Below are 57,671 nucleotides of genomic sequence, written 5' to 3'. Positions count from 1 at the left end.
TGGATGACGGCAATATGCCTTCGGGCGAGCTGATAAAAAAGCACGAAGGCGGGCATATCTACATCGAGCCGGAGATGCCTACTTGGCAAGTGGAGCGTCTCTTCGAGTCGGAATTTGGGCTGTATGTGCAAGTATTCCGCAAATCGGGCAACACATGGCTCGTGACCAGTGTGACCGACGACCTCACGCTCGAAGAACAAAACGTGAAAGGCAAAGACAGCCAGCGCCATCACTTTGACCTTGTGGATCCATTGGACTATCGCGAACAAGACTGACATCCCGGCGTTTCGCCTGATGTGCGTTTACCGATTTTGATTGCAAACAATTCACATTCGAAATAATGAAGACCATACTTGTTCCTACCGATTTTTCCAAATGTGCAACCAACGCCTACCGATACGCGCTTGAAATAGCTGCTCGCACAGGGGCGGAAATTGTGGCACTTCACGTCGTCTACCCGAACGAGGGCGTGGAAAACAATGTGTACAGTGCTTTCTGGATTGACGAGTATTTCAAACAACGAGAACGCGACCTCCGCAACTGGACGCGCCGACAGGCCAAGCGCGAGGACTTGAAAAAAGTGCCAGTGCGCAGCCAATGCACCATCGGGTTCCCCGCCTCGTCGGTCAGCGCGGCAGTAGAGCAAGAAAAAGCCGACATGGTAGTGATGGGCACTACGGGAGCCACAGGGCTAAGGGGTGTTTTCCTCGGGAGCGTGGCTTCTGGGGTGATAGCCCGCACCAAAATTCCCGTGTTGGCGGTGCCTCAAAAAGGCGCTTTTCAGGAGAAGTCAACGGTGGTTTTTGCGACCGATATGCGCCTGAGGCTCGACGAAAAAACCATCCGCCTGATGCGCGAGTTGCCACAAATGAAGCAGGGCAAAATGCACATCGTTCATGTGCTCGACAAGCCGGGAGAGCCAGACAAGGGACAAGAAGCGGCTATCAGCCAAAAACTCGCGGACATCCAACACGATTTTCGATACCTGCACGACCGCGATGTGGCGCAGGCCATCGTCAACTTCGTCGAATCCACCAATGCCGACCTCTTGGTGGCCGTCGCCCATGAGCACAGCCTTATGCATCGGTTGTTTTTCGACAGCATGACGCGCAAGCTCGCCCAACGGGTGAAAGTGCCTATGCTGGCACTGCACGATAAAAGTTGAGCAAGCAGACAGCTACTCACAGAAAAAAATTGCGGCAGCACGACTATCGGAATCGTGCCGCCGCTTTTCATTGTGCCTCGCGTAAGGTTAGTTCAGATAAGCCGGGGCGTAAGGCAAGGCTTCCCTCTGACGCATTGGGAACAAGCGCCGCAGCAGCAGCATGGGGGAAAAATCACGAGGAGAAAAAATAACCTCGACGAATACCAATTTCAGACAACGCTGCACGCTGGAAACGGCGATGACCAAGGCGTTGCCCTTGTTGTGTTGAATCTTTTCCACCGAGTCGAGTCGCCAGTCTTCTGATTGAATTGAGGTGTCTATGTGGCTATCGGCGAGTTGATAGCCTTTGGAGGCAAGGTTCTGGATGGTTTCCGAGAGCGATTTGTGATGTTTCATGTGTAAATGCTATTTTAGATTATGATTATGAGAAAAACGAATTCGGAAATCCAAACGTGGGGTGAAAGGCGTAAATTTCAATCGTCATTTTGCTTAATTGTTAGCGGGTGACAAATCGCGTGTTTTCATTGCCAATCCAATAGACTTGCGGCGGTGGTGGCCTTTGAGTAAAGGGAAAGGCCACCACCGCCGCAAGCCTAATACTTTTGCAGCATTACCGCCTGTGTACATCTCTATCATTATTCCAGTGCTAAACGAGGCCGGACGCATCGGCCCTCTTGTGCGATACTTGTTGGAGCAAGGCGCTGCGCTGGTTCGCGAAGTGATTGTGGTGGATGCGGGGAGCTCCGACAATACTTTCCAAATCGCTATGGAGGCCGGTGCCGCGCTGCTCCATTGCCCAACAAGCAACAGGGCAGCCCAAATGAACACCGGGGCCAGCGCCGCCTCAGGCGATGTGTTGTACTTCATTCACGCCGACACGTTGCCGCCCCCGTCGTTTGCCGACGACATCGCCGAATCCATTCGGCAGGGCTACGTCATGGGCTGCTACCGATACAAATTTGACTCGCCGCATTTTTTGTTAAAAATCAACGCATACTTCAATCGCTTCCAATGGCTGTGGTGCCAAGGAGGCGACAAGACGTTTTTTATCAGGAAAGAGGTGTTCCGTCAATTGGGCGGTTACGACGAGCGACACGTCATCATGGAAGAATATGATTTTTTGCGCCGGGCGATGCCTTTGTACCGATTGCACATCATTCCGAAATATGCCATCGTGTCCGCTAGAAAATACGAACACAACGGCTGGGCGCGCGTACAGTTGGCCAACATCGTCACCTTCAACCTGTGGCGGCTTGGGGTGGCCCCACCATACCTGAAACGCCTTTACAAGTCTATGTTGAAATCCTGATTTTTTTGCGGGGGGGCCAATCCGTTTTCGAGAGTTTTGCGTACATTTAAAAACAACAGCTCGAAATCAATTCATGAAAAAAACACTCCCGGTTTTCCTCGCCCTGCTTCCTGCCCTGCTGCTTTGGTTCACTTGCTCCAACTGCCGCGCCATCAGACGCGACACCGATTCTAAGCCCGTCAGCCATGACAGATGGAACACATTGCTCGACAAACACGTCAGCGCAGAAGGTTGGGTTGACTACAAAGGCTTTGTTCGTGATAGCAACGAACTCAATCGCTACCTGAAGACACTGGAAAGCGCCCACCCCAACGACAAAAATTGGTCGAAAAACGAGCAGATGGCTTATTGGCTCAATGCTTACAACGCCTACACCATCCAGCTCATCGTGCGTCACTACCCCGTTGCCAGCATCAAGGACATCAAAAAAGGGATCGCGTTCGTCAATTCGGTCTGGGATATCAAATTCATTCAAATTCAGGGCTTTACCTACGATTTGAACAATATCGAGCACAACATCCTGCGACCCGTGTTCAAAGATGCTCGCATTCACGCTGCCATCAACTGCGCCTCCTATTCTTGCCCCAAGCTCTTGAACGAAGCCTACACCGCCGACAACCTCGACCGCCAACTCGATGCCGCCATGCGCACCTTCATCAACGACCCGCTGTGCAACCGAATCACGGCGGAGCAGGCCGAAATCTCGGAGATTTTCAAGTGGTTCAAAGGCGATTTTGAGCGCGACGGCACGCTCCGCGATTTTCTGAACAAATACGCCGACACAAAAATCACGACCGCAACACGTATCACCCACATTGACTATGATTGGGCTTTGAACGAGGCTAAGTGAATCTCAGTCCCGCAGCAGGTGACCCGCTTCCATCACTTTGTTTTCGCCCTGCTGATAAAGCACATAATTGAACCCTTTATGTATGGAAAATGCCCCATGCCGGCCTTTTTTGTCAATGGCGACAAATCCGACCTGAGCATCCTTGACCAGACTGGCATGCTTGCGGGCAATGCGCTTGACGGCTGTCTCCACCGCTTTTTGCGGATGCGCACCTCGCCGCATTTCTTCCACCACGAGAAAGCTGCCCAACGTGCGCAACACCAGCTCGCCCAGCCCGGTAGCGGCTGCGCCGCCCACCTCGTTGTCCACAAACATGCCCGCACCAATGATGGGGCTATCCCCCACCCTTCCGTGCATTTTGAAAGCCAAGCCGCTCGTGGTGCAAGCGCCCGCGATGCGTCGTTGCTTGTCGAGCGCCACCATGCCGATGGTGTCGTGACGCTCGATGTTGATGACTGGCTTGTATTCCGATTTGACTTTCCATGCCTCCCATGCCCGACGTGCCGAATCGGTCAGGAGATCTTCTTTTTTGAAGCCTTCTTGTAGCGCGAACTGCAACGCCCCCTCGCCGGAGAGCATGACGTGCGGTGTTTTCTCCATTACCCTTCGCGCCACACTGATAGGGTGCATGATGTGTTGGAGAAAGTTGACCGAGCCTGCGTTGCCAAATTCATCCATGATGCACGCATCAAGCGTCACGTTGCCGTCCCGGTCGGGCAGGCCGCCATAGCCCACGCTGCTATCCTCAGGGTCTGCCTCTGGCACCCTCGCGCCAGCTTCCACGGCATCGAGCGCGCGCCCCCCCTTCGAGAGCACCTCCCATGCGGCAGCCGTGGCTTTTGTGTTCGGCCCCCACGTTGCTATGACCACTGGCAAGACATCTGTGTTTAAAAGGTCTGTGTTCGGGACAATTCTTTCCCAAAAACTGGCGCTTCCGGCGGCCAAGCCTCCCCAAAGTGTGTGTTGAAGAAATTTGCGTCGAGTGTTCATGTGTTGAGTGTAGTTTGAAAAAACGATTCGTCGGCTTACTTTTGGCGGCAAAATACGCGCTATGATTCAACGTCCCTCTAACAGCATCTTTTTTCTATCGGCTCTTGCACTCATGTTTGCCTGCAATCGAAAAAGCACAAGCGCCGATGCTCCAAGCGTTTGGAACAAGGTCAAGATTGATTTTTCGAGAATTGATGAAAACGGCCTCGCAGGCCCTCCCGATGGCAAGGTGGCCGTGAACTATGAATTTTGTATACCAGCAGAAGAAAAATTGTTGAGCGAGGTAAAAAAAATTGATTCGAGCATACAACCGTACAAAGGCAGCAAAGGACGGGTGGGCTGCCAATCGAATCAATGGCTCCTCATAGGCTCCACCCATCAGAAAAACCACCGTCGAGTGATTTACGAACTCGCCAAACTGCCCTATGTGCAGCAAATCCACGAGACTTATTTTGAATGATGGACACCCCGACATCAAAGCCCGTCACCGTCCGCACGCAGCAATGGGTGGTCGTGGCATCGGTCGTGCTTTTTGCATTGAAGATGTTGGCTTATTGGCTCACCAACTCCGTGGCGGTCTTGACCGACGCGCTTGAAAGCACCGTCAATGTCGTGACGGGATTCACGAGCCTCTACAGTTTGCGCATCGCCGCACGACCCCGCGACGACAATCATCCCTACGGCCATGGGAAGGTGGAACTGGTGTCAGCCTCGTTTGAAGGCATCTTGATTTTGATAGCCGGTTTGCTGATTGTCTATGAATCCATCACCAATCTTGTGCATCCGCATCCGGTGCGACAGTTGGACATGGGGATTCTGATAATCGGTATCACAGCCGCTGCCAATTATTGGTTGGGGGCTTGGTGTATTCGCGTCGGCAAAAAAAACCTTTCCGTAGCATTGGAAGCAAGCGGCAGACATTTACAATCGGACACATGGACGACGATTGGCATTGTGGCTGGTTTGCTGCTGTTGCGTTTTACGGGCATCGGCTGGATAGACAGTGCCGTAGCCATCATATTCGCCATTTTCATTCTGGTGGAAGGCTCGAAAATTATCCGCCAAACCATCGCGGGCATCACAGATGAGGCAGACATGGAGTTGCTCAAACAACTCATTGTTTTGCTCAACCTACACAAACAGTCTGCTTGGATAGACCTGCACAACCTCCGAACCATCAAGTATGGCTCCGTGCTACATTTAGACTGTCACTTGACCGTGCCATGGTATTTCAACGTGAATCAAGCGCACAAGGAAATAGACGCTCTGAACAACCTCATCGCGCGGCACTTTCCCCATTCTTTGGAAATGTTTGTTCATACGGACGGCTGTGTGCCGCCTCGTTCGTGTCAAGTTTGCCCAATTGCCGATTGCGAAGTGAGAAAAGCACCGTTCAAAGAACGCTTGGAATGGACTTTGGAGAATGTGACCTCTAATAAAAAACACAGCGCAGATTAAGTTTGAAAAAAAACGCGGCAACTGACTGCCGTTTTTTCAGCTCCGATGTTTTAATGCCCGAACTTTTTTTCCACAACAAAAATGGCTGACAAGAAAAAACCGAACAACGACGAAGCGTTTGTCAACCCAATTGACAAGGACAAGGTAGCCGAAAACCCAGGGCTGCTTCCCTATGCACACACGACGGGAGGCGCGATCATACGTCCAGAAGACAAAGGCCGGATTCGAGGCAATGCGATGACCGCCATGTACGACCAGACCGACCGCCAAATGGAACAGCTTCGCCAACAAATGGAGACTTTGGTCAAGCAGGCCAAATCACTGGACAATCGGATGAAAGTTTCTGAGGTCATCTATCAAGCGGACGTGCCTTTCCAGCCCGTTATTCACCACATCTACCACTTATACCGACGCAAGACAGACGGAGCCAATGTCTTATCCATGATAGCCCCTTCGGAATGGGGCCGTAAAACACCTTACGAATACCTCGCCACCGTCCGCTTGCTGGGCGACCATACTTGGGAAGTTCTTGAAGGAGAAGTGTGACCATCCATCAACATCACCTGACATTGAATGAATCACCTCGCACACTGCTTTCTTTCGTTCGGCAATGAGGATTTGTTGCTCGGCAACTTCATCGGAGACTTTGTGAAGGGCAGTGCTTGGAAACACTATCCCGAAACGGTGCAACGCGGTATCCTGCTGCACCGAGCCATTGATTCGTTCACCGACACTCATCCCGCTACCTCAAAAAGCAAAGCACTCATTCGGCCGGTGGCGGGCCGCTATGCCTCGCCAGTCGTGGACGTGCTGTACGACCACTTGCTGGCTACGCATTGGGAACAATATACGACAGAGCCATTTGAGGCATTCACAGCAAAAACCTACAAACAGTTGAGCAACCGCTCCGGAGAAATGCCGGCAGCGTTGCAAGCGCGGCTGCCTCAAATGCTGGCTGGAAAGTTCCTGCACGGCTACACGCAGCGAACAGGCGTGGAATGGGTATTGTCCCGACTTAGCCACCGCATGGTGGGTGGCATGGATGGTACAGCCTTGTCTCAACTCTTTTTCAGCCAAATAGATGCTTTTTCGAGTGATTTTAGGGCTTTTTTCCCAGAGTTGTTGGAGATGGCGAAGGGATATTCTGCCTAAATACTCCACTACTGTAAGGGTCTTTGGGGGACATTAAGGGGCATTAAGGTCATTAGGGGTCATTAAGGTCATTAAGGTCATTAGGGGTCATTAAGGTCATTAGGGTCATTAGGGGGCATTAAGGTCATTAAGGTCATTAAGGTCATTAGGGCAGGGCAAACGCATCAAAATACAACCGACCTCGGAGAGGTCAAATGTTGGTAGAAATGGTGTGTTTTTGTGATAGTTATCACGACCTCGGAGAGGTCAAATGTCTATCGCAGTAAACAGGTCACCAACATTCGACCCCGCTGGGGTCGTAAACACCGCGGAAACGGGGCGTTTCTACCAACATTTGACCTCTCCGAGGTTTGTGCCATTTTGATGCGTTTGCCCTGGGTCATTAGGGGTCATTATGGGCGGGGAATAAAAAAACGGCGCATCGGAAAACCCGTTGCGCCGTTGCAATTTTTTATAGCCGAAAATGTGTGTTATTCTTCTTCTGAATCGTAGCCCCTCAGGCGATACTTTGTTTTTTCGATTGGTTTGAGTTTTTTCTTCTTGTGGTCTTGAAATTGGATGTCGCGGTCGTCCGTGCGGCGAAGGTCTTTTTTACTCTTTTCCCAGTGTCTCATGGCAAAAGTATTTTGGTTTGAGCCTTCCAATGCTTTAGCAAAAAGGTTTTTACGGAAGGCTGATGTGAATAAAGGTGAATGACGTAAGTTCTGCGAAAGCCGAAATTGGAAGAGTAAAACATCCGTTGCTTTCACATTACAGGTACAAAAATAACCCCCATTCCCGAATTGTCAAGAGGAAAGACTGTTAATTTTTTTTGCGGCGCAGTGATGCCACCACGCCTACCAACAAGAAAAGCCCAATAATACCCAACGACCATCCAATCGGAATATGCATCTTTATCGGGATAAGGAGCATTTTGATGCCGATGAAGAACAGGATGGCGATGAGGCTGTAACGCAGGTATTCAAAGCGGTCGAGCACGTTGGCCAGCACAAAATATAGCGAGCGCAGGCCTAAAATGGCGAATATATTGGACGAGAACACCAAAAACGGGTCGGTGGTGATGGAGAACACCGCTGGCACCGAATCGAAAGCGAAGAGGATGTCGGTCGTTTCGATGACCATTAGCGCGACAAACATCGGTGTGACGGCACGACGACCATTTTCAATGGTGAAAAAATTTCCGCCATCGTAATGCGAACTGACAGGGTAAAACTTTCGGATAAGCCGCACCACCGTGCGCTTGTTCACATCCGGCTCTTCGTGGTGAGCACGCAACATCTTGAAGGCAGAGTAAATCAGCAACGCTCCAAAGGCATAGAACAGCCAAGTGAAATTTTGAACCAAGGCCACGCCAACACCAATTAAAATGCCGCGAAAAACCAATACCCCCAAGATGCCCCAAAACAAAATACGGTGCTGATATTTTTTTGGCACGCGGAACTGAGCAAACACCAAGGCCATGACGAACAGGTTGTCAATGCTCAGGGATTCTTCCAATAAGTAGCCCGTGAAGAATTTCAAGGCTGCCTCGGCACCTCCCATTTTCTCATAAGCATTGCCGAGATTCCACCAATGGTTTTCGTAAGCGAAGTAAACAAAAACATTGAAGGTCAATGCCAACCCTATCCAACCCATCGTCATAAAAATCGCTTCCTTAGCGGAAGGAGCATGGGCTTTTTTATTAAAAACGCCGAGGTCAACAGCCATCAGCAACAAAACGAAGACAATAAAAACTATCCAGACGACTGGGCTTATCATAAAAGGCGCTTGAAGGAGATTTGATGGATTTTGGCAAACAAAGTTTTTGAACGTCCGCGCAAAGTTCGCCGTTTGTGCAAACAATCCTACATTTGGGACGCAAGCAACTTTGAAAGACACAATAATCCTTTTGTTGAACAAAAACTGCCTTCTCAAACATGGAAAAACTTTACGCGCTGCTGCTCTCGCTCTTTTTGAGTTCTCCTCTTTTTCCGCAAACCAGCCAACCCGTTTTTTTTGAATCGGGAGCGATTCTCTTTCCCGACAATTTTGGTGAGGAACGACGAAACCCCTCCGTGTCGGCCAGCGAAATTGTCAATGGCCGTTACGCCCGGTACGTTCAATGCACACAAATACCTACCGCTTCCGAGCGTGCTTTACTGGAAGCCGAGGGGGTTCAATTCATTGACTATGTGCGTTTTGGCGCTTATCTGGTGTTGCTCCCACAACATTTTGAGATAGGAAATCTGGAAACAATACACGCTCGCAGCATCATGCCCGTGCAGAGCACTTGGAAAATCGCCCGCAACTTGCGCGAGCAGCCCTACGGCGCATGGGCGCTGCATGGCGACTGGCTCGACGTGAACTTGCAGGTTTATCCGCACATCAGTATCCCGCAAGGTGCCGAGTGGTGTGTGCGAGAAGGCATGACTATCCTGCTTGAAGGTAATCAGAATGGCTTTTTGCAGGTACGGTTGTTGAAGGAGGACATAAAGACGGTGGCTGCGCTCCCGTGGGTGCGCGGGATAGAACTGGTGCCGCCACCTTCCGAACCCGACGATACGCGCGGGCGCTCCTTACACCGCTCCAATGGTCTTGATAGCGACCACGCGCTGGGAAAAAAGTACAATGGAGAGGGGGTTAGCATTCTTGTCCGAGACGATGGCCCCATTGGTCCGCACATAGATTTTCAAGGACGCTTGTTCAATATCACCGAACCGGGTAGCAACGGCAACCACGGCGACGGGGTAGGTGGCATATTCGCGGGTGCAGGCAATCTTAACCCCACCATGAAAGGAATGGCTGCGGGTGCCACGGTGTATGCCATTCGTTACACGCCCGAATTTCAAGACCAAACCCTGCCGTTGCATCTGAATCAGAACGTGACCATCACGAACACCTCCTATTCAAATGGCTGCAACGCCGGCTACACGCTTGCCGCGCAAACCGTTGACAAACAGATTTTTGAAAATCCCACCTTGATGCACGTCTTTTCGGCGGGCAACTCCAACAACATTTCCACATGCACAAGCTACGGGGCCGGCAACCAATGGGGCAACATCACAGGTGGCCACAAAATGGCGAAGAATGCCATCGCTACAGCCAATTTGTTCGCCGACGCCTCGCTCGAAATCAGCTCCAGTCGAGGCCCGGCTCACGACGGCCGGCTGAAACCTGATATTTCAGCCAATGGCCAATTGCAAGAATCAACCGACCACAATCATACCTACATGACATTTGGCGGCACCTCAGGAGCGGCACCGGGCATCGCGGGGTGCCTTGCTCAATTGACCCATGCATACAAAAGCCTGAATGGTGGCCAAGAACCAGAGGCCGCTTTGTTGAAAACCGCCATTCTCAACACCGCCAACGACTTGGGGAATGTTGGCCCCGATTTTAAATTTGGCTGGGGGCACGTCAATGCCGCGCGAGCCTTGCGCTTGTTGGAGGAAGAGCACTACCTGCATGGTCAGACTGACCATGGGCAGCAGCAGACATTTTCGCTGCAAATCCCAACCAACGTCCGTCAAGTGCGCATCATGGCTTATTGGGCCGACCCTCCCGCAGCCACAAACGCCGCCGTGGCGCTGCTCAACGACCTTGATTTAAGGGTGGTCGCGCCCAATGGCAATTTACATCTGCCGTGGAAACTCGACCCTACGCCCGTTCCATTCTACCTCGACCAGCCTGCCACACAAGGCCGCGACTCGCTCAACAACACCGAACAAGTGTCCATTGACAACCCGCTGCCCGGCACTTATAGTGTGCGCATTGTTGGCACCGAAGTTCCTTTTGGGCCGCAGCGTTTTGTGTTGGCATGGGAGTTCTTGACCGATGACATCCGTATTACATATCCCATTGGGGGCGAAGCATTTGTGCCGGGCGAAATAGAGCGCATCCATTGGGATGCCTTTGGCGAACACGGTGTTTTCTCCCTGCGCTATTCGACCGATAATGGATTTAGTTGGAAGCAAATCGCCGACGTGCCGGGCAACCTGCGGATGTTTGACTGGGAGGTGCCAAACATTGTTAATGGAAAAATCAAGTTGCTGATTCAGAGAGGTCTTGTGAGCCATGTCACTGAGTTTCCCTTGACCATAGCCCCTCTTGTGTCGAACATCCAAATTGAAAAGGTGTGCCCAGACTCAATGGTGGTGAAATGGACACCCGCAAACGACACCTTGTCGAGCCAGATTTATTTGTTGGGCAATAAATACATGGAAATTGTGGGAAGCACTGCCTCCAATGCCTTCACCATCCCGCTTCAAAACGGTGGCAAGGAGCAATGGGCATCAGTCAGGGCTATTGGGAGTAATGGGCTGGCTGGGCGCCGGGCCACTGCTGTACAGTGGCCCGGCGAGTTGAAAAACTGTGTGCAGCCCAATGACCTGGCGGTTCGTTTTATCGAGTCGCCTTCTGGTGAGCGAGAGATACGCTGTTCCCCTTTTGTGCTCCCGGTGACGGTATTGTTGAAAAACGAAGGCTCCAACCCCGTCGTGGGCGCAACGCTTCATTATCAGGCAAGCAACAAGTTGCCCATTTCGCAAAGCGTGCCCAATATGTCTCCGGGTCAAATCCTGCTGTTCAGTTTTCAAACCCCTCTTTTGATTGCGGAAAATGGCGATATTGATTTGAAAGTGTGGTCAACTTACGCGCTTGAGAATGCTTTTTTCAACGACACCTTGCGAATGTCTTTCCAAGCAGCCGCAAACCCACTCAACAATTACTTCACCGAGGGATTCCAAGACTTCAATTTTCCTCCTTTTGGCTGGCGAGTCATCAATCCCGACGGCAATTTCACATGGACAAGGACGAGTCAAAACGTGACAGGCTCCAATGGCTTCCCTACGCGTGCGGTGGTGCTCAATTGTTTTTCATACTTGACCATGAATGAGCAGGATTATCTTGATTTGATTCCTGTGGACTTGAGCAATCTCAATAGTCCGAGCATTGCCTTCGACTTGGCCCATGCGCGACGCAGCAACCGAGTGGAGCGCCTTCGAGTAGAGGTGTTCCCGGCCTGCAATCTTTCCGCCCCACCAGTCGTCGTTTGGGAAAAAAGCGACCCAGAGCTCAGCACGGCAGGCGCTTTGACAACATCTTTTGTCCCAACCAAAGCGAGCGATTGGCGCAGGGAGGTGGCTGATTTGAGCCAATTCGTCGGGCAAAAAGTGATTGTTCGGTTTGCCTCAACCAATGGAGCGGGCAACAATATCTACTTGGACAATATCGGGGTGGTAGAGTACAATGTGAGCCAGCCCAAGGCTTCGTTCGCCGCCTCTGCCGATTCGTTGTGCATTGGCGACACCATAGTGTATGTAGCTAACCAAACCGGTGGCGACTTCACCAACTATCAATGGTATTTTGGCCAATTGGCTTCGCCTTTGACCGCCGTCGGTGTGGGGCCTCACGCGGTCAGGTATATCTCATCCGGCGATAAAAACGTGCGGCTGATTACTTCCAACATCATCGGGACGGACACCATCATCAATACTATTAAGGTCTCTGCGGACCCCATGCCTAGTTTTTGGGTTCAACAGGACGGCCTGAAAATGACTTTCACCAACACAAGCCAGCACGCGGTCACTTTTTCCTGGGATTTTGGCGACGGGAACGGCAGCACGGCTACCAACCCTGTCCATACTTACGCCCAAAACGGGGTGTATTCTGTGCAGCTCGCGGCCACCAATCATTGCAGGACTGCCCAAACGACCTCGGAAGTATCCACCACGCTCGGCTTGGGAGATTTGTCGAGCCGCTACGGCATTCGCATATACCCCAACCCCACGCCGGGTGATTTTCAGGTAGAAATAGAAAGTCCCGCTGCCATCCCCGATGCGATGTTCGGTTTGTTCGACAGCCAGGGGCGCTTAATTAAGGAAATGGGAATGTCATTAAACGCAGGTCGCAACGCGATACCCTTCGAAGATTTGCGCCTGCCCAAAGGGGTGTATCAACTGAATATGCAGTTGGCAGGTGAGTGGCAAGGATTCAAAATTGTGGTACAGTAAGGCGAGCAAATGTGTCTCATGCCTCTAACCGGCTGACAGGTTCCTTTTTTGACAGGATTGACAAGAGTGGCAGGTTTTAATTTAATTAACCTGTAAATCTTCTCAATCCTGTCAAAAAAGGATTTCAGCAAAAAACCTGTCAAATAGCTGGGATATATGCGCATGGTTCAGGAAAGGTGTCTGTTGCGCATCCATGATTTTTGTCACAGCATAAGCCCGCTCACTTCCAGCTTGGAATGAGGCCACGTAGGCCCATGTCCACGATTTTTTCCGAGGGTGTCACGCCGTCTCCGTAAATGTCAAGTTGACCGTTGCCATTGGTGTCAACCCATTCAAAGCTATTGTTGATGGAAAAAGAAAGTGTCACGGTGATGTCCTCGGTTTCGTCGCCAGTGACAACCAGCGGTTGGTTGAATTTGCCTGTCACCACACACGAGCCAGCCGGGATAGGGCTGCTCGCAAACAAAGGGTTCACTACCGTGGTGGCCCCTGCCGGCGCTTCGCCAAAGTAGATATCGTTGAACATATCGTAGGGTGGGGCATACGAAGTTTCAAATGCCCAGAAGCCTTGCTTTTTGTCATCGTTGACGGTCAGCGTTCGAGTGTTCGGCTTCACGGTGGTAATGTATGTGTTGAAGCCAACAAAGGAAGCGACCGTGCCTTTTTGATTGTTCAAGTTACCTACTACGGGCAAATTGTTAAGGTTGAAGGTCACGTCGTAGTTTTGGTAGGTGACGCTGGCCCGCACCCATTCGTAAGTGCCGGGAGGCACATTTTTCAAGTTGATTTTGGCGAAGACTTCGTTCTCTCCAGCCTTTGGCGCTTTATCAAAATCCACTGCCATTGCGCCGCCTTTGTCAGTTTCCGCCGCGTGGTAAACGATGGCGCCCGTGCCAAGCGCGGTAAACGCACCGGGGGCCAGTTCGATGTAGTGGACGCTCATCTGCCTGAAGGCAGGCGTTTGAGCCGCATTTCCAGCGGGGATATTTGCGGGCAAGCCGATGTTGTTCAATCGAGGTTGCGTCGCGTCGAATTTGAACTCGAACTGCAAATTGGCTGCGGGGGAATCGGAGCCATCTTTTTGGCAGGCGGCGGTGCTAAGTAGAGTGACCGCAAGAAGTGGGAAATATCGTTTCATAGGAAAAAATTTCCCAAGAAACGCGGAAGGTGGCATACGCATTATACCCGGATTGAAGAGGGTTTGAACGCAAGGTGGGGATGCCCTTGATTGATTTGTGTGATTTTCAAAGGATTGCAAGCGCCGTTCGTTCAAAAACACCTTGTCAGATGCAGTGCTCAGAGGCTTGCCCGGCCAAGCGAAGCGGACGGGGCTGAGTTGCGTTGACCATAGCTCTTCTCGCACAAGGAAATGTTAATTGGGCAAAATCTCCTTGGTGCCGCATCAAAGCACCGCGGTGAAGCGCTGTGGCTCTGTTGGGCAGAGGGCCTCCTGTCCCAGCATCTAATTGAGAAAAAGTCCCTCCAACCGACAATTTGACCAACTTTGGCGAAGTCTGCACCTTTCCGTAAGGGCATCGAGGTTTCACCTTTGCGGCATCAATCTGATTTCTAAAAAAACGACTCCTGTCCAAAAAATTATGGAAGTGATTGTCATCAAAGTTGCGTTAGCGGTAATCTTTGGCTTAGCCATAATCGGGAAACTGACGGGCAAGACAAAACCAACGTTCGAGAAGGCCGGTTTTGGACCGGCAGCGGTATATCTGACAGCGGTTGCCGAAGTAATTTTTACCGTTGGCCTGTATACCAAATTTGAATTGATTGCGGCATTGGGATTGCTCGCAATTATTGGAGGCGGCGCTGTGGCTTTGTTTCGCCAACACGCAAAACCAGCGCAATATGTGCTGCTTGTTGTTACCGCTATTTTGCTGCTTGCCCTGCTTGGAATTTTGCTTTCAATATCAACAATCGTTGTTTAGCGGATTGATGCATTTGGGAGCGGGAAGCGTCAACTTTTGTACCTTTGCTCTATGCCTGGGCGAAGTTCAAAAATTTCATTTCACGCATTTTCCGATACTTTATCGGGAGACGATTTTCATGCTGATTCGCACGTGCCGGGTTTTTCAATACGATATAATCAGCCGTTTTTTGAGCAGGCCACGTTCAGACATCATTTCAGGTCTGATTTCATGAACGTCCTTCTCATTTCCAGAGGCGAATTGACTTTCCAATTAAATCTCGAAAAATACTCTGTCGGAAAAAACGCCTTAATCATTGTCGCCCCATACGCCATAAAGAAAGTTGAAACGGTATCTAAGGACAGCCTTGTATCAGGAGTGAATTTCACGATGGATTTTTTGACCGATATTGGAATGCACAAAAACGCGATTGAAATGCTGGATTATTTTTCCTCGCACTTTTCGCCTTGTTGGGAACTCAACAGCAAGGATGCCGCGGCAGTAAATTCGCTCATAAAACAACTCGATGAAAGGGTTTCTTCCTTGAACAACCATGAGTATGGCAGAGAGCTCTTGTTTCACACTTTTTACGTCTTTCTATACGAGGTGTACGGCATGAGCAAAAAATATACGCTTCCTTTCAAGCATCACGTCACGCGAAAAGAAAGCCTTGTGATGAATTTTACGCACTTGGTGCAAAAGCAATTCAGGCAGAACCGGAATGTGCAGGCGTATGCGGAACAACTCCATATCACTCCGAAATATCTTACCGAAACGGTGAAAGAAATCACAGGCAAAACAGCGGGCGAACTCATTGATTGTTATGTGATGCTCGAATCAAAACTGCTGTTGGACAATCCCGAGTTGAGCATCGCGCAGATAGCCGAAGCACTTCATTTCAGCGACCAGTCCTTCTTTGGCAAATTCTTTAAAAGGCATGCGGGTATCTCGCCTAAAGAATACCGCCTCTCCTCCTGACCTTTAAGAAGGTCTCCGTTTTCATCAAGCCGACTTTTTGACCAATCTTGCCGAAGCATGAACCTTTCACAGGGGCATGCACCTGCCGACCTTTGCACTGTCAAATCCGATGATGATGACAGATGAGAAATTCGGTGGTGCATTTTATGAGTGATTGCCGTTGTGGCACGCCAAGCGGCCTTTAATCACTTGAAGTTTAACACCGCCGAAAATTCAAACAGCTGCACGATTGGTTCAAATTTTTTTTCACTATAAAACATAAAATCATGAACACAACATCTTTTATCAATCAAAGTGCCTACGCGGTACGCCACTGGTGGGCTTCCATGTTGCTGGGCATCCTTTTCATTGTGACCGGCTTTTTGGTGTTGCGCACTCCCGTTGAAAGCTACATGGCGCTGGCTATGTTGTTCAGCGTAGCGTTTGTGGCAAACGGCATCCTCGAAATCTACATGGCCGTGTCGGAACGCAAGGAGACACGGGGTTGGGGCTGGATACTCGCGGGCGGAATCATTGACTTGCTCATCGGTATCATGCTCGTTTCGAACCCCCTGCTCAGCATGACCGTCCTGCCATTTGTTGTCGGTTTTGGGCTGATGTTCCGCTCCATGATGGCGATTGGCGTTTCTATCAATCTGCAAATCCTGGCCGTAAAAAATTGGGGGTGGCTGCTGTTTTTCGGGATAGCAGGGCTGCTGTTCTCATTCTTCTTACTGAGGTATCCCGTTTATGCGGGGTTGACGGTTGTCGTCTGGACGGCGATGGCGTTCTTCTCTATCGGCATTTTCAGAATCTGGCTCGCTTTCCAGTTGCGGCAGTTGAAAAAGCAATTGTCAATGTAGCGATTCCATCATCAAGCTCATGTTTAAAAGTTGTTTTGGAAATCAATCAAATTTGAACACGAGCCAATCACCAATAATAAATTCACACTTAAAATTCAATGCATCATGAACAAAATGTTAGTGGCTGTTTTCGACAACGAAGCCAAAGCTCACGAAGGTTTGACCACCTTAAAATCCTTGCACCGAAACGGTGACATCAGTTTGTACGCATCAGCGGTTGTCAGCAAAGATGCCAACGGAAAAATGAATCTCAAAACCGCTCAGGACGAAGGCCCCGTAGGCACAGCGACCGGCCTTATGACAGGCAGTTTAATCGGTCTGCTGGGAGGCCCTGTCGGAGTTGCCATAGGCGCCGCCGCCGGTTCGTTTATTGGGCTGCTCTTCGATGTAGGGCAAGACGACGTCAATGCTGAATTCGTTGACGATGTTTCAAAGGCGCTGACCAACGGCAAAACAGCGGTAATCGCAGACGTGGATGAGGAATGGACGATTCCTGTGGATACCGCACTTGAGCCGCTGAATGGGATTGTGTTCAGGAAGTTCAGGTATGAGGTTATTGACCAGCAAATGGAAAGAGAATCTCAGGCGATAGCCGATGAATTCAAAATGCTGAAGGAAGAGTTGAAGCACGCCAATGAAGAAAGAAAAGCAAAAATCAATGCAGCGATTACCCGCCTCAAAAATAAGGCGAAGGCAACCGATGAGTTGTTGAAAAAGAAAATGGATGACACACGGAACGAGTTTGAGGGCAAAGCACATGAAATGGAAAAACAGATTAAAGATGCCGATGAGAAAAGAAAAGCCCGGCTGCAAAAACGATTGGACACCATGAAAGCAGAGTACAATGCCAGAAGTGCCAAACTCAAACAGGCATCGGCATTGATTGGCGAGGCACTGAGTTTTGATGCTTGATCTATAGAAACTTAAGCGGTGTCCGTATAGAGGTTGTTTAAATTTGTTCGCCTGAAGTCAGAAGTCTGACCTCGGGCGAACAAATTTAAGCAAACTGGCCTTGACCAAAAGGCATAGAAGACCAAACAAGGCGGAATCGAGGGGTTTCGGCTAGCAATCCACCAGCCATGCAAAGGATGAAGCAATCCCTTTGCCTCAAACCTCTACCGCATTCTCCCTTGCCACTTGCTCATAAAACAACCCAGCCTCGGTCATCGCACGCTCCATCGTCTCGAAATCAACGCGCACCAACCCAAAACGATAAGTCGGGCCGAGGTGCCACTCGAAATTGTCCCAAGTGCTCCAATGTATGTAGCCTAACAAAGGCACGCCATCTTGCATGGCAGCATGACACACACGCAAATAGTCCTTGATGGCCTTGATGCGTTGCGGCGCATCGTCTGTGCAGATGCCATTTTCGGTGATTATAATAGGTTTCCCATATTTTTGATGAAAAAAACGGAGTACCTGCCCCAACCCTTCCGGGTCATAGCCCCACATTTTGTCATGCGGTATGTTGCGTTGTTCCATCTCTGGCCGCCGATGGATGGCATCGAGCGGAAAAGGGTCGAACGGGACGTATGCGTAATAGCTCAGCCCCCAGTAGTCGCATTTTTTGAAGGGGCGTGCGGCACGTTCCATGAACCACCAGCGCGCGAAAGCGGCAACTGGTCGCCCCAATATATTGAGGCCCACGAAGCTGGCCGTGTTGAGCGAGATGCCTACTGGCATATCCGATTTTTCCCGAATCATGGTCCGGGCGATGAGGTGTGCCTTGCCCATGTTGTCCAACACTCGATTGGCCGTGAAGTATTGACGTTTTTTGAATGGCGGAAAATGACCGAGCCAAAAAGCATTCATGGCGTACACGTTTGGCTCATTGAAAGTATTCCAATAGCGCACATATTCGCCAAAATGCTTGACGCATTGCCGCACAAAATCAAGGAAATAAGGGATATTGTCCTCTTTTGCCCAGCCGCCTTGCTGCTCAAACCAGTTGGGGTGGGCAAAATGGTGCAACACAAACATCAGCCCTACCCCACCATTTCGCAGCCGTTCAAAAAATGAGCAATACTCTTCCACCACCTCCTTGTCAAATTTTGCGAAAGGCCCGCGTTGCAAGCGGGCCCAATCCACGCTGCATCGGTAGATGCCACCCAATCGAACGATAAATTCCGCATCCTCCATGCGTCTTTTTTCGTGGTCAGTAGTTCGCTCGAAGACATAGCCATCCGAGGTGCGCACGCCTCGCCACGGATGGTCGAATGCTGTTTCCACCTGTGCGGCGGCGGTGGAAGTGCCCCAGATAAAACCTTTCGGAAATGTGATAAGCATGCGCTAATTTCTGCCAAAAAGTTCATACGCTGCATTTGTCATTGCACCAAAATCTTGCGCCGCACCACGCCATCGCTCATCGCAAATTCCAGCCAATAGATTCCTCGTGGCAGCGCTGACAAGTCGTTTTGGAAAGAATTGGGGCCGGCGTAAAGACGCATGTTGCGCGACTGCAAACGCACCCCTTGCGCATTGAGAACGGACATCATTAGCTCTCCACCATCGGCCTTATCCATTTCGATGATGAGCAGGCTCGACGCAGGGTTTGGATACAGGCGCAGGCCTTCAGCCCATGCAGGGATGCCTGCGCTCAGCGTGGAATCCACCAACGCCAGCACTGGCACCCGGGCGCTCGTGCATCGGTAGTCGTAGAAATCTATTTCCCAATTGAAAAAATAGAAATATCGCAACGGGCCAAAATTGGAGCCTTTGATGCTCACCACGTTCGGGATGACGTAAGGATAACTGACATCTTGGGTGCTGCGATAAAGTCTCGGGCCTAAGGAGCTCAGGTTGGCGATATTCACATTTTCATCCGTCGTCAATACCAAATTGTTGCCAATAGGCACATCCAAGTCAAGTGTAATGACGGTCGTGCCGACAGGAATATTGACCGATTTGCTCTGTATGATGGTGCCGTTTTCGTTTCTCAAGTCAATTTTTCGCACACCCGCATTGTTGGCATATACTTTTACCTTGGCCAGTCTGAAAGGGACATGGCAATCGAATACAATGGCGCCATTGAAATTGACGTCGCCGATGGGTACGGTGCCTACATAATTTTCCATGCCGACAAACTGATTGGGTTCGTCGTAGATGGTGGTGTTGGCGACCCAATAGGTCGTATTTGCATCCAAAGGCGGCGTGATGAAGGGGCTTCCCTCGAAAAGGAGATTGCCACCCGCAGAGGCATCGTACCACGCAATCTGGTCGCCAGTTGCCGTGAGGATTGCGCTGGTATTGGGCGCGATGGTGTCGCCCGTCGCCACAGGAGGTGGGTTGTCGAGCACCGCGACGGTAACTGGAGCAGAAGAAAAAGAAGCGCATTGTCCCTGAATGGCAACCGAGTATGCGCCCGATTGGCTGACCGTGATACTCTGCGTGGTGTCGCCCGTGCTCCAAAGGTAGGAGGCTGCGAGCGAGGAGGTCAGGGTAATGGACGCGCCGTTGCAAAAAATCGTGTCGCCAGAAAGTGCCAAAACGGGTGTCTCGTCGGGGTCAACCACCACCATCACGATGTTGGACACAGCTGTGCAGCCTTCCGAGTTGGTCACAGTGACGCGATAATTGCCAGAGGCACCAATAGTGACGCTTGGGGAAGCAGCCACGCCATTGCTCCACAGATAATTGTTGTAGGCATCCGCCACATTGAGCACGACGCTCTGCCCCGCGCAAATAGTGGCAGGGCCATCCGAGTAGGCTACCACGGGCGGCACGATGCAGCCTCCTTCTTCCAATGTAAGATACTGATTGACAGCGGGCGAATACAGCGCATCCACCGTGCCAGAGGGCCAATAAACTTTCACCGAGTCAATGGTGGTTAGTTGCCCCATGCCAAAATGAATTTGCATCGAGTTCATGATGCCATAACTCTCGCCGGCACGCACCTCGCGGGTCTGTGTGCCGAGTGCGCTGTGAAGCTGCACTTTCGCGCCCACGGCGCTTCTGTTGCTTTGCACGCCGCGCAGGGTGAGGCCAAAAAAGTTGTTGTCATTGCCGGCGTTGAGCCAAAGCGCGTCGGGGATGTCACTCGGTTCCGTGTAAATATTGGCATAACCCGCATAGATATCCATAAACCCATCGTGGTTCAGGTCGCCGACCGCCACGGACTCTATTTGATTGTTGTCGAAAAGGCCTGTCACGACCGAGAAGGTTTTGTCACCATTGTTGCGCAGCAAATAGTGAACGGTGCCGGAGACAAGAATATCCACAAACCCATCATTGTCAAAATCGCGGAAAATGCCTTGAATGGGCAAGCCACCCACCATGTTGAACAACCCCGCTGCCATGGTGATGTCCGTGAAATGCCCCGTGCCGTCATTATCCAACAGTTGGCTCGACACATCGTGATTGGTGATGAAACAGTCCATATCGCCGTCGTTGTCAATATCGCCAAAGTCAGCCGTCCAGCTTTGCGCCCCGATACGCAGCCCCGAAGCATTGGTGGTGTCCTGCGAGTAAGTGCCGTTGCCGTTGTTGAGAAAAAGTTGGTTGATGCGGCGACCGTCGTTGGGGCTGTTCACCCCAGTGCGGCATTTGGCGATATACAAATCAAGATAGCCGTCGTTGTTCACGTCGCTCCACACCGAACCGTAGTTGCCAGAGTTGTCGGAAGGCGGCACCGTCGCAAGATTCATCCAACCGGGCTGTAGCGCAAGATTGCCCGCGCCGTCGTTCCCAAATATCCTTGATGTGCCGTCGTCGTGGCACACAAAGGCATCGAGCCAGCCGTCATTATTGATGTCGGCGAAATTGACGCATTGCACAAAAGTGCCCGGTGCGGTGAGGGTTTTGAGGGTATAGGCAGAGGCGCTCGCATTGGCCATTGCCACTTTTATGCCATCATAAGCGCCACCAGTCAGCACGTCGGGAAAACCATTGTTGTCGAGGTCGCCCGCGCAGATGCCCCACTGACTGTCATCGGGGTCGGAGCCAACCAAGCCAATAGGGAGGCGGACAAAGGGCTGGTTAGGCGCCATCTGGAACTCCACCGCCATTTGGTAGCCCTGATTCATTCGCACGATGTCGTCGCGTCCGTCGCCATCCATGTCGAGCACCGCGATAGCCACTCCGCTGTAGTGATTGTTGGGAGTGAGCAGGGCGGTTTTGTTGATAAATTGAATTTGAGCCTGCGATGTGGCTGTCGCCACTAACAGAGCAAGCGTTGGCAAGAATCCTTTTTTCATGTAAAAAAACAAACGTTGGAGCGCGGTTTTGGATAAAATCGCGGGCAAGATAGCGGGAAACAAAGGTTCGTTGAGCGCGAGCCACGCTATTGCCAATTCCCGACAGAACAAACAAAAACACCTGTTGGCAACCTGTGGAAAAAAGGAGGATAACTTCTGCCCCCGATGTTCCACGCGATGTTTCACGCCCGACTACCTTTGCGGTGTCCACAACATTTGGCGAATATGAAAATCACTTATTACGGGCACTCTTGCTTTTTGGTGGAAACAGGCGGCAAACGCCTCCTCTTTGACCCATTCCTGACGGGCAATCCCTTGGCCTCCAACATAGATGCCAACACGATTCGCTGCGATTACATCTTCGTCACCCACACGCACCAAGACCACATCGACGACTTGGAAGCGGTGGCAGCAAACAACCCCAACGTGCTCATCGTGGGCATCTGGGAAGTAAGTGCCTATTACAGCGCCAAAGGGCTACGCACGCACCCCATGAACAAAGGCGGCTGGTGGACATTCGACTTTGGCCGCGTGAAAATGGTGCAAGCCGTGCACAGCAGCGTCTTCCCTGACGGAATGCCCGCCGGCGAACCAGCGGGCTATGTACTCGACACCGCCGACGGTGTGCTCTATGTGGCGGGCGACACGGCGCTCACGCTCGACATGCAACTCATCCCCATGACCTGCCGGGCACTCGATGCGGCCATCCTGCCGATAGGCTCCAACTTTACGATGGACTACCACGACGCGTGTGTCGCTGCTGAATTTATCCGATGCGAACGCATCATCGGGTGCCACTACGACACGTTCGGCTATATCAAAATAGACCACGATGCCGCCAAAAAGACATTCGCGGACAAAGGCAAGGAATTGATTTTGATGCAAATAGGCCAACCCATCGAAATCTGACTTGAATCATTCATCCACAACTCAAACCTAACGATACCATCATGCTGAAAAACATGGGCAAAATCATCACCATTGCCAACCAGAAAGGCGGGGTCGGTAAGACAACCACAGCCATCAACCTCGCGGCTTCCTTGGCGATTTTGGAAAAAAAGGTCTTGCTGATTGACGCGGACCCCCAAGCCAACGCCTCCTCGGGTGTGGGGCAGGCCGACACTTCCGAATTGGTCAGCCTGTATGATTGCCTTGTGCACGGCGCCAACCCATTAGAGGCAATCGTCACTACCGAGACACCCAACCTCGACCTGCTCCCCTCCAATATTGACCTCGTGGGGGCCGACCTCGAAATGGCCGAGAAGCCCAATCGAGAATATATCCTGCGCGGCATCGTCGGCGAGTTGCGCGACCGCTACGACTATATCTTCATTGACTGCTTGCCCTCGCTCGGACTGATTACCGTCAATGCCTTGGTAGCAGCCGACACAGTGCTCATCCCGGTACAATGCGAGATGTTCTCCTTCGAGGGACTGGCCAAACTGAAAAACACCATTATGCTCGTCAAACAGGGCTACAATCCCAACTTGCAAGTGGAAGGCCTGCTAATCTCCATGTACGACAGTCGTTTGCGATTGGCCAACGCCATCGTCGAAGAAGTGCGCAACAGCTCGAACGACTATGTTTTCGAGACCATCATCCATCGCAATAGCCGAGTCGCGGAGGCACCCATGTCGCACACACCCGTTGCGCTATATGATGTGAACAGCAAAGGAGCGGTCAACTTTTTCAACCTCGCGGAAGAGTTTTTGAGAAAAAATCCAAATTAAAAATCATGGCAAAAAAGACACAATTCAGCACCAGCGGCGTAGCTGCCCTGTTGCGCAATGCGGGACAATTCGAAAAGGCCGTGCAGGAAAATCCGCAGGAAGTCGTGCGCGAACTGGCCACCGCAGTGGCCATGCTGCCCGTGAGCCAAGTCAAGCCCAACAAAGGACAACCCCGCAAACGCTTCGACGATGAATCCATGGAAGAGCTCGCGGCCAGCATCCGGGCGCATGGCATCATACAGCCCATCACCGTGCGGCGCATCCACGACAAGGAATACCAAATCATCTCCGGCGAACGCCGGCACCGCGCGGCGCAGCTCGCCGGCTTGAAGGAAATACCCGCCTATGTTCGCCTCGCCAACGACCAAGAACTGTTGGAAATGGCGCTCATCGAGAACATCCAGCGCGAAGACCTGAACGCATGGGAGGTGGCCATTTCTTACGGGCGACTGGCCGACGAGTTCAAAATGTCGCATGAGTCCATCTCAGAGCGCGTGGGCAAAAAACGCAGCACCGTCACCAACTACATCCGCCTGCTCAAATTTGAGGGCGACGACGACATCAAGCACGGCATCATTGATGGGAAAATCAGCATGGGCCACGCACGCGCGCTGGCAGGCATCGAAAACAACCCTGCATTTCGCAAAGTCTTGTTCAACAGAATTTTAGCCGAAGATCTTTCGGTACGAGCCACGGAAGAGGCCATCGCAGAATATCACGAAAGCCGCAAGCCCAAAGCACCGAAGGAGGCCAAAAACGTGCCTCAGTTCATGCGCGACATTGAGGATAGGTTCAATGCTTTTTTTGGCTCAAAAATCCAGATGAAGCGCGACGAAAAAGGGAAAGGGCAAATTGTGCTGAAGTTCAGAAACGACGTAGAGTTGAATCGCCTGTTGGATGCCTTGGAACGGTGAAAGACCTCTGCTTAGGTGTGGCATGAACCTATTGCAGTCATGCCACCCCTAAATCTACTGTTTTACCACTTTGCTCACCGTTTCCTTGCCGTCATTGCCTGTTATTTTCAAAAAATAGACCCCAGTTGGCAACGCGGCAACATTGGACAACACCATGCCCGCACCATGTGACGCAGATGCCTCGTCTCCAACCATCTGCCCCAACGCATCAAATAACTGCACTCGAAAATCTCCTCGCTTATAGGCATCGCCAGACACAATCAGCACCTCCTGGAAAGGGTTGGGGTAAATCGTGACACGCGCGGGTCTCGCTTCCGTGACACTCACTGGCGTGAGCTTAAAATGAGCCACCAAGTAGGTTGGGGCGGACATAGTTAGAGCCACCGAATCCGCTGTGCCCAACGCAGGACTTGACCAACCGACAAACTCGTAGCCGGGGTTCGCCACGGCCTTCAAGGGCAGCGGCACCCCTTTGAAATAAATGCCTTTCCACGGGAACTGGATACCAGCCGGACGCACAGTGCTCACCTCTACCCTACCCCCGCCTGCCGGCTGCACATCCACTGTCAGTTCGGCCAAATCGTACGCCTCGTCCATCGCAATAAGAACTTCTTGGCGTGCGAAATCAGATCGGTGAAAGGCAAAATACCGCGCTTTTTCTATGTTGTCGAGCCAAGTAGTATTAAAATCGCCAAACCACCAGCGTTGAAAGTGCCGTGTTATTTCTGGTTGATAAAGCGCGCGAAACTCGTTCAGGCGCTGGCTTACCCGTTGCGGCACAAACGCCGTGTTGAGCATATCGGCCAAGCGGTTGGCGAAGTCGCGGCGAAAAGTTGGGTTTTGCCAGCAGCGCCGAAACAACAAGGTCGCCCAGTCGGGGTTGGGCCACTCCGTGGAGGAGGCATCCAGCAAACGAGCCAACGCATTGGGCGAAGGGTCGCCTGTGTTCCAGCCATTGGGGTTTTGAAAAAGGCCAAAGGTGAAATCGAGGTCGTAGGTCAGCCATCGCCATTTGCCAGACTCGCTTCTGTGCCTGAAACGCCGCACATTGTTGCCGGGCCAATCCTGATTTTCCAAATAAATGTTGAAGACGCAGTAATCCAGAAAATTGTGATAGTCGATTTGCTTTTTCAGGTTTTCAAACACCGAGTTGTTCTCAAAACCACTCTCTGTTTGTTGCAAGTAGCTTTGAAAATGATTCCAAATGTCGGCGGTGCCTGATGAGACATCCCCGTAGTTTTCAATCATGTCAAACTCGTCTTCTTCCCAACCAAAATGTTGGCGCACATAAAAACGGTTCATCCGTTCGCGCACGTTGTGAATCCCCCAGTATTGACCGTTGAAATACACCACCGCAGGTCGCCACGCTTGCATATAAAGTCGCGGAGGGAGCAAGATATCGCCGATGTCGGAGCGGTCGAGCAGCAGGCTGGTTGCAAAGGCATCGCGGAATTGGAGCACACACCAATCTTGCCCGCTATTGCGCAACACGAATCGTTTGTACGCCTCAAAAGGGCGAGCGGGAAAAAGCGGATAATGAAACTCCCCCAAGCCGAGCGAGTTTTTACCTTTTATTTCTAGCGATTTCTGTGGTTGCGAGGCACTGCCCGTGCCTTGAACCTCTATTTCCGCCAATTGATTGAAAACCGCTTTGTCTATGCCATTTTCAAAAAACTCGATGTTCGCGTTCGCCGTCAAATCCTGCGCATAGTTGGTATAAATGCCCGTCAGCGAGTCAAAAAAAGAAGCGTGGTCAAAGACCAGCGACACCACCGGGAAAGTGTGGCTTATGCCTACGAAGTATGTATGTGTGCCAATAGGCGAAGGGGGCAACCCCGGCGCGTAAGCACGCGCCCGAAGCACGCCAGTTGAGTTGAAAGCCAATGGCGAATTGGGATAAATGGCCGATTGGGCGGTAGGCTCAGAGCCATCCAGCGTGTAGCGAATGGTCGCTCCCGGCGTGGCGCACGACAAAGAAACGCTGACTGGATTGGCATACAAGCCCCCGTGTTGGGAGTACTGGACGGGTTGTGTCTGAGCATGAAGAAAAGCCCCCCCCATCCATGCGAAAAAGAAAGCGGGGAACAGAAAGCGAAGGCGAAAAGTCATTGCTTGCGGCAGTTCAGTAAAAAAAATCGCGGCCAAGACCGCTCATGGATGCAAGGTAAAGACTTTTTAACAAGGGATTCGCGTCCGATAAATTTTGCTTGCCAGCCTTTATGCAAAATCCGCATAAACATGCTCTTTGGCGACTTTTTCGGGTAACGGCCCAAAATGCCCCAACTTCAACTCAGCCATGCGGCGACCAGCGATGGCGCATTCGAGCAGCGTCTTGCCGTCGAGCCGGGCCGTCAGATAGCCCGACCAAAAAGCGTCGCCTGCGCCAGTGGTGTCTTTCACCTCCACCTCGCGTGCAGGGAGAAAGTGCCGTTCGTCCCCATTGCCAACCCAACACCCTTGCACACCCAATGTGTAGCAAACTTCTTTGGCTCCCAATTTCAGAAAATGGTCAATCACCGCGTCTGGCTTGGGCGATTCGTCCTCGTAGAGGCGCCCCCAATCCACATCGCTCACTTTGACCAACGCACCATGACGGCATATCTCACTCACGGCTTTTTTCGCGTCGCGGCGCTCGGGCCAGATTTTTTCGGAGTAATTGGCATCAATGCTGATGAGGCATTTGGCGCGTTGAGCCTTGTGCGCGGCTTGCAAAATGACATCGCGGGCAGGTTGTTTGCTCAGCGCAAAACAAGTGGTGTGGAAAACCCCAATGTCGTCGAATCGCTGGAAAGGGAACTGGCGAATGGAGAGCATGGCATCCGCGCCGCGGTAGGGTTGAAAATTGGAAACGGCAGAGGAGCGGGTCACGAGAATAAGCGTGGTGGGTTCTTCCACTTGCGCCACATTGGCCACGTCCACGCCCAAACGAGCTACATAGTTGCGCAGCACGGTGCCCATATCGTCGTTGCCAACCGAGGCCACCAGCATACAATTGTTGCCCAATCGAGCCATGTTCATGCACAAGTTGGCGGGGCTGCCACCGGGCACTCGCTTGAAAAGCATGGCTTCTTCGAGGTTCTGCACAAATTCAGCGGTGATGAAATCCACCAGCAGCTCGCCAGCAGAAAGAATGTCAATAGGTCTGCGCATACGATTATTTACACAAGTTCAGCAGCTCGAAGGGTTTGGGGCCGATGCACGTCACGACACTCAGGCGCTCGTCCTACGATTCCCTTCCATTTGTTTTGTTTGCAGCGGCAATGATACGACGAATTTCCAAGTTTCAGCACCTAATCAAACTCTTGTCGTTTCGATGTATCGCACCAACGAACGCTTGGCCACGGGCAACAAGGTTTCTTCCAATGGATAAGCCAGTTTTGTCTCGATTGTGTAAACCGCAGGGGTAGAAAAACTGCGATGCTGCCGCATAAGGTCAGCCTTCACACTTTCATACGTATTAGTGAGACTTCGCTCCCAGTCGCTGATGAATTGCGAGCGCAACGAGCGATAGCGATTTTCCGACCGCTCTATGATGCTTAACCTGTATTGATAAACTCGAATAGAGCGAAAAGAACCGTCGCATAGAAAAAAATACCCCTCGTCCGTTTCAAGAGGCAGTATGCCCACAGGGGTAATAGTCATGTGGTGTTCTATAAATTCATATAAATCGGTACCGCCCGATATGGCAGACTTCATTTTTTGGCTGGCATAGTGCGTGATTTGTTCTATCTCGGACATGAGTTCGTCGTCCGCAATCATCTCTTCATATACTAGTTCCAGTTTTTGCAGTTGAATGCCAGTCAGTTTGCGGGGAAAACGGTCCTGCATCAGGCGCTTCGTCTGTTTGAACGTGAGCAGGTTGTTGTAGTGAAAAATGACGTCGGAGAGTTGGGGGTACAGCTTCTTCTCGTTGAAGCAAGCGTTCACCCGTTGGAGGTACGCCAAGAGCGTGTATTTTTTGGATTCAAAGTCAATGTTCCCTTCGATGAACCAAGTTTCCGATAATGTGCTCATAATGATTGACGATTAGTGTAGAAAACTTTTCAAAAATGACGGAATCAAAAGCAAAAATGGCGAGAATGAAGCAATCAGCAAAATATGTGCAACCAATTTGTTGCCAAATTTGAGCGCGGCGAAAGTCATTTTGACCGCCCTGCCAATGTCAACCTGACAAGAACGATGACACGCGGCTGAAAAAATGGCAGAAAAAATGGCATGGCACGAAGTCTGATGAAGGCGGGTGTCCGCAGATAATTTGGTTTTGCGGCGTTCAAATTTGTCTCACCAAAACAAAAATAACTTTTCGAATTATGAAACCAATCGCAGACCGTGTTCTTATCAAGCCTGCGCCCGCTGACGAAAAAACGAAAGGCGGCATTATCATCCCCGACACTGCCAAAGAAAAACCACAGCGCGGCGAAGTCGTCGCGGTAGGCCCCGGCAAAGACGGCAATCTCATGACCGTCAACGTGGGCGACATCGTTCTCTATGGCAAATACTCTGGTCAAGAAATCAATTTCGAGGGGCAAGACTACCTCATCATGCGTGAAGACGACATTCTCGTCATCATTTAAGGAATTGATGAAGGTCGCTCAAAGTTGATATTCTATCAACCGCACAAACCCTCATCACCTCTCCAAATCAACTAATCAACATTTCCACACATCAACATTTAAAGATTATGTCTGCAAAGCAAATCTCCTTCAATACCGACGCCCGCGAAAAACTCAAAGAAGGCGTTGATGCGCTCGCCAATGCTGTCAAAGTGACCCTTGGCCCCAAAGGTCGCAACGTGGTGATTCAAAAATCTTTTGGCGCTCCCGCCATCACCAAAGACGGTGTCACTGTTGCCAAAGAAATCGAACTGGAAGACGCGGTAGCCAACATGGGTGCCCAGATGGTGAAAGAAGTGGCCAGCAAAACCGCCGATGCGGCTGGCGATGGCACCACTACCGCCACCGTGCTCGCTCAAGCCATGGTGACCGCCGGCCTGAAAAACGTGGCTGCCGGCTCGAATCCCATGGATTTGAAGCGCGGCATTGACAAGGCCGTCAAAACAGTGGTAGAAGACCTGAAGAAACAGACCGAGACGATTGGCGACGATTTCGACAAAATCCAGCAAGTAGCCGCCATTTCTGCCAACAATGACGAGGAAATCGGCAAACTCATCGCCAGTGCCATGAAGCGTGTTTCCAAAGATGGTGTCATCACGGTAGAGGAAGCCAAAGGCACCGAAACTTATATGGACGTGGTGGAAGGTATGCAATTCGACCGCGGCTACCTCAGCCCCTACTTCATCACCGATGCCGAAAAGATGGTGGCAGATTACGAAAACCCGTATTTGCTCATCACCGATAAGAAAATCAGCAATATGCAGGACCTCGTGCCAGTTTTGGAAAAGAGCCTGCAAACGGGCCGCCCGCTCCTCATCATCGCCGAAGATGTTGATAGCCAAGCACTGGGCGTGCTGGTTGTCAACCGCCTCCGCGCCGGCCTCAAGGTAGTGGCCGTGAAAGCACCCGGCTTCGGCGACCGTCGCAAAGCCATGCTCGAAGACATCGCCATCCTTACCGGCGGCACTGTCATCAGCGAAGAGCAAGGCTACAAACTCGAAAACGCTGGCCTCGAACACCTCGGCCAATGCGAGCGCATCACCGTTGACAAAGACAACACTACCATCGTCGGCGGCAAAGGCAAGAGCGATGACATCAAGGCTCGCGTGAATCAAATCAAGCAACAAATCGAATCCACTACCAGCGACTACGACCGCGAGAAACTGCAAGAGCGCCTGGCGAAACTGTCGGGCGGCGTGGCCGTGCTCTACGTCGGCGCTGCTACCGAAGTGGAGATGAAAGAGAAAAAAGACCGCGTGGACGACGCTTTGCACGCAACCCGTGCCGCCATCGAAGAGGGTATCGTTCCCGGTGGTGGCGTGGCGCTGGTGCGCAGCCTCGGCAGCCTCAGCAGCCTGAAAGGCGTGAACGAGGATGAAAACTTCGGTATCCAAATCGTGCGCAAATCGCTCGAAGCCCCCATCCGCATCATCGCCGAAAATGCAGGCATTGACGGTTCGGTGGTGTTCCACAAAGTGGCCGATGAAAAAGGCGCTTTCGGCTACAACGCTCGCACCGACAAATACGAAGACCTGAAAAAAGCGGGTATCATTGACCCGACGAAAGTGACTCGTATCGCCCTTGAAAATGCCGCTTCCATCGCTGGCCTCGTGCTCACGACGGAATGCGTCATCAACGAGAAGCCGGAGAAAAAAGCAGCGGCACACAGCCATCCGGGCATGGGCGGCATGGACATGATGTAATTAGAAGACCAATTATTTTGGGAAATACCGCAGGGGGGGTGCCGTGAGGCACCCCCTTTTTTATGCAGTGACTGGTTGGATTGGTGAAAAAGCCCCAACGGGGCGAAATGTCGGTAGAGCCTTGATTTGATTGGGTTGTTAAAGCATCAAAAACAATCTTGTCAATCTTTCTTGTCAAAAAAAACATCAACAAACCTGTCGCATAATTGGAAACGCAAGCGCCATCTTTACTGCTTCGTCAGTGTCCACTCAAACAAGTAGGTGCCCGAACCGTATTCCAACTCAAGGCCATCCCCTTTTAGTGAAGCGGTTTTCAGCCCCAATGAAAAACCCAGTGGCACACCGTTTTCACGAACCTCCTTGTTATCAGCACGGGGCAGGCGAATAGTCGCGGTGGAGTTCGGGGGTATAGTGACGCGGAGGGCGACTTTGTCGCCAGAGCGTTCCCAACCTGAAGCAATTTCCCCATAACTGCTTTGGTAAGAGGCTTTCGCATAGGATAGTTTGTCGGTCAGTAGCGGCTCTATCGCGATGTGCTTGTAACCCGGCTCGCCCAATCGCAGCCCTGCGGCGGCTTGATACATCCAATCTCCAATGGCTCCATAAGCATAGTGATTAAATGAGTTCATGCCCGGTGTCTGGAAAGTAGAGTCTGGTTTTTGACCATCCCACCGTTCCCAAATCGTGGTGGCCCCCATCTTCACCGGATAGAGCCATGAAGGATAAGACTCTTGCAGCAACAAATCGTATGCGAGCTCCGCTTCCCCATTTTCCGATAGCACATGACAGAGATAAGGCGTGCCGAGAAAACCCGTCGAGAGGTGTTTTTTCTTTTGCAAAATATCATTTTTGAGATATTGCAAAGCAGCGGCGCGAAGCGTGTCGGGCATTAAGCCAAAATGCAGGGCCAACACATAGGAGGTCTGTGAGGCCGAGGAAATGGTGCGCCCAGCAGGCGTGATGAACTCATGCGCAAAGACTTTTTTGATTTTCTCAAATAATGCTTTGTAGGCGGCGGCATCTTCGTTTTTGCCCAATACCGCTGCAGCACGACTCACCAATTCAGCACTATGCGCAAAAAAAGCCGTGGAAATAAAGTCGTGGTTGGTGTGCGCATCTGGCTGGACGTGGTAATCCAAATGGTCGGGCGAGGGATGGTAAAAGAGCCAGTCGCCAAAAACACTGCCTCCTTTCCACACAAGCGATTCGCCTGATTTTTCATGGATGTAATCTACATATCCCTTCATGCTCGCATACTGGTGTTCAAGCAGTTGTTTGTCGCCATACACTTCATACATCACCCACGGGATAATGACCGCCGCATCGCCCCACCCTGCAGACACGCCCACATTCATCGAATCGGGTCGGTTCAACACGTCAGGAATCACGAAAGGAACAGCGCCGCTGGGTCGCTGTTCGGCGGCCAGGTCTTGTAGCCATTTGGCAAAGAACGCCGACACATCCATGTTGAAGGCAGCCGTGCGAGCAAACACTTGGGCATCGCCCGTCCAGCCCATCCGCTCGTCGCGTTGGGGGCAATCGGTTGGGATGTCCACAAAATTGCCCTTCTGACCCCACAAAATGTTGCGTTGCAACTGGTTGACCAACGGGTGCGAGCACTCAAACGTCCCGGTCGGTGTCATATCCGAGTGAACGACGATGCCAAGCAAATCACCCGTGCTCAATTGGCCGGGGAACCCCTCGATAGCCACATAGCGGAAGCCCATGAAAGTGAAACACGGCTCATACACCTCGCCATCCTTGTCGCCGCGCAAGGTGTAGCGGAGTCGTTGTTTGGCCGAGCGCAGATTGTCTGTGTAAAAATTGCCGTTTTTGTCGAGCACTTCCGCGTGGCGAAGCGTGACGGTGGTGCCTTTTTTGCCCTTCATTTTAAGGCGTACCCAGCCCACCATATTCTGTCCCATATCGGCCACGAGCTCGCCTTTTGGGGTGATGAAAAAGCGAACAGGCAAGATTTCTTGTATCCTTCGAACAGGTACGCTGTTCGCAGCCACCAACGTTGTGTTGGGTGGTTTGGCAGTCGTCACGTTGCGCCAACGGCTGTCGTCGAAAGAGGCAGTGTTCCAGCCGGGCATTTCTCGTCGCGCGTCGTAGTCCTCGCCATAATATATTTCATTGGCGCGCACGGGGCCTTCGTTGCTGCATTTCCAAGAGCCGTCGGTCGCAACCCATTCCTCGGAGCCGTCCGCATAGCGTATATGGATTTGACACAGAAAGGCCAGTTTTTTCCCATAAAACGCCCAGTTTTCTTCCCAGCCCAAGCCACTACGCCACCAACCTTCGCCAAGCATGGCACCCACGCCATTTTGTCCTTCTTGGAGCAGGTTGGTCACGTCAAAAGTCTGATATTGAAGACGTTTGTAGTAAGTAGTCCAGCCGGGTGTGAGCACTTCGTCGCCGACTTTTTGGCCGTTCAGATACAGTTCGTATATGCCTTGCGCTGTCGCGTATGCGCGAGCGGAAGCTATTTTCTTGTTGAGCGAAAACCCCTTTCGGAGCATCCAAGCGGGCGAATATCGCGGCGGCTGAGCCTCTTGCTCCGGTTCTATCCAAGAGGCTTTCCAATCAGCAGGCGAGAACAGCGCCGTTTCCCAAAATGCAGCGGCGCTCCAAGCGGATTCTTGCCCTTTTTCGTCCCACACTTTCACGCGCCACCAGTAGCGTGTGCCGGATTTTAAAGCCGCGCCTTTGTATGGCTGCAATATCGAGCCGTCCGAGTCTATCCTGTCGGAATCCCAAACAAGGTTTTTTGTTGAAAAATCAGTTTTGGTGGCGACTTGTATGTGGTAGGCACCTTGGCGCCAACCGCGCTGTTCAGTTTGAATTTTCCAACTGAAACGAGGTTGTTTGGTATCCAACCCGATGGGGTTGACGCGGTGCTCACAGGTGAGGCTTCCGACGTGCGCATCCTGAGCGGAAAGGCCGAATAGGCCAAAGCAACAGAGCAAGGGGGTGAACATTTTCTTCATGGCGGCAGGCAAGGTTGTTCAAAATTTTTTCGGTTTCTTTCTTTGATTGACTGGTGGTCTTTAGGGAGGTCTTTGGCAGGATGAACAGAATTTTGAAAATGAGAAAACCAACTCAATATGGAAGGGCTGCGTTCCGAAACATATTCCGGAGGGGCATTCCCTGCCTAAGGGGTGCAAAATCCATAGGTACATATTGGCTAATTGGGGAAATGAGCACCTTTTTTGTTGTTCACCTGTGTCAGCACGAGGGTTTCGAAGGGCATAAGTTCGATTCGTTCAGCATCTCGTGTCAGTGTCTGTGGCTTTGATGTCAAGTTGCAGTATGCGCAGAAGTGTGCGCCGCCGTTTTCAAAGTAAATTTGAAACACATCTTTTTGGGCTTCAATGACTTGTGTGGCGCGGCTGCCACGCCAATCGAGCACTGCCTCCAATTCGGCTATTTGTTCCGGCGCAAAACGCTCGATTTTATCCCCGCTAAAAAGCAAACTGCCGAGCAACGCATGGATGGTGAGCGAGGTGTATTGTAGTTCCATCACGCGTTTGGATTGCCCGGCTTCTAAGGAAAACACGTCAAGCACATTGTGAAAAGCGCGACCGACCAAAGGCCAATGACCGAGAGAGGAGCGAAGAGAGGTCTGTGTGTCCGCCCGGTTGCGCAGGCCTAAAAGAGCTTGCAAGCGATTTTTCCATCCCTGATGCGCCTCGCCCCCCAAACGACAATAGTCAACCAACCCAAACACGGCACCCAAAGGCACGCCGCAGGCAATGCTCTTTTTGCTGCCGGCCAATTTTTTCAAAAACTCCATCGCCTCGTGCATCACTTGCCCGCGCGTCTTGCCCGACGGTGGAGCCGCGCACGCCGCAAACAAATAATCAAGTCGAATCACCTCGAACCCCCATTGTTCCAGCACCTGATGAAACACGCCGCCCAAATGGTTGCGTACCTCGTTGTTGTAAAAATCCAGCGCGTGATACCCCCCCCCATATTTGCGAGACCAGCCAATCTTGAGGGGAGCGCCTTTGGCATTTTTTAGGAGCCAGTTGGGATGTTTTTTTGAAAGACTCGAATTTTTTGACACTGCAAATGGGGCCAGCCACAGACAGGGAACCATCCCTTTTTCCTTGATTTTTTGGGCTACAAGTCCCATGCCGTTCGGAAATCGCTCGTTCGAGGAAAGCCAGTCGCCCACGTCGGTTTGCCAACCTTCCCCTATTTGAAATATCCGAAACGGCAAAGCGCTACCAGCCACATTATCAAGGCTTTGAAACACATCTTTTTCGGCAATCTTTTTCGCGCCGATTCCGTCGCTCCCCCACCCCAATTGGGCAGGATTGGGAGTAGGCTCGATGCCGAGCAGTGCGAAGTATCGCTCAAAAACTTCCCGTTCGCTGCCCTCCCCTATCCAAAAGTCAAGTGCGGGAAACGAATGGGACAATTGCAAGCCATCCATGTCTTTTCGCACCGTGAAAATACCATTTGGCTGGTCGTAGAGGAATAGAGTGAACCCGGTGTTTTCGTTCAATGAGCCAAAGAACGTTATTGCGGCGTGTCCACCATTTTTTGCTTCTGCTTCAGCGGCATGGCACACAGAAGTGTATGTCCACGAGTGCCAATAGCCGCGTCCTCGCGGAATGTCGGGAATATGTTCATCGCTCTCTTTTCCCGCTCGGATTCTTGCCAGCCAATGTGTGCGCGGGTTTGCCTCGCCAACGCTGAGCCAGCGGCTTTCGCTCCCCGATTGGTAGCCGTTCGCAAAAAAACGAGCATGGGCAGAAAGCGGCCAATCAAACTGAATTTCAAGGCGTTGAATCACGACATCTTGTTTGGGGTGCAGAAACAGTCCCCATCGCGCTCCGCCATTCTCGGCCGTTTGCTGGAAATCGGCATAGATTTCATCAAACGAATTGGCTCGCCCGGGCAGGAGCGTGTAGGTCTTGTCGTTAAGTTTCAGAACGGCTTGACGGAAGTGCATGGCGCATCGAATTGAGCGGGCAAGTTAGCGAATTGTCACTGCCTAATTTCCTCTCCTGTCATGCCCAAAAGCCCCATCATCCAGGCATATTCCAGTGCCCGTTCCTCCAAGCGTTTGAATCGCCCCGACGAGCCGCCGTGCGAGCCGGTCATATTGGTTTTGAAAAGTAAGACATTGTTGTCGGTCTTCAAATCCCGCAAGCGAGCGACATATTTGGCGGGTTCAAAATACTGTACCTGCGAATCGGCAAACGATGTGAGAATCAGCAGGTTGGGATAGTTTGCTTTCTTTAGGTTGTCATAGGGCGAGTAGGACAGCATATACTCATATTGCTCCTTGATGTTGGGGTTGCCCCATTCCGTGTATTCGCCAGTGGTCAACGGAATGCTCTCGTCGCTCATAGTGGTCACGACATCCACAAACGGCACGCCGGAGATGATGCCTTTGAACAAGTCTGGGCGCAGATTCGCCACAGCGCCCATGAGCAAGCCGCCCGCCGAGCGTCCTTCGGCAAAAAGCCTGTCGGACGAAGTGTATTTTTCTTTCGCCAGATGCTCGGCGCAGTCAATGAAGTCCGTGAAAGTGTTCATTTTGTTGAACATCTTACCGTTTTCGTACCATTGGTAGCCCATTTCCATGCCTCCGCGTATGTGGGCAATCGCGACCACAAAGCCTCTGTCCACAAGGCTGATTTTGTCGCGGTTGAAGTAAGGGTCATAAGAATATCCGTAGCTGCCATAGCCTGTGAGGTGGCATGGTGCGGAGCCGTCGCGTTTGAAGCCTTTTTTGTAGAGAATAGAAATAGGCACCTTCACCCCGTCGCGGGCGGTGGCCCATACAAACTCCGTTTCGTAGTTGTTGGAGTCAAAACCACCGAGCACAGGCATCACCTTTTTTACCGTCTTAGCGCGGGTTTCCATATCGTAGTCAATCACGGTGGCGGGTGTTTTCATCGAATTGAAGACATAGCGCAGCGTTTGGGTGTCAAATTCGGGGTTGTTTTCCAGCCCACAGCCATAGGTCGGCTCGCCAGTTTCGATGTAGTGGTCAGCCTTGTCGGCCCAACGGACGATGTGAATCTGTCCCAATCCCCCTTTTCGCTCCTCCGTCACGAGATGATTTTTAAACACCGTGAAATCGCTAATCAAAATATCGTCGCGGTGCGGCAACACATCCACCCAATTTTCGCGGCGAGGGTCGCCAACGGGGGCTTCCATGATGCGAAAGTTCTTGGCGTTCCAGTTGGTGCGGATGATGAACTTGTCTGCATGATGTTCGAGCGTGTAGAAAAAATCTCGCTCGCGGGGGCGTACCGATTTGAACTGTCCTGTTGGGTTGTTGGCGTCCAAATAATGCACTTCCACCGTCTGGGTGTAGGCGGAATTGATGAAAAAATACTGTTCCGATTTCGATTTGCCGAGATAGGCATATTGTGTCACGTCTTTTTCCTCGTACATCAACACGTCTTTTTTGTGGTCGGTGCCGAGTTGGTGTCGCCAGATTTTGTCGTTTCGCAAAGTGATTTTGTCTTTGGTGTCGTAGAGAATAGTTTTGGAGTCGTTGGCCCAGTGAAAGACGCCTCCGATGTCAAATGAATCGGCAAGCACTTCACCGTTTTCCAAATTTTTGAAAAAAATCTTGAAAAGGTTGCGCCCCGAATAATCCACCGAATAGGCGATGAGTCGGTTGTCGGGGCTGATTCTCAGGGCACCCACTTGGCAATAGGGTTTGCCTTTTGCGAGCTCGTTCACGTCCACGAGAATTTCCTCTGTGGCTTCCAGCGTTTCTTTTTTTCGACAAAAAACAGGGTACTCTTTGCCTGCTTCGAAGCGGGTGAGATACCAGTAGCCATTTTTAAAATACGGCACTGACGAGTCATCTTCCTTGATGCGGGCTTTTAATTCGGCAAACAATTTTTCACGAAGCCCTTTTACCGGCGAAAGCACTGAATCCGCGTAGCGGTTTTCAGCCTCCAGATACGCTGTCACGGCGGGGTTGTCGCGTTCGTTGAGCCAATAGTATTCGTCAAAGCGCGTGTCACCCCATGGCGTGGTGAGGGTTTTGGGTTTTTGCTCGGGGCGTGGGGCAGTGTATTGTTCTGGTTTAAAAACAGATGGTTGCACAACAATTGAGGTGTTTGAGTTGGAACTGTTTTTTTGTTTGCAGGCACTAAGGAGCATAAGCAGCGCCCATAGCAAAAGAGGGTATTGTTTCATGATAAGTTATTTTAGGGGGTGAAATAACGAGCAAATTATGAAATATGCTTCGCGCCGTCAAGTTTTGGGCGTGACTAAAAGCACAATATGCTCAAAATCAAGAACATCAGTCATGGGCGTTTGACAAATCCTGGCAAATCAAGGCATAAAAAAGGCCGCCCTCCCGGAAGGAGAGCGGCCAAGTTTTTTGGGGCCAAAACCGAGCGGAATCAACGAACGAGGAGAATGGACCTCACATCCGTCTCGTTGTCAGCCTCCACGCGCAGGAAGTATGCACCGGAGGCGATGCCCTCGGCGTTCCAGCGCAGGATGGTCGTACCCTCGAGCACGCCGTTGTGGATGGTAGCCACTTCCTGACCGTAGGCGTTCCACACCACCACGCGCGTGTCGGCGGCAGATTTCATGTTGACCTCGATGTTCAGCACGTCGCTAAAGGGCTGCGGGAAGGCTCGCACCTCAAATGCGCCAACCTTTTTCACGCCCGGCACCACGTTGTCCGACGGGTTGCCGATGAAGCCTTTATCGTCGTCGTCGCAGCCAGCAGAGAAGAAGCTCACCGAGCCTTGGTCGGCCTTGCCAGCCACATCGTCGCGCAGTGCGCCGACGATGATGACGCGGTTGAACACGTCGAGCGAAGTACCGAACTGGTCGTTCTTGTCGCCTTGATAATCAAACAGTTTGGCCACGTTTTCCCAAACGCCGTTGACCTGACGCTGCCACACATAGATGGCGCCGGAGTTGGAGCCTTTGTGGTTGTTGAAGCGTGCGCCAGCCACTGCGTAGTTGCCGTTGACCGCCACCGCGTAGCCCAACTGATGGTGGGCCGCGCCGTCGTCGGCGAGCAGGCGGGACACTTGGCCCCAGTTGTTGAGGCCGCCGTGATTGCGTTCGAAGACGTAGGCTGCGCCAGCGTTCGAGCCGCGCAGGTCGTGGAGCGGAGCGCCTACGATGACATGGTCGCCGCTGATGCTCACGCTGTTGCCGAAGTTGTCGAGGCTCTTGCCGTCGTTGGCCGTCAGTTTCTTCGCTTCGCCCCAAGCGTTCGCGCCGCCTTGGTCTTTGTGGAAGATGTATGCCGCGCCAGCGTTCGTGCCTTTTGCGTCGTCGAGGTGTGCGCCTATGATGGCATAGTCACCGTCAATTTTGAGGCTTGCTCCAAACATATCGCCTGCTTGAAGGCCATTGGCGGTGATTTTGGTCATCTCGCCCCAGTTGTTGGTACCACCAACATGGCGGCCAAAGAGGTAAGCCGCACCAGCGTTCTGGCCCTTCTCGTCGTTCAGGCTTGCGCCCACGAGTATCCGGTCGCCGCTTATGCTGACGGCAGTGCCGAAGTTGTCGCCCGCAAAGCCATCAGATGCCCTGATTTTTGTGACCATGTTCCATACGCCATTGCTGTTTCTCGCAAAAACGTAGGCGGCGCCAGCATCTGTGCCAAGGTCGTCGTCGTTGGGCGCACCCACCACGATGAGGTCGGAGTGGATGGCCACACTTGCGCCAAAGTTGTCGTCGGCCTTCACGCCCGATGGGTCGAGCACGGCGACTTCCTGCCAGTCGTCAGGGCTGACCTCGTTGCTGTAAAGCACATAAGCCATGCCTGAGTTCTGACCTTTGCCATCGGCGTTTTTCGCGCCGACTACTGCATAATTACCATACACGGCTACGCTGTTGCCATAAAGGTCGCCTGCCTTGCCGTTGCTGGCCAATTGCTTGTCCACTTGTTTCCAAGCGTCGTCGTCCTCGTCAATGAAGCCGTCGCAGTCGTCGTCGAGGCCGTTGCAAATCTCTGGGGCTGGGCTGACCACGATGTTGAACATACAGTTGTCCTCGTTGCCAGCCGCGTCGGTGGCTGTTACCATCACCATCGTGGTACCGATGGAGAAGTAGCCGTTGTCGGAGGGTGGCCATTCACTGTAAGTGATGACTACGCCGGGGCAGTTGTCAGTAGCAGTTGCTTCGTATTCCACATAGGCCTGACAGGGCAGGTTCGGGTCGTTTACCGTGTATATGTCCGCTGGGCACACAACGTGCGGCGGCTGGTAGTCAATCACTGTGATGGTCTGCTGGCAAGTGGCATCGTTGCCCGCTCCGTCAACCACGGTCCATGTGACGGTGGTCACACCAACCGGATACACGTTGCCAACAGCATTGTTGGTCACGCTCGCCACGCCGCAATTGTCGGCAGTGACAGGTGTTCCCAAGAAGGTTACGGTGGCAGAGCATTTGTTCCAGTCATTGTTGCGCACGATGTTGGCTGGGCAAGTGATGGACGGGTCTTCGTTGTCAAGCACAATGACGTTGAAGCTGCAAGTTGCCATGTTGCCGGATGCATCGGTGGCTTTGTAGATGACCGTCGTGATGCCCACGTCGAACAGGGCGCCGCTTGCCATGCCGCTCACAAAAGTGACCACCACGCCCGGGCAGTTGTCGGAAGCCGTGATTTTTGGCCAAGTGACGACCGCGCCGCATACGCCAGGGTCATTAGACACCGTAATGTTGCCGGGGCAATTGTTGAACACGGGCGGCTGTACGTCGTTCACCGTCACGGTGAAGCTACAGGTGGACATATTGCCCGCTGCGTCGGTAGCCTTGAACACGTTGGTGGTAGTGCCTACCGGGAAGAAAGAGCCACTTGGCAAGCCGGCGATTTGCTCAATAGTAACACCCGGGCAGTTGTCGCTGAATGTCGGAGTCGCGTAGGTCACGATTGCCCCACACTGATTGGGGTCGTTGTTGCGAACGATGTTAGCCGGGCATGTGATGGTAGGCGGCTGTACGTCGTTCACCGTCACGGTGAAGCTACAGGTCGCGGAGTTGCCGGAAGCATCGGTGACGCGCCAGACATTGGTGGTGGTTCCCACTGGGAAGAAGGAGCCGCTCGGAAGGCCGCTCACCAGCACGATGCTGGCACCTGGGCAGTTGTCACTGAACGTCGGGGCGGGGTAGTTCACGATGGCACCGCACTGGTTCAGGGTGTTGCCCACCACGATGTTGGCCGGGCAAGTGATGACAGGCAACTCGTTGTCTTCCACTGTGATGCTGAAGCTGCAAGTGGTCACGTTCCCTGCGTCGTCGGTGGACGAGTAAGAGATGACCGACACACCTTTCGGGAAAGCAGAGCCGTTTGGCAGACCTCCGGTTTGCGCCAGGGTCGGGTCGCCGCAGTTGTCGTGTGTCGTCGGGGTTGACCAATTGACTACTGCGGAGCAGAGGCCTGGGTCGGTGTCAACAACGATGTCAAATGGGCAAGAGAGATACGGCGGGTCGTTGTCCACCACCGTGATGGTGAAGGTGCAGTATGCCGTGTTGCCAGATGCATCAGTGGCTTGGAATCCAACCACGTTCACGCCAAGCGGGAAGGCCGAGCCGGCGGGAAGACCTAGATTCTGCTCAGGGTTTGCGGAGCCGGAGCAGTTGTCTGGAGCAACAGCACACATGAACATCACAACTGCTGTGCAGGTGTTCGGGTCGGTGTCAACCACGATGTTGTCCGGGCAGGTCAGGACGGGCGGCGTGACATCCACAGCGTATGCTTCCATGACGCAAGATGCCGTAAGACCGGGGCCATCTGACACAGTAAGGGTGACTAGTGTTTGGCCAAAACCAACCTCCGTGCCGGGAGCAGGGCTTTGCGTCACGATGAAACCGCCACAGTTGTCGCTTGCATTTGCAAGGTCAGTGAAATCTGGAAGGGGTGTTTGGCAATCATCATCCGCATCAAAATACTGGGCCCCGGGGCAAGAAATCGTAGGTGGAATGTCGTCGTCGGCAGTTGTTTGGAACGAGCAAGTCGTTGCATTGCCTGCGTTGTCAGTCACGGTCATAACAATGGTCAAAAAACCTGCGCTCACGCCACCCGGAGGAGGGTCTTGCGTGACGATTGGGTTGGGGTCGCAGTTGTCGCTTGCTACCACCAGGCCAGTATAATCTGCCGTGATAGCCTCGCAATTATCATCCGTTGAAACAGAAACATCCGGTGGGCAAACTGAAATAACGGGTGCATCGTCGTCGGAAACAACAACGTTGAATGAGCAATTGGCGCTATTCCCCGAGTCATCCTGTGCGCTGAAGCTAACAGTAGTGGTGCCCAATGGGAAGACAGAACCACTTGCTGGGCCGCTAGTCTGTGTGATTTGCACGTTGTTATCGCAGTTGTCCGTGGCAGTCACATTGAATGTGGCAATGCCATCGCAAGAAGAGCTCGAAGTACCCACTTCCACTACCGAAGGGCAGTTGATGGTCGGTGCGGAATCGTCTTGCAGGAACACATTGATAGAGCACTGGGCAGAGTTTCCAGCAAGGTCAGTCACCGTGAACGTGACTATCGTATTGCTCGAAATGGTCGTGCCTGCTATCGGGCTTTGCGTCACATTGGCGGCACCTGGGCAGTTGTCCATATAGGTGACGTTGCCAGTATAATTACCTAAAGTGGCTTGGCAGTTTGCGTTCGCAAACAGCGTTTGGTCGCTGCCACAATTCGTGATGACGGGTGCTTGGCCGTCCGCCTTGGAGAAAGACCATTCTGGGCAGCCAGTAGCTTCGCCCGCGTCGTTTTTCGGCACTATTTTCCAGTAGTATGTGCCCAAACCCAGCGTACCTGCATTATATGTAGTGCCTGCCGTGTTTGCTACCAAAGGCGGATTGGGCGAATTGCCGAAATACACATCGTAGCTCGTTGCATTAGGAGCTACAGGCCAAGAGAGCGTGGTGGCACCGGGGCAATCCGAGCTGCCATTCGCTGGCGAGTTAGGCCCTGCAAGGCAGGAAGGCGGCGCCACAATGTTCACTAGGTAATCCTCTGCTTCGCCGAAGCTATGGCTGGTACAAGGGCCGAATACACTAGTGTTGAACACCACACGCACTCGCATGCGCGTCTGACCAGTCAGGGCACCAGCAGGCACCGTGATATTACCGTTGATGGTAACGCCATTGCCCGAACCAATATAGGTATCCTCCCCGGCATCGAAGAAGTCGCCATCTTGGTTGAAGTCAATGAAGATTCTGACGTGTTCGGTGCCACCCGGGCCTACCAATACACTGATGGGATAGGTCTGCCCGATTGCGAGGTTGGGAATCGGCAATCCAGAAAGGTATTGCGTGTAGCCCAACGCGCTCCCGTTGGTGCAACCTGAGTTGCCCACTGCGGGATTTACCAATGCGCCAAAAGTAACTTTGTCAATACGGTCGCTGGAGCCGCACCCGGAGGTATAAATCGGTGTGCAGTAGCATTGTGTGGGCAATGCCATGTCAATAAACAAATCCGTAGAGTTGGCCGACAATCCACTATTGGTGCAAGTTACCACACAATGATACCAAGTAGCCGTTGTCTGATTTATTGTCAACGTGGAAGAAGTGGCACCCCCGATATTGGAGAAGTTCACTCCATCGGAGGACGACTGCCATTGGTAGGTGATGCCCAAGCCTTGCGTGTTGCCGCTTAAGCTAAGGGTAAAGTTCACGCCCGAACAAGCAGGATTGGCAGAAGACTGCGTTACACCGCCATCTGGTGTGCCAGCGCACTGAGCAGGTGGCGTGAAAGTATACATCCTGCCAACACCGGGCCATGCAGTGTTGGCGTTGTTCGCAGTTACGGTGCTAGTCGTGTGTGTTGTGGTGGTTATGCTGTGAAAATTGGTTGCAGTAGTGCCGTTGATACCTACTGATGCCGAGGCAGTCGCGCCACCAACGTTTTCAAAACGGAACTCAATTACGTTAGTCGTTTCGTACAACCAAGCTTGCATAGTACTGTTTGCAGCACCGACAGTGTTTCGTGGGATAGTCACAAACCACTGAATCTTCAACACCCTGTTCGGAGCACTACCAGTGACCACATAAGAAACGCTGCCTGTGGTGCCAGTAGCCAAGTCGTCCCAAAACGGGAAGAGTTTGGGGATGTTTGTGGTGCTTACAATACTATTTGTAAATTGGGAAACGGCAGCTGGCGCTCCCAGTTTGATGAAACCATCCGGTGAAACTGAAAATTGGGTGTAGGTAGTCGTTTCATAAACGAAGTTAAACCCAATGTCCAACAATCCAGATGGCGTGTCGTCCACATTTGGACCTACTGCTACCGCAGCGCCAGCCATGGGGTCAAGTGTTGCCCCCGTTGACGTGGTGAACACATAAGTATTTGCTGTTTGGGCATTCAAACAGACAAACGCCGTTGCCAACAGCAAAAACGAAAGAAGCGTTAGCCTTCGCCTCACCGTTGAATGAAGATTTGTCAAACTCCTCATAAGTGAAAAAGATTTTGGTAAAAGATTGAAAAGGTTAAATGAATGCCGAAGCACATTAATACAAACAAAACAACCATTGCCCCCCGCTCCCTCAAAGAGGAGGTTGGAAGGGAGCGAATCGGAAGAACCCAACTTGAATGTGTAATCGGCAAAAAGCGCATTAGCGCACATCGCGCATGGGCATTTGCCCAAGCCAACAAGATGTGCGAATCGGCCTCAATAGGATATGATAATGCTCATGGATGCAGCACGGTGCTGCCAAAGGGATAAGGAGGGCAAAAGATTAAGCGGAGAGAAAAAAGTTTCTCAAAAGTAGAGCCGCTTGTCGACCTTCCAAACGAAAATCGAAGATTTGTCAAACAGGTGACGTATATCGCTCGGTTTGCTCTGCCGTTAGCAATGTCCTCGCAAATTATCAGGTAAGGAAACTTTAAAAATCTCCAATCTTCGTACCTTCGCGCACCTTTTCAACGGTGAACGGTTCAGGGCGGACGGTTGATGAATGTGACACTCAAACGCTCAAATTTCCCAACTCTCAACGACCCGTTCACCGCCAATCGTCCGCCGCCAAACGCAAGAGATGCAAGATTCGAGAATCATTTCCATCAACATCGAAGAAGAACTCAAAGTCGCGTACATTGACTATTCCATGTCCGTGATTGTCAGCCGCGCCCTGCCCGATGTGCGCGACGGCCTCAAGCCCGTGCATCGCCGCGTTCTTTACGGCATGCTGGACCTAGGGCTTAGCTACAATAAGCCTTACAAAAAATCCGCCCGTATCGTCGGTGAAGTGCTTGGCAAATATCACCCACACGGCGACGGCTCCGTGTACGACACGATGGTGCGTATGGCACAGGAGTGGAGCCTTCGTTATCCACTCGTTGATGGGCAAGGCAACTTTGGCTCTATGGACGGCGACTCCCCGGCAGCCATGCGTTACACGGAAGCCCGCCTCCGCCGCGTAGCCGATGAAATCGTGGGCGACATTGACAAAGAAACCGTTGATTTTCAACTCAACTTCGACGACTCGCTCGAAGAGCCGAGCGTCATGCCCACCAAATTCCCCAATCTGCTCGTCAACGGGGCATCGGGCATCGCGGTAGGCATGGCCACCAACATGATGCCCCACAATCTTACCGAAGTGTGCGATGCCATCATTGCGGCAGTGGACAATCCTGATATTGATGTCGAAGAATTGATGCACTATGTGAAGGCCCCCGACTTCCCCACAGGTGGCATTATATATGGCCTCAGCGGAGTGAAAGAAGGCTATCGCACGGGGCGCGGACGCGTGGTCGTGCGTGCCAAAACCGAAATTGAAGTGGACGACAAGGGGCGAGAAAGCATCATCGTGACTGAGGTGCCATATCAAGTTAACAAGGCACTGTTGCTCGCCAAAATCGCGGAATTGGTCAATGAGAAAAAGATTCTCGGCATTTCTGATGCTTACGACACTTCCAACCGAGAGGGAGTGCGCATGGTCATCGAAATCAAACGCGACGCGGCGGCCAACGTGGTGCTTAGCCAGCTCTTCAAATTGACCCCGCTCCAAACCTCTTACGGCATCAACAATATCGCTTTGGTGAACGGGCGGCCTCGAACCCTGAACTTGAAGGAGCAGATTGACGAGTTCATCAAATTCCGCCTTGACGTCATTATCCGCCGCACCCAATACGAGCTCCGCAAAGCAGAGGAGCGCGCCCATATCCTCGAAGGGTTGCTCATCGCACTCGACCATCTGGATGAAGTCATTGCGCTCATTCGCGCCTCCAAAGATGCAGATGAAGCCCGCGAAGGGCTGATGGCTCAATTCGGCCTCACCGAAATACAGGCCAAAGCGATCCTTGCCATGCGTCTTCAGCAGCTCACGGGATTGGAGCGCGACAAAGTGAAGCTGGAATATGAAGAATTGATGAAAAAAATCGCCGAGCTGAAAGCAATTCTGGCCGATGAAGGTTTGCGGCGCGGCATCATCAAATCCGAAACGTTGGAAATCAGAGAGCGTTTCGGCGACGAACGGCGCACCGCCATCGAGATAGACGAGGCAGAAATCAACATGGAGGATTTGATTGAGGACGAGGAGGTTGTGATTACCATTAGCCACGCAGGCTACATCAAGCGGACACCTATTTCAGAATATCGCGCCCAAGGCCGAGGGGGACGTGGCGCTCAAGGCGTTCGCACCCGCGACGAGGATTTTGTGGAACACATGTTCACCGCCACCAATCACAACACCCTGCTGCTTTTCACAGAAAGTGGCCGCTGTTTTTGGCTAAAGGTGTACGAAATCCCGGAAGGCACAAGAGTGGGCCAAGGCCGCGTGATTCAGAACCTGCTGAACATCCCCAAAGAGGATAAAATTCGTGCTTTCATCATAGTGAAAAAACTCGACGACGAGGCGTTTATCAACAATCACTACATCGTGTTTTGCACCAAGCGCGGTCAAATCAAAAAAACCCTTTTGGAAGCATATTCCAGACCCCGACAAGGCGGCATCAATGCTATTGAAATCAATGAAGGCGACGCGCTGATTGAGGCCAAGCTGACCAACGGCAAGAACGAGATTATCCTCGCCGTGCAAAGCGGCAAAGCCATCCGCTTCAACGAGCAAGACGTGCGCCCAATGGGACGCACCGCTGCCGGGGTGCGCGGCATTTCGGTATCGAACGACGACGTGGTGGTAGGCATGGTCTGCATTGACCCTGCCGATGCCGCCTCCACCATTCTGGTCGTCTCCGAAAAAGGCATGGGCAAACGCTCGGCATTGGATGAGTACCGCACGCAAGGGCGCGGAGGAAAGGGTATCAAAACGATGAACGTGACCAGCAAAACAGGCCACCTCGTTGCCATCAAAACCGTGACCGATTCTGATGACCTGATGATTACGACCACATCAGGTGTCACCATCCGTACAGCTGCTGACGAATTGCGCGTGATGGGTCGCGCCACACAAGGCGTGAAACTCATCCGCCTCGACGAGGGCGACGACATTGCCGACGTGGCGGTAGTGGCATCGGCAGAAGTGGAAAACAGCAATGGCCAAGAATCCCCCTCCGAAGAATGAGTTAATCGTCTTTAACCCAGCGATTCTCGCTTTGTCGGGTTCTGAGGTGTCATCCCGGAAGCATGGAGAGGTGACACCTCAAAAACAGGCCGAGGTGTCACCTTTTTCGTTCCTCAAAAGATGACACCTCTTTACAAATCGAGAACGGCTATCTTTAACCACCCGTTTAAAATCTTTTATCCCTAAACCCGTCTTTACAAAACGATTTTTCAAAACTTAATTTTTGTTGAAAACGATGAAAAAAGTCCTTTTCTCACTATCATGCCTGTTGCTGCTTCATGGTATCGCCCAAGCACAGGACGACGGCGGAAAACTCGCCAAACAAGCAAGCAAAGCCCTCACCACTTACAACATTGACCCAAACACCAATGCTGCCAAGTTGGAGGAGGCCAAACAAAAAATTGACCAAGCACTACAAACGCCCGAAGGCCAAGCACAAGCCTCGGCATGGCTCACCAAAGGAGACGTGTACAACACCATGCTCCAGCGCGACATGGCTCGGCGCATGGTTGACCCCAATGCCCCCCTCAGTGGCGACAACGATGCCTTGGAGGCATTCATGGGCTACAAAAACGCCTTCAACAACCCGACCGCCAAAAAATATGAAAAGAGCGATGCGGTGAAAGGCCTCGGCCAAGTGGAAGGCCACCTTATCAATATCGGCGTGTCAAAGTATGAAGCGGGCCAATTCGACAAAGCATTCGCATCGTTCGAGGCATCACTTCAAGCACATGAGATACTCAAAGCAAGCAGCCAAAAAAGCGTGCTTGACGACCCCGACCAGTACGAAAACATGGTTTACACCACCGCGCTCGCGGCACAGCAAGCCAAGCGCAACGAGGACGCATTGAAATACTACAACAGCCTGTACGCCAAAGGAAAGGCCAAGCCAGCGGTTTATGATGGCATATACACCCTCAAACTTGAGATGGGCGACGAGGATGGCGCCCAGAAAATACTCACCGAAGGCCGCACCAAATATCCAGAAGACACCGGGCTGCTCTTTTCCGAAATCAACGCATATCTGAAAAAAGGCAAGCTCGACGAATTGACAGGCAGCCTTAAACAAGCCATCGAAAAAGAGCCGAGCAACATCGGCCTCTACGTCACGCTTGGCAACGTGTACGACAATCTCTACCAAACGATGTCGAAGGAGAAAAACACGGCCAAGGCCAATGAGTACTTCGAAGAAGCAAAAACTTACTACACGCAGGCTACAGAAAAAGACCCAAAAAACGTGGATGCTGTCTATTCGCTTGGGGCACTCTACTACAACAAAGCAGCCGTGCGCACGCAAGAGATGAACGCAATGCCGGAGGACTATTCCACCGCAGGCCTGAAAAAACTGCAAGCCGCACGCGACGAGGTCATGTCCTTGTTCGACCAGTCGCTCCCCTACTTTCAAAAAGCGGAAAGCCTCGACCCGAACGATATGAACACCCTCATTGCATTGAACGAAATCTACGCCCGCAAGGAGGATGAACTCTCTCTTGAGTTCAAAAAACGCCTTGAAACCGTCAGAAACGGCGGGAAAAACGCCTCCTCCTATTTCAAAAAGTAAATAAACCGCTTCTTCCACCACAAGCGCGAGCTGCTCTGATTTTCAGCGTGGCTCGCGCTTTTTTTTGTTCCTTTTTTGACAAAAACAGACCAAAACAATAGAAATGCGTCTTAAGGCACTTGTTTTTTTCTAATTTCGCAATACACCAACCGTCAACGCACATGAAACACCTTTTACCGCTTTCCGCTTTCATTGCTCTTTTTATTCCAACAACGGCTTCCTCTCAACTGCCCTTTGGTTTTGTGCAATACAAAATCGCGGATGAATTGAACCCCACAGACATGGCCATAGCGCCGAATGGGCTGGTTTTCATCACCGAAAAAAATGGCACGATTAGATTGGTCGAGGATGGAAAGATGCTGCCCGACCCTTTCATGGAGTTGGCTGTGGACGATTACAACGAACGCGGTTTGGGTCACATAACGCTCCACCCGGACTATCCCGATTCTCCATTCGTCTATCTTTATTATACCGTGCCGGGAGGCGCACACAATCGCGTGTCGAGGGTTCGTTCACAGGGCTATTATGTGGTGCCCGGAAGTGAGGAGGTGCTGTATGAGTGCGATGCCAAAGTCAGCTCGGTGCATCATGGTGGCGCTATGGTATTTGGCAATGACGGAAAGCTCTATGTCGCTATTGGAGAAAATGGCTCTATTAACCCACCCAACGACCCCAACAACGATTCAGGCAAAATACTCCGTCTCAACCCCGATGGCTCTATTCCAGATGACAACCCCTTTTATGAAATAGTGGATGGGAAATACAAATCCGTATTTGCCACCGGGCTTCGCAACCCATTTTCCATGGCCGTACAGCCCGAAACTGGTCGCATATTCCTTTGCGATGTGGGAACAGACGTTTGGGAAGAAATCAACGAGGTGCTGGCGGGAAAAGATTATGGTTTCCCCACTGTGGAAGGCAAAAAGGGCGACGCGCCAATGCCGGATAACTATCAAGACCCTCTATATGCTTACCATCATGTGTTTGGCTGTGCGGTAGTAGGTGCTGCATTCTATCCGATAACAGGCGGCGCTTTCCCAGACAAATATAAAGGGCGCTTCTTTTTTGCAGATTATTGTGCAAGTTACATAGGCGTGTTAAATCCATTGACCGGACAACGAGAACAAAATTTACTCACTAATGCAAGCCGCCCTGTTTCTATCCGCATTAGTCCACAAGGCGATTTTTATTATCTGGCGCGTGCTGGCATAGGGGGCGGTTCAGAAGAAGACAATACAGCCAGCAATAATGGAAGCCTGTGGCGAATAGCCTACACAGGCAGCAATGCCCCATTCGTCTATTCGCATCCCAAAGGCGGCCTCTATACGGTAGGTGACACGGTGAGATTCGAGGTGCTTGCGTTAGGACAAAAACCATTGGAATATCAGTGGCAAAAAAACGGGAAACCCCTGTTTGGCGAAGTCTCCAATACGCTGGTTCTTGAAAACGTGCAATTGCAAGACAGCGCAGCCGCATATCGTTGCATTGTCAGCAATAGTATTAGCAGCGACACATCGGCAGCAGCCCTTCTGCGCGTCACCACCAACACGCGCCCCTTCCCGGTTATCACCTTGCCCGAATCCAAATTCCTGTACCGCGCCGGCGAAGAAATCCCATTCTCAGGCTATGCCGACGACGCGGAAGAAGGCATCCTTTCCCCCACTGCGCTGACGTGGAAAATTGACTTCCACCATGACAACCACACTCACCCAGCCATTCAGCCCACCAACGGCCTTACAGAAGGCAGCTACATCGTGTCGGACGAGGGCGAACCATCCGACAATGTGTGGTATCGAGTATATTTGACAGCAAAAGATAGCATGGGACTGTCAAACACTATATGGAAAGATGTCCTTCCACATAAATCTGAAATAACCGTCGCAACAGAACCTTCGGATATAGAAGTAAACGTGGATGGCCTGAAAGGACTATCTCCATACACATTTTTGAGCGTGGTGGGAATGCAGCGCAACGCAACAGTACCCGTTATTCAATTTAGAGGCGATTCTATATTGCTTTTCAATCAGTGGCACAATGGAAATAAACACACCTTATTCTCCTTTGTGACCCCGGAAGAAAACGGAACATTGATAGAAGCCGAGTACAAAACATACCGGCGCTCTAATGGTAAAGGCCTCTATGGTGAGTATTTCAAAATAAATGATTACTACGCTGGTTTTGATGGAGAACTTTTGTTAACACGCATAGACACCACTATCTTCTTTGAATGGGGCATCGAATCGCCAGCAACAGGCTATGTGCCGGACGATTTTTTTGCCGTGCGTTGGACGGGCGACATCGTGCCTTTTTTCGACGACACCCTTACCTTCTACGCCTTCACAGATGACGGGGTGCGACTGTGGGTCAATGACTCTTTGCTGATTGACCAATGGACCAACCAGCCGAAAACGGAACACAGCGGCACCATTTTTCTCGAAGGTGGCCACCGCTACCCTGTCCGTATGGAGTATTTTGAAGCAAGCGGGGGCGCTACGGCGCATCTTTCGTGGGGCAGTAGCCGACTGCCGAAGGGTATTGTACCCAAATCACAATTGCATCCACCCAAAGGACAGATTTTCAACAAGATAAGCGGTTTTGTATGGCTCGACTCTCTGCGAAACAACATGGTTGACCCCACAGAGCCATTCTTGGAAAAAGCCGCAGTTGTTCTGTTGCACAAAGCGAACAACGTCGTTGGGGCAGCCACCACCGATGCGCAAGGCCGATTCGAAGTCACCCACCTTCTTTCGGGCGAATACCAACTTTACATATTGCCCCCTCTGAGCAGTCAGATATTGTTGCCTGGCTTCGGGCTGGATGAGGCGGGCTATTCCGACATCTTCACCCTGAAAGAGGGCGAGCACATAGAAAGGAACTTCGCCTTTGTTTTAAAACAAACTTTGCTGCCTGACACCTCCTCTCCACGTTCGTGGGGTATTTCGCCCAACCCCAGCAAGGGAGTTTTTAAATTCAAAAAACACCCTGCGCACGGCGCTTCCGCCATGGACATAAAAGTGTTTAGCCGCAGAGGAAAACTTATTTTGGAAAAACGACTTGGGGCAAACGAATTGGAGGCCATTCTCGACCTAACAGGGGCGAGCAATGGGGTTTACTCCGTCATGGCCGACGGTTACCGAGCGAGAGTAGTGGTTGTGCGTTAGGGCTGCAAAAGCGAGTATAACAGCTGTGTCCCTAAGCCCAAAAAAATCAACCCAATGACTCTGTTTGCATGACGAGCCGCTATCTCCGAGCGCTGCACCATGAGCTGCCCCAGCCAAGCATACAAAGCCAAAGCCCCAGTGGTGCCCACCGTCACGCCTGTCGAGAACACAAGCGTTGACGTGAGGCTTTCGGTCTCCCACCAACCCGAAACCCTCAAGGAGCCGACGTAAACGAACCAATAGGGCACGGCCAAGAGATTGAAAAGGCTCAATAAAACACCCTTTCCCAGTTGTTTCGCTGCCGAGACTGCCACCGCCACACCGCGTGTTTTGGGATTTTTTGCAATAAAAAGAAAGTAAACCCCCAAGCTGAAAAAAACAGGCGTGGCTGCCCATTTGAACCACCGCTCAGCCGTCGGCTCGCTTAAAAACCAATCCGTTAGCGCCACCGCTGCCCACGCCTGAAAAAATTCCGCGCCTGCCGCCCCCACTGCCAACAACATGGCAGCGAGAAACCCTCGTTCTATTGCGGTTTGCGCCACAGAAAGGCTAATGATACCCGGCGGCAAAGAACCGAGCAAACTCAATATAATGCCTGCTGCAAATAAGAACATTTCAGAATTTTGCGGGAAAATAACAGGTTTTTAGGCGCTGCGCGTAAAAGATATTTCAAGCAACACCTATTAAGGCAGCGAGATTATTCTTCAAATGGTCTTATACCTCGCGCCGCCAAGTTTTCAGCATCGTCTAGGGTAACGTTTACTAAACTTTTGAAGTTTAGTAAACGTGATCTCATCCTTCCAACCATGCTGAAAACTTGGCGGCACGAGGTATATCACATCAACTGATGAGCCACCATTGAAACGCGTTCGTGTTCAGCCGAATCCCGCCAGCGATTTTCTGCAAATCGAAAACCGCCTCTTTTCGGATTTGAGCTTCAAAATCTTAGATGCTGCGGGCAGTTTGAAAATGGCGAATGGAACGGTGCTTGGGAACAGCGTTGCTCGCCTCGACATCGAGTTTTTGCCCGCCGGGTTGTATTTGCTCATAGGTTGCGATGTCGGCGGCAAGCCCCTGTATTTCAAGAAGTTCGTGAAGCAGTAAGCGGTCACCCGTCCTACGGCTTAGAGCCGTAGGACGGGTGGATTTTTCGGAACATCATTCTGCCGTACATTTGCCGTTCATTCAAAAATGCCAATCGCACCTTGAACAAGCAACCAGCAACCAGCAACGAGCAACCAGCAACGAGCAACGAACAACGAGCAACGAGCAACCAGCAACGAACAACCAGCAACGAGCAACCAGCAACGAGCAACGAACAACCAGCAACCAGCAACGAACAACCAGCAACGAGCAACGAACAACCAGCAACGAGCAACGAACAACCAGCAACCAGCAACGAACAACCAGCAACCAGCAACGAACAACCAGCAACGAGCAACGAACAACCAGCAACCAGCAACGAACAACCAATAACCTTCTCCGTCATCACCGTCGTTTACAACGGCGAGGCCGACCTGCCCGGCACGATGGAAAGTGTGCGACGGCAGACGTATCCGCATATCGAATACATCTTCGTGGACGGTGCTTCCAAAGACAACTCATTGAAAGTCATACAGGAATTCGCCGAAACGATGCCCAACGTGCATTGGATGTCAGAGCCAGACAAGGGGCTGTATGATGCCATGAACAAAGGAATGCGTGTGGCTACGGGCGATTTCGTGTGGTGTCTCAATTGTGGCGACCACATCCATGCGCCAGATGTGCTGGAAAAAATGGCGGCGCTCGTCACTCCCCAAACCGATGTGCTCTACGGCGAAACCATGCTCGTGGACGCATCGCGCCGACCGGTTGGCACCATGAGCGAGCTCAGTACCCGCAAACTTCCCGCGCAGCTCCGTTGGCGCGACTTTCTCGGCGGAATGTTGGTGGTGCACCAATCCTTCATACCGCGTCGCTCCATAGCACCGCCCCTTATTGAAAACAACCTCTGCGCCGACTATGATTGGTGCATCAAAATCTTGAAAAAGAGTCGTGAAAACCTCTACACGGGTTTCATCACCACCGACTACCTGATGGGAGGCATTTCGAAGCAGCGCCACCGACAAAGCCTCCGCGACCGGTTTATCGTGATGCGCTCGCATTTTGGCCTGCCGTTGACCCTACTGGCGCACGGGTGGATAGTGTTTCGAGCTATCGTGCACAGGGTGAGAAGAATCGGCAAAGCACGGTATTGACCTCCAAACCATAAGGTATTCCGCCATAGCGAACGAACCATGCAGGGGAACAAAAAAGGGACACTCGAATGAGTATCCCTTTTTTTGTTCCCCTGCATGAAACTGCTTACTTGATTCTTGTGACAGTTCCGTTCAACTCCCGGACCACATAAGCCTCGGGGAAGCCATTGGTTCGCACCTTGTCTTTATCGCGCTCGGCAGCTTCGAGGTTGGAGTATCCCGCGAGCACGATGGCCGTGAGGCCACTATTGCCAACCGGCCACTTTTCCACGCTACCGTTGACCCCTGAGCCTTCCAATTTTTTTGCATCGAATTTGCTGGGGTCCGACAAGGCGCAAAGACGGACGTAGTACTTAGAGCCGTCGTTGGCCTTCGGTTTTGAAGCGGTAGTATGTTGAACAGGGGCGACATTGGTCGTCGCGCCGGGAGCGGCTTTTTTAATGTGATATTCTTGGATGCTTTCGTCGGTTGATTTTTCCGTCACGATGAGGGCATCCTTGAAGCCTTTTTGCTTCACCTTGTCAAGTGCCTCCTCCGCGTCGTCGTAGTCAGACCAAACGCCCAAGCGCATTCTGACAACGCCATTGTCCATTTTCCCGTACACATTGCCAAGGTCGGTCACACTTGAGTAGTTTTTCACAGCAATTGACTTGCCTGAGGCAGCTGGTTCTAATTGGATGGCATAGCATACTGACGCCTTTGCGGCTGCGGCGCTGGTAGTGTTGGCGGGGGTAATGCCTCTTGCGGCACTGGCAGTCGGGGTGCTATACTGGACTGGCGAAGCTGTCGTGCTCTGCTGTTTGCCCAAAATAAGACTTTTGTCAGCTCCGCGCTCAGCCACGATGAAAGCGCCTTTGAATTGCGGGTTGTTATTGACATCCTTCAATACCTTTTGTGCCTCTTCTTTTGTCGGGAAAATACCGAGTCGCACTTTGTTCTTGCCGTCCTCCAATTTTGTGTAAACATTCCCATGTTTTGAGAGTGTCTCGTATTTTCTTGAGTCGGTCTCCGTTGTGTTGGCAGGCGTGGCTGAGAGTTGCACAGAATACCCGTTGAACTCTTGCTGGGTTTGAGAAGGCGTTTCCGGTTGCCCTTGTTTGGCCGTTAGCAACGTGGTAGGTGCGGGTTGTGAGGTGGGGGCGGCAGCAGGGTTCGTTGTCCGGCTCGTCGTCGTGCTGTGTTGCACGGGTGTTGGAGCGGGTTGGTTCCCTGCGGCAGGGTTGCTGAATTGTGTTGGGGTGGACTGTGCTGCGGGATTTGTGAATTGCGTGGGAGTGGAAGCGCTGGTGGGGGGCGGCGTGACGGTGCTGTTGGCGGCGGTAGCTCCGCTCGTTTCCGTCGCGAGCGTTACTTCTGTAAGTCTGTTGCCCAATGGCGATACCGTTGGGCGCATCTGCATTTTGGCGGATTTGTAGCCATAGCGCGAGTACTCGATGTTGTATGTGACACCCGGCACCAAATCAAGTGTATAACCACCATTTTGGTCGGTTTGTGTGCGGATGGTTTTGCCTTTGTCAACAAAATCAACGGTGACGCTACTCAATGGCTGCCTCGTGCGAGCATCCAACACAACACCGCTAAATTCTTGGCGCTTGTCGTTGGAAAGGGAGACGGTGAGATTGTGCTTTCCGTATTCCCGCACCTCCACTCGAGAGCCTTCGTAACCATTCTTGCTCAAGTCAAAAAAGCAGTTGGGCGCTTGGGCAGAGGGTGAAAAATAGAATTTGCCCTCTGAATCCGTCTGGCCCTTGTCGCCTCCACATTCCAGCATATCCACGTCAACGCCGGGAAGTGGTTTTCCAAAAGCATCGGTCACGAGCAAGTAATAGCTTTGGATAGAGGTGGCGGAGGCATCAGGCTGACCAGACAACGCATTGTATGTCTGTGGGGTTGGCGCGGTAGTTCTCGAAGCTCGGCCAGAGAGCACATCAGACAACGAGTTAGCAGAAGCTGGCGTGTTGGTCGAAGCCGCTGCGATGCCGCTGCCATTGTAGGTTATTTGCCATATATCTTCATTGCCGCGCCCGCCGGGGCGCGTGCTGGTCAGGTAGCCCACCTTGTTTTGGCTATTGTAGATAAAGCCATAGTCGTCGTAAGAGGAGTTGATGCCCGGCCCGAGATGATAAACGTTTTTGACGCTTTCTTTGGCTACTTCGGCGCGGAACACATCAAGCCCGCCCAATCCATTGTGCCAATCGGAGGAGAAATACAAATCCGTTCCGTCATAATAAGGTGTCACTTCATTGCCGGGAGTGTTCACGGGCGCTCCCAAGTTGCGAGGGGTACTCCATTCGCCATTGACGAATTGAGAAAGGTAAATATCCCATCCTTTTCCACCAGTGGTGGTGGCGGGGTTGTTCGATGCAAACAACAGGGAGTTTCCGGTGCCAATCAAACAAGGAAAGCCAGTGGAAAAATCAGTGCCGTTGTATGGGAACGGCTTGACGTTGACCCACTCTCCATTGACCACGTCGGCGATGTAAAGGCTCATGTTCGAGCCTTTTTCGGCGAGTTGACGCGCACCGTTGACAAATGTATTTCTGCAAAACGCCACCTTTTTGCCATCAGTGGAAAAACTCACTGGGCTTTCGTTGTAACTGTTTTGCAAGTCGTTGCGAAAAAAATCAGGTTTTTGCAAGGAGCCGTTTTCGGGATTGCGCTGTGTCACAAACAACTGGTTGGCCGAGCCTCCAGTCCAGTCGGAGGAAGGTTTTGATTGCGTTTTGCGAACGATATCCGTCCGGGAGGAGCTATACACCACGCGATTGTTATAGAACGACGGGCCAAAATCGGAGGACGAAGTGTTGATGGCCTCGTTGCGAGCGATGTAGTCGGGCGTTTTTTTAGCTGTTCTGATGGCAAAATCGCACATATTGGCGAAGTGGCGACCCACTTCGTTTGCATTGTCATTGAGAGCAGCGTACTCTAAAAATTGGCGCTTGGCGTTGTCGTAGTCGCCACGCATCATCAAAGCCCTACCATAGCGCAACTGAACATCGGAGTTTGGCTCGCGTTGCTCTACCGCCCGGCGATACCAGTCGAGTGAGGCTTCCGGTTGGTTCAGTTGAACATAACATTCGGCAATGCGTGCAAGTGCTTGGCCGTTGTTGGCATCTTTGTCCAGCACTTGCTTGTAGGTTTTGAGCGCGAGATTGTAGGCTTGGAGGTCGAATTGCTTGTTGGCGCGTTGAAGGTCTTCGGAAATAGAGGCTTGGGCCAAAATCACGTTGGCCGCGCACACAAGCGCGAAGGCCAACCACCCTGCGCGAAAAATAGTGCTCATAGCAGTGGTTTTAAAAGTTACTGTTTGTGTGAACGTTGGGTTTTGCCGCAGTAATGGAATAATTGAATGGCAAAACCTGCTCATTCAAGGCAAAAACGGATGAAAAACACCCTTATTGCCACAATGAGCTGAAGTGGAGAGACTATCT

General features: G+C 51.9%; 39 protein-coding genes (1 of these 39 running past the window's edge). 23 read left to right on the top strand and 16 right to left on the bottom strand.

Annotated elements, in window-relative coordinates; genetic code table 11:
- On the top strand, positions 1–275 hold the 3' portion of the coding sequence (locus KIS77_04515; protein MCW5921584.1) for a hypothetical protein. Its footprint begins 136 nt before the window's first position; the window shows 275 of its 411 coding nt (coding positions 137–411); its start codon lies off the left edge, out of view; the stop codon is at positions 273–275.
- A 65-nt stretch (positions 276–340) separates the two neighbouring features.
- Positions 341–1,165 carry a universal stress protein gene (locus KIS77_04510; protein MCW5921583.1) on the top strand — a complete coding sequence of 275 codons (825 nt, stop codon included), beginning with the start codon at positions 341–343 and terminating at the stop codon, positions 1,163–1,165.
- Positions 1,166–1,252: 87 nt separating this feature from the next.
- On the opposite strand, the gene KIS77_04505 is transcribed toward KIS77_04510, so the two are convergent.
- A complete protein-coding gene (locus KIS77_04505) occupies positions 1,253–1,561 on the bottom strand; it encodes a hypothetical protein (protein ID MCW5921582.1) in 309 nt (102 codons plus the stop codon).
- A gap of 223 nt (positions 1,562–1,784) precedes the next feature.
- On the opposite strand from KIS77_04505, the gene KIS77_04500 reads away from it, so the two are divergent.
- Together KIS77_04500 and KIS77_04495 are read left to right on the top strand one after the other, a co-directional pair.
- A complete protein-coding gene (locus KIS77_04500) occupies positions 1,785–2,474 on the top strand; it encodes a TIGR04283 family arsenosugar biosynthesis glycosyltransferase (GenBank protein MCW5921581.1) in 690 nt (229 codons plus the stop codon).
- Positions 2,475–2,547: 73 nt separating this feature from the next.
- A complete protein-coding gene (locus KIS77_04495; protein ID MCW5921580.1) occupies positions 2,548–3,324 on the top strand; it encodes a DUF547 domain-containing protein in 777 nt (258 codons plus the stop codon).
- A gap of 3 nt (positions 3,325–3,327) precedes the next feature.
- Here the strand turns inward: KIS77_04495 and KIS77_04490 are convergent, their stop codons facing one another.
- Positions 3,328–4,314, bottom strand: a complete 987-nt coding sequence (locus KIS77_04490) for a N(4)-(beta-N-acetylglucosaminyl)-L-asparaginase (protein MCW5921579.1) — start codon at positions 4,312–4,314, stop codon at positions 3,328–3,330.
- Between the two features lie 61 nt (positions 4,315–4,375).
- Here KIS77_04490 and KIS77_04485 point away from each other — a divergent pair, with 61 nt between their 5' ends.
- The 4 genes from KIS77_04485 (at position 4,376) to KIS77_04470 (ending at position 6,924) form a co-directional block, all read left to right on the top strand.
- On the top strand, positions 4,376–4,774 hold the full coding sequence (locus tag KIS77_04485) for a hypothetical protein (GenBank protein MCW5921578.1): 399 nt from the start codon (positions 4,376–4,378) through the stop codon (positions 4,772–4,774).
- Positions 4,771–5,772, top strand: coding sequence for a cation transporter (locus tag KIS77_04480; GenBank protein ID MCW5921577.1), 1,002 nt, complete (start codon positions 4,771–4,773; stop codon positions 5,770–5,772). Before KIS77_04485 ends, KIS77_04480 begins: the two co-directional genes overlap by 4 nt.
- 81 nt (positions 5,773–5,853) lie before the next feature.
- The gene (locus tag KIS77_04475; GenBank protein ID MCW5921576.1) at positions 5,854–6,318 is read left to right on the top strand and encodes a DUF2452 domain-containing protein; all 465 of its coding nucleotides are present in this window, start codon (positions 5,854–5,856) and stop codon (positions 6,316–6,318) included.
- A gap of 27 nt (positions 6,319–6,345) precedes the next feature.
- Positions 6,346–6,924, top strand: a complete 579-nt coding sequence (locus KIS77_04470; GenBank protein ID MCW5921575.1) for a DUF479 domain-containing protein — start codon at positions 6,346–6,348, stop codon at positions 6,922–6,924.
- A 470-nt stretch (positions 6,925–7,394) separates the two neighbouring features.
- On the opposite strand, the gene KIS77_04465 is transcribed toward KIS77_04470, so the two are convergent.
- Together KIS77_04465 and KIS77_04460 are read right to left on the bottom strand one after the other, a co-directional pair.
- Positions 7,395–7,538 carry a hypothetical protein gene (locus KIS77_04465; GenBank protein ID MCW5921574.1) on the bottom strand — a complete coding sequence of 48 codons (144 nt, stop codon included), beginning with the start codon at positions 7,536–7,538 and terminating at the stop codon, positions 7,395–7,397.
- 187 nt (positions 7,539–7,725) lie between these two features.
- The gene (locus tag KIS77_04460; protein ID MCW5921573.1) at positions 7,726–8,682 is read right to left on the bottom strand and encodes a TerC family protein; all 957 of its coding nucleotides are present in this window, start codon (positions 8,680–8,682) and stop codon (positions 7,726–7,728) included.
- 158 nt (positions 8,683–8,840) lie between these two features.
- On the opposite strand from KIS77_04460, the gene KIS77_04455 reads away from it, so the two are divergent.
- Complete coding sequence (locus KIS77_04455; GenBank protein MCW5921572.1) at positions 8,841–12,914, top strand: S8 family serine peptidase; 4,074 nt, start codon at positions 8,841–8,843, stop codon at positions 12,912–12,914.
- Between the two features lie 220 nt (positions 12,915–13,134).
- On the opposite strand, the gene KIS77_04450 is transcribed toward KIS77_04455, so the two are convergent.
- Positions 13,135–14,052 (bottom strand): hypothetical protein, encoded by a 918-nt coding sequence (locus KIS77_04450; protein ID MCW5921571.1) that lies wholly within the window; start codon positions 14,050–14,052, stop codon positions 13,135–13,137.
- A gap of 460 nt (positions 14,053–14,512) precedes the next feature.
- Between KIS77_04450 and KIS77_04445 the strand changes: the two genes are divergently transcribed.
- The 4 genes from KIS77_04445 to KIS77_04430 all read left to right on the top strand — a co-directional run bounded on the left by KIS77_04445 (position 14,513) and on the right by KIS77_04430 (position 17,562).
- The gene (locus KIS77_04445; GenBank protein ID MCW5921570.1) at positions 14,513–14,851 is read left to right on the top strand and encodes a hypothetical protein; all 339 of its coding nucleotides are present in this window, start codon (positions 14,513–14,515) and stop codon (positions 14,849–14,851) included.
- Positions 14,852–15,061: 210 nt separating this feature from the next.
- Positions 15,062–15,808 carry an AraC family transcriptional regulator gene (locus KIS77_04440; GenBank protein MCW5921569.1) on the top strand — a complete coding sequence of 249 codons (747 nt, stop codon included), beginning with the start codon at positions 15,062–15,064 and terminating at the stop codon, positions 15,806–15,808.
- Positions 15,809–16,074: 266 nt separating this feature from the next.
- Positions 16,075–16,650, top strand: coding sequence for a DUF308 domain-containing protein (locus tag KIS77_04435; GenBank protein ID MCW5921568.1), 576 nt, complete (start codon positions 16,075–16,077; stop codon positions 16,648–16,650).
- A 105-nt stretch (positions 16,651–16,755) separates the two neighbouring features.
- A complete protein-coding gene (locus KIS77_04430; protein MCW5921567.1) occupies positions 16,756–17,562 on the top strand; it encodes a DUF1269 domain-containing protein in 807 nt (268 codons plus the stop codon).
- Positions 17,563–17,757: 195 nt separating this feature from the next.
- On the opposite strand, the gene KIS77_04425 is transcribed toward KIS77_04430, so the two are convergent.
- Positions 17,758–18,936: a family 1 glycosylhydrolase gene (locus tag KIS77_04425; GenBank protein MCW5921566.1), complete on the bottom strand. Its 1,179-nt coding sequence runs from the start codon at positions 18,934–18,936 to the stop codon at positions 17,758–17,760.
- Positions 18,937–18,974: 38 nt separating this feature from the next.
- The gene (locus tag KIS77_04420) at positions 18,975–21,842 is read right to left on the bottom strand and encodes a VCBS repeat-containing protein (GenBank protein ID MCW5921565.1); all 2,868 of its coding nucleotides are present in this window, start codon (positions 21,840–21,842) and stop codon (positions 18,975–18,977) included.
- Positions 21,843–22,067: 225 nt separating this feature from the next.
- Here KIS77_04420 and KIS77_04415 point away from each other — a divergent pair, with 225 nt between their 5' ends.
- Genes KIS77_04415 through KIS77_04405 form a run of 3 tightly spaced genes read left to right on the top strand, consistent with a single transcriptional unit; the run spans position 22,068 to position 24,486 of the window.
- On the top strand, positions 22,068–22,751 hold the full coding sequence (locus tag KIS77_04415; protein MCW5921564.1) for a metal-dependent hydrolase: 684 nt from the start codon (positions 22,068–22,070) through the stop codon (positions 22,749–22,751).
- A 53-nt stretch (positions 22,752–22,804) separates the two neighbouring features.
- Complete coding sequence (locus tag KIS77_04410; protein ID MCW5921563.1) at positions 22,805–23,572, top strand: ParA family protein; 768 nt, start codon at positions 22,805–22,807, stop codon at positions 23,570–23,572.
- 5 nt (positions 23,573–23,577) lie between these two features.
- Positions 23,578–24,486, top strand: a complete 909-nt coding sequence (locus KIS77_04405; protein ID MCW5921562.1) for a ParB/RepB/Spo0J family partition protein — start codon at positions 23,578–23,580, stop codon at positions 24,484–24,486.
- Positions 24,487–24,540: 54 nt separating this feature from the next.
- On the opposite strand, the gene KIS77_04400 is transcribed toward KIS77_04405, so the two are convergent.
- The 3 genes from KIS77_04400 to KIS77_04390 form a co-directional block, all read right to left on the bottom strand.
- A complete protein-coding gene (locus KIS77_04400; protein ID MCW5921561.1) occupies positions 24,541–26,595 on the bottom strand; it encodes a CotH kinase family protein in 2,055 nt (684 codons plus the stop codon).
- A 108-nt stretch (positions 26,596–26,703) separates the two neighbouring features.
- Positions 26,704–27,636: a sugar kinase gene (locus KIS77_04395; protein MCW5921560.1), complete on the bottom strand. Its 933-nt coding sequence runs from the start codon at positions 27,634–27,636 to the stop codon at positions 26,704–26,706.
- A gap of 144 nt (positions 27,637–27,780) precedes the next feature.
- On the bottom strand, positions 27,781–28,500 hold the full coding sequence (locus KIS77_04390) for a hypothetical protein (protein MCW5921559.1): 720 nt from the start codon (positions 28,498–28,500) through the stop codon (positions 27,781–27,783).
- A 293-nt stretch (positions 28,501–28,793) separates the two neighbouring features.
- Between KIS77_04390 and KIS77_04385 the strand changes: the two genes are divergently transcribed.
- Together KIS77_04385 and groL are read left to right on the top strand one after the other, a co-directional pair.
- On the top strand, positions 28,794–29,060 hold the full coding sequence (locus KIS77_04385) for a co-chaperone GroES (protein MCW5921558.1): 267 nt from the start codon (positions 28,794–28,796) through the stop codon (positions 29,058–29,060).
- A 107-nt stretch (positions 29,061–29,167) separates the two neighbouring features.
- Positions 29,168–30,802, top strand: coding sequence for a chaperonin GroEL (gene groL / locus KIS77_04380; GenBank protein ID MCW5921557.1), 1,635 nt, complete (start codon positions 29,168–29,170; stop codon positions 30,800–30,802).
- A gap of 227 nt (positions 30,803–31,029) precedes the next feature.
- Here groL and KIS77_04375 read toward each other — a convergent pair whose 3' ends face one another.
- The 4 genes from KIS77_04375 to KIS77_04360 form a co-directional block, all read right to left on the bottom strand.
- A complete protein-coding gene (locus KIS77_04375) occupies positions 31,030–33,792 on the bottom strand; it encodes a glycoside hydrolase family 78 protein (GenBank protein MCW5921556.1) in 2,763 nt (920 codons plus the stop codon).
- A 197-nt stretch (positions 33,793–33,989) separates the two neighbouring features.
- Complete coding sequence (locus KIS77_04370) at positions 33,990–35,765, bottom strand: alpha-galactosidase (GenBank protein ID MCW5921555.1); 1,776 nt, start codon at positions 35,763–35,765, stop codon at positions 33,990–33,992.
- A 35-nt stretch (positions 35,766–35,800) separates the two neighbouring features.
- Positions 35,801–37,945, bottom strand: a complete 2,145-nt coding sequence (locus tag KIS77_04365; GenBank protein MCW5921554.1) for a S9 family peptidase — start codon at positions 37,943–37,945, stop codon at positions 35,801–35,803.
- Between the two features lie 245 nt (positions 37,946–38,190).
- On the bottom strand, positions 38,191–44,103 hold the full coding sequence (locus KIS77_04360) for an HYR domain-containing protein (GenBank protein MCW5921553.1): 5,913 nt from the start codon (positions 44,101–44,103) through the stop codon (positions 38,191–38,193).
- Positions 44,104–44,797: 694 nt separating this feature from the next.
- Here KIS77_04360 and gyrA point away from each other — a divergent pair.
- The 3 genes from gyrA (at position 44,798) to KIS77_04345 (ending at position 52,003) form a co-directional block, all read left to right on the top strand.
- Positions 44,798–47,281, top strand: a complete 2,484-nt coding sequence (gene gyrA / locus KIS77_04355) for a DNA gyrase subunit A (protein ID MCW5921552.1) — start codon at positions 44,798–44,800, stop codon at positions 47,279–47,281.
- 235 nt (positions 47,282–47,516) lie between these two features.
- On the top strand, positions 47,517–48,842 hold the full coding sequence (locus KIS77_04350; GenBank protein MCW5921551.1) for a hypothetical protein: 1,326 nt from the start codon (positions 47,517–47,519) through the stop codon (positions 48,840–48,842).
- Between the two features lie 161 nt (positions 48,843–49,003).
- On the top strand, positions 49,004–52,003 hold the full coding sequence (locus tag KIS77_04345; protein ID MCW5921550.1) for a PQQ-dependent sugar dehydrogenase: 3,000 nt from the start codon (positions 49,004–49,006) through the stop codon (positions 52,001–52,003).
- Here the strand turns inward: KIS77_04345 and KIS77_04340 are convergent.
- Positions 52,000–52,617 carry a LysE family transporter gene (locus KIS77_04340; GenBank protein MCW5921549.1) on the bottom strand — a complete coding sequence of 206 codons (618 nt, stop codon included), beginning with the start codon at positions 52,615–52,617 and terminating at the stop codon, positions 52,000–52,002. The two genes, KIS77_04345 and KIS77_04340, sit on opposite strands and share 4 nt — an antisense overlap.
- 244 nt (positions 52,618–52,861) lie before the next feature.
- On the opposite strand from KIS77_04340, the gene KIS77_04335 reads away from it, so the two are divergent.
- Together KIS77_04335 and KIS77_04330 are read left to right on the top strand one after the other, a co-directional pair.
- Positions 52,862–53,107 (top strand): T9SS type A sorting domain-containing protein, encoded by a 246-nt coding sequence (locus tag KIS77_04335; protein MCW5921548.1) that lies wholly within the window; start codon positions 52,862–52,864, stop codon positions 53,105–53,107.
- 101 nt (positions 53,108–53,208) lie between these two features.
- Positions 53,209–54,240, top strand: a complete 1,032-nt coding sequence (locus KIS77_04330) for a glycosyltransferase (protein ID MCW5921547.1) — start codon at positions 53,209–53,211, stop codon at positions 54,238–54,240.
- Between the two features lie 106 nt (positions 54,241–54,346).
- Here the strand turns inward: KIS77_04330 and KIS77_04325 are convergent, their stop codons facing one another.
- The gene (locus KIS77_04325) at positions 54,347–57,523 is read right to left on the bottom strand and encodes a carboxypeptidase regulatory-like domain-containing protein (protein ID MCW5921546.1); all 3,177 of its coding nucleotides are present in this window, start codon (positions 57,521–57,523) and stop codon (positions 54,347–54,349) included.
- Positions 57,524–57,671: the final 148 nt, after the last annotated feature.

This window comes from Saprospiraceae bacterium (assembly GCA_026129545.1).
Taxonomy (GTDB): Bacteria; Bacteroidota; Bacteroidia; order Chitinophagales; family Saprospiraceae; genus M3007.
The sequence above is the reverse complement of the archived record's forward strand: the minus strand, read 5'-3'. Positions and strand labels throughout refer to the sequence as shown.

What these genes read in the sequence shown, in the direction of transcription:
- KIS77_04510 (MCW5921583.1), top strand. Translation starts at nt 341, where the DNA reads ATGAAGACCATACTTGTTCCTACCGATTTTTCCAAATGTGCAACCAAC.
- KIS77_04505 (MCW5921582.1), bottom strand. Translation starts at nt 1,561, where the DNA reads ATGAAACATCACAAATCGCTCTCGGAAACCATCCAGAACCTTGCCTCC.
- KIS77_04495 (MCW5921580.1), top strand. Translation starts at nt 2,548, where the DNA reads ATGAAAAAAACACTCCCGGTTTTCCTCGCCCTGCTTCCTGCCCTGCTG.
- KIS77_04490 (MCW5921579.1), bottom strand. Translation starts at nt 4,314, where the DNA reads ATGAACACTCGACGCAAATTTCTTCAACACACACTTTGGGGAGGCTTG.
- KIS77_04485 (MCW5921578.1), top strand. Translation starts at nt 4,376, where the DNA reads ATGATTCAACGTCCCTCTAACAGCATCTTTTTTCTATCGGCTCTTGCA.
- KIS77_04480 (MCW5921577.1), top strand. Translation starts at nt 4,771, where the DNA reads ATGATGGACACCCCGACATCAAAGCCCGTCACCGTCCGCACGCAGCAA.
- KIS77_04475 (MCW5921576.1), top strand. Translation starts at nt 5,854, where the DNA reads ATGGCTGACAAGAAAAAACCGAACAACGACGAAGCGTTTGTCAACCCA.
- KIS77_04470 (MCW5921575.1), top strand. Translation starts at nt 6,346, where the DNA reads ATGAATCACCTCGCACACTGCTTTCTTTCGTTCGGCAATGAGGATTTG.
- KIS77_04465 (MCW5921574.1), bottom strand. Translation starts at nt 7,538, where the DNA reads ATGAGACACTGGGAAAAGAGTAAAAAAGACCTTCGCCGCACGGACGAC.
- KIS77_04460 (MCW5921573.1), bottom strand. Translation starts at nt 8,682, where the DNA reads ATGATAAGCCCAGTCGTCTGGATAGTTTTTATTGTCTTCGTTTTGTTG.
- KIS77_04455 (MCW5921572.1), top strand. Translation starts at nt 8,841, where the DNA reads ATGGAAAAACTTTACGCGCTGCTGCTCTCGCTCTTTTTGAGTTCTCCT.
- KIS77_04450 (MCW5921571.1), bottom strand. Translation starts at nt 14,052, where the DNA reads ATGAAACGATATTTCCCACTTCTTGCGGTCACTCTACTTAGCACCGCC.
- KIS77_04445 (MCW5921570.1), top strand. Translation starts at nt 14,513, where the DNA reads ATGGAAGTGATTGTCATCAAAGTTGCGTTAGCGGTAATCTTTGGCTTA.
- KIS77_04440 (MCW5921569.1), top strand. Translation starts at nt 15,062, where the DNA reads ATGAACGTCCTTCTCATTTCCAGAGGCGAATTGACTTTCCAATTAAAT.
- KIS77_04435 (MCW5921568.1), top strand. Translation starts at nt 16,075, where the DNA reads ATGAACACAACATCTTTTATCAATCAAAGTGCCTACGCGGTACGCCAC.
- KIS77_04430 (MCW5921567.1), top strand. Translation starts at nt 16,756, where the DNA reads ATGAACAAAATGTTAGTGGCTGTTTTCGACAACGAAGCCAAAGCTCAC.
- KIS77_04425 (MCW5921566.1), bottom strand. Translation starts at nt 18,936, where the DNA reads ATGCTTATCACATTTCCGAAAGGTTTTATCTGGGGCACTTCCACCGCC.
- KIS77_04420 (MCW5921565.1), bottom strand. Translation starts at nt 21,842, where the DNA reads ATGAAAAAAGGATTCTTGCCAACGCTTGCTCTGTTAGTGGCGACAGCC.
- KIS77_04415 (MCW5921564.1), top strand. Translation starts at nt 22,068, where the DNA reads ATGAAAATCACTTATTACGGGCACTCTTGCTTTTTGGTGGAAACAGGC.
- KIS77_04410 (MCW5921563.1), top strand. Translation starts at nt 22,805, where the DNA reads ATGGGCAAAATCATCACCATTGCCAACCAGAAAGGCGGGGTCGGTAAG.
- KIS77_04405 (MCW5921562.1), top strand. Translation starts at nt 23,578, where the DNA reads ATGGCAAAAAAGACACAATTCAGCACCAGCGGCGTAGCTGCCCTGTTG.
- KIS77_04400 (MCW5921561.1), bottom strand. Translation starts at nt 26,595, where the DNA reads ATGACTTTTCGCCTTCGCTTTCTGTTCCCCGCTTTCTTTTTCGCATGG.
- KIS77_04395 (MCW5921560.1), bottom strand. Translation starts at nt 27,636, where the DNA reads ATGCGCAGACCTATTGACATTCTTTCTGCTGGCGAGCTGCTGGTGGAT.
- KIS77_04390 (MCW5921559.1), bottom strand. Translation starts at nt 28,500, where the DNA reads ATGAGCACATTATCGGAAACTTGGTTCATCGAAGGGAACATTGACTTT.
- groL (MCW5921557.1), top strand. Translation starts at nt 29,168, where the DNA reads ATGTCTGCAAAGCAAATCTCCTTCAATACCGACGCCCGCGAAAAACTC.
- KIS77_04375 (MCW5921556.1), bottom strand. Translation starts at nt 33,792, where the DNA reads ATGAAGAAAATGTTCACCCCCTTGCTCTGTTGCTTTGGCCTATTCGGC.
- KIS77_04370 (MCW5921555.1), bottom strand. Translation starts at nt 35,765, where the DNA reads ATGCACTTCCGTCAAGCCGTTCTGAAACTTAACGACAAGACCTACACG.
- KIS77_04365 (MCW5921554.1), bottom strand. Translation starts at nt 37,945, where the DNA reads ATGCTCCTTAGTGCCTGCAAACAAAAAAACAGTTCCAACTCAAACACC.
- gyrA (MCW5921552.1), top strand. Translation starts at nt 44,798, where the DNA reads ATGCAAGATTCGAGAATCATTTCCATCAACATCGAAGAAGAACTCAAA.
- KIS77_04350 (MCW5921551.1), top strand. Translation starts at nt 47,517, where the DNA reads ATGAAAAAAGTCCTTTTCTCACTATCATGCCTGTTGCTGCTTCATGGT.
- KIS77_04345 (MCW5921550.1), top strand. Translation starts at nt 49,004, where the DNA reads ATGAAACACCTTTTACCGCTTTCCGCTTTCATTGCTCTTTTTATTCCA.
- KIS77_04340 (MCW5921549.1), bottom strand. Translation starts at nt 52,617, where the DNA reads ATGTTCTTATTTGCAGCAGGCATTATATTGAGTTTGCTCGGTTCTTTG.
- KIS77_04325 (MCW5921546.1), bottom strand. Translation starts at nt 57,523, where the DNA reads ATGAGCACTATTTTTCGCGCAGGGTGGTTGGCCTTCGCGCTTGTGTGC.